Raw genomic sequence first — 57,671 nt, forward strand, 5'->3', positions numbered from 1 at the left:
ATGTTTCATATGATTGAAAACGATCACGTCGTTTTATGGGGTCGTTGCCTGAACCTTATCAGAGACAACGTACCAGAAACGACCTTTAAAACGTGGTTTGAGCCTATCGTACCGCTTAAATATGAGGACAAGGCACTGACAATTGGCGTCCCCAGCCCATTCTTCTATGAATTTCTAGAAGAAAAGTTTGTGGACTTGCTGCGCGCTGCCCTATATAAAGAAATTGGGGAAGGAACGCAGCTTATGTATTGTATCTTGACCGATAAGACCAACCATATAACTGTTAACATGGAGGGAAGCAAACGCTCTTCAGCACTACCCACACAAACAGTTATACGAGATGGTAACAAGGCACCTAATCCAATGCAGGCACCGGCTCCGCAGGATTTAGACCCACATTTGAATCCAAATTACAATTTTGAGAATTTCATAAAAGGAAATAGTAATGAGTTCTCACGTACAGTAGGAGAAACTGTAGCTAAAAATCCGGCAAAAACATTCAACCCTTTGTTTTTGTATGGACCATCCGGTGTGGGCAAAACTCACTTGACTAATGCTATTGGTACCCGCATCAAGGAATTATATCCTGAAAAAAGAGTATTGTACGTATCAGCACATCTGTTTCAGGTGCAATACACTGACTCTGTTCGTACCAATCATTTCAATGATTTCATTAGTTTTTATCAAACCATAGACGTTTTGATTATTGATGATATTCAAGAATTCGCCGGAGTAACCAAAACCCAGAACACATTCTTCCACATCTTTAACCATCTGCACCAGAACGGTAAGCAACTTATTCTGACTTCTGACCGTGCGCCGGTAATGCTACAAGGTATGGAAGAACGCCTTCTGACCCGCTTTAAATGGGGCTTAGTGGCCGAATTGGAAAAGCCGGACGTAGAATTGAGAAAGAATATCTTACGTAATAAAATACGTCGTGACGGTTTGAATATACCGGAAACAGTAATTAATTATATTGCTGAAAACGTAAATGAAAGTGTACGTGAATTAGAGGGCATCATTAATTCACTTTTGGCACAATCCATTATTTTCAAGCGTGATGTCGATTTGGATTTGGCTGAAAGAATTGTACGAAAAGCTGTACGCTGTTGCGAGAGCAAGCCTGTCACAGTAGAAGATATCATACAGAAAGTATGCAGCCATTACGAGATAGAAGAATCTGCCATCCATACTAAAACAAGAAAAAGAGAAGTGGTACAAGTACGTCAGGTAGCTATGTATCTGGCCAAAAAACATACAGACTCCTCTTCTTCCAAAATTGGTAAATTAATAGGTAATAAAGATCATGCAACCGTATTGCACGCTTGCAAAATAGTAAAAGACCAAGTAGAGGTTGACAAAGCATTTAAAGCGGATATTGAGGAAATTGAAGCTTCTCTCAAAAGGAAATAGAATAAAACCACAGAGGTGCGCAAAGGGCATTTTCTTTATTTCCCTCTGCGCACCTCTGTTTTAAGATTGATAGTTCCCGGCAATTCACTTCTCAAAACCCTGTTTCTTCAAGGTTTCTTTCAAAGTTACAGACATACATTCATTATCCGACTTCTTGTATCTGACCTCAGTAAATACCTGAGCCAGTGTTTCCTTATGATTTTCTTTAATAAACTGATGATTTTCCGGAAGTGACTCTTTATATCTATAAATACGATCAATATCCTCTTTGGTATAATCATGATACAATTCTTCATGCAAAATACCCTCTATAGGAAGACGATCGACTTGTGGAGGGCATTCATCCGGATATCCTACTGTAATAGTAGCCACCGGCATAACCAATTCCGGCAACTGAAGGATATCAATAATTTGATCAGGATTATAAATCGTTGTTCCCAAAAAACAAATACCTAATCCATTTTCCTCAGCCAATGTACAAAAGTTCTGAGCCACAAGCAATGCATCCGTAGCAGCATTCAAAAAAGAAATGGGATTGTCATAACCCGGTACCGCCTTACGCTCTCTGCACCATTTACTAAAACGGTTAAAATCCGCACAAAAAGTCAGTACAACCGGAGCACCTGTTACCATCGGTTGATTAAAATGGGCAGGTGCCAATCTCTCTTTCATCTGCTTGTCACGAGTCACAATCACACTATATAATTGCATATTACCCATTGTAGAAGCACGGAACGCCTTTTCAAGCAAATCATTTAACAAAGAAGCAGAAATATCTTCCTGCTTATATTTACGGATCGTCCGTCTATTATTTATCGATTCCATATATATTTTTCTTGCAAAGATAAAAAAAGAAAAGAGTAACAATGCATTTTTTGCAAAATATTATATGCTAAGAATCTGGCCTTTTCAACTAGTCAATCACTCATCCCCTCCATCAAAATTTTCAAAACAGAAAACTTCTACAAATAAGCAAGCATATATATCTTTTGATAATCAATAAATTAACAAATATTCTTGGATAACTTTCAATTTGTTGAAAACTTATCTGCTTTTTATTTTGTTAATTGAAAAAACATATATAGCTTTGCCGAAACTTTTATTATAATGAGTTGTAACTTCTACACTAAAACAACTTATTGATATTACAGTAAATCTAAAAATAAAAGTGGAAAGACAAACGTACACCTATGACGAAGCTTTTGAAGCATCTTTACAATACTTCAAAGGTGATGAACTTGCTGCAAGGGTTTGGGTAAACAAATATGCAGTAAAAGATTCTTTCGGGAACATTTTCGAAAAGTCTCCCGAAGATATGCATTGGCGCATTGCAAATGAAGTAGCCCGCATTGAAGCTAAATATAAGAACGGGTTAAACGCACAGCAGCTTTACGAATTATTGGATCACTTTAAATACATTGTTCCGCAAGGTAGCCCTATGACAGGTATCGGGAACGACTTTCAAGTGGCTTCCTTATCAAACTGCTTTGTCATTGGAATTGATGGAGCAGCCGACTCATACGGAGGTATAATCCGCATTGATGAAGAACAAGTACAATTAATGAAACGTCGTGGTGGCGTAGGACATGATTTATCTCATATACGACCAAAAGGTTCTCCGGTTAAAAATTCAGCACTGACTTCCACCGGACTGGTGCCCTTCATGGAACGTTATTCCAATTCAACACGTGAAGTAGCGCAAGACGGACGTCGTGGTGCTTTAATGTTAAGCGTATCCATCAAGCATCCAGATTCAGAAGCATTTATTGATGCCAAAATGACCGAAGGCAAAGTAACCGGTGCTAATGTATCCGTGAAACTAGATGATGCATTTATGCAGGCAGCTGTAAATGGCACTCCTTACAAACAACAATACCCGGTAGATTCCGATCAACCTGTTTTCACGAAAGACATTGATGCATCTGCGTTATGGAAAAAGATTGTCCATAACGCATGGAAGTCTGCTGAACCCGGTGTATTATTTTGGGACACCATCATCCGTGAATCCGTACCAGACTGTTATGCCGATTTAGGATATCGTACTGTTTCTACCAATCCTTGTGGTGAAATACCCCTGTGTCCCTACGATTCTTGTCGCTTATTAGCTATCAACTTATACTCATACGTAGTAAACCCTTATACAAAGGAGGCTTACTTTGATTTCGACTTATTCAAAAAGCATGTGGCATTGGCCCAGCGCATTATGGATGACATCATTGACTTGGAATTGGAAAAAATCGAGAAAATCATAGCTAAAATCGATTCCGATCCCGAAAGTGAGGAAGTAAAAGAAGCAGAGAAACATTTATGGGAAAAAATTTATAAAAAGAGCGGACAGGGAAGACGTACAGGCGTAGGTATCACAGCTGAAGGGGATATGCTTGCCGCTATGGGGTTACGCTACGGAACAGAAGAAGCAACAGAGTTTTCTGAACAAGTACATAAAACAATCGCTCTGGAAGCCTATCGTTCATCTGTTAACATGGCAAAAGAACGTGGAGCATTCGCTATCTATGACAGTGAACGAGAAAAAAACAATCCGTTCATCAACCGCTTAAAAGAAGCTGATCCAGAATTATATGAGGAGATGAAAAAATACGGACGACGTAATATCGCCTGCCTGACCATAGCTCCCACCGGAACTACCAGCCTAATGACCCAAACTACTTCCGGCATAGAGCCGGTGTTTATGCCGGTGTATAAACGTAGAAGAAAAGTCAATCCGAATGATCCTCAGACACACGTAGATTTTGTAGATGAAACAGGAGATGCATTTGAGGAATATATTGTATTCCACCATAAATTTGTGGAATGGATGACAGTAAACGGTTACGATCCCACCAAGCGTTATACACAAGAAGAAATTGACAAATTGGTAGAAAAGTCACCTTATTATAAAGCCACATCAAATGATGTAGACTGGCTGATGAAAGTAAAAATGCAAGGACGTATCCAAAAATGGGTTGACCATTCAATCAGCGTAACTATCAATTTGCCCAATGACGTAGATGAAGCATTGGTAAACCGCTTGTATGTAGAGGCATGGCGTTCAGGATGCAAAGGATGTACCGTTTATCGTGATGGCTCCCGCTCCGGAGTTTTACTTTCTACCCAAAAGGACAAGAAAGACAAAAAAGAAGAACTTCCCCCTTGCAAACCACCTACGGTAGTAGAAGTGCGCCCCAAAGTACTGGAAGCGGAAGTAGTACGTTTCCAAAACAACAAAGAAAAATGGGTTGCATTTGTAGGCTTGTTGGATGGACATCCATACGAAATCTTTACCGGTCTGCAAGATGATGAAGAAGGTATTTCATTGCCCAAATCGGTCACTACCGGACGCATCATCAAAAACATTGATGAAGAAGGCAACAAACGATATGATTTCCAGTTTGAAAACAAACGTGGATACAAAACAACCATTGAAGGTTTGTCTGAAAAGTTCAACAAAGAATATTGGAACTATGCTAAATTGATTTCGGGTGTACTTCGTTGGAGAATGCCTATTGATCGTGTTATCAAACTGGTAGATTCTCTGCAACTTGACAGTGAAAACATTAACACATGGAAAAATGGTGTAGAACGAGCACTGAAAAAATATGTAACAGATGGTACTAGTGCCGAAGGACAAAAATGTCCCAATTGCGGAAATGAAACTCTCGTATATCAAGAAGGATGCTTGATCTGCAAGACTTGTGGCACATCGAGATGTGGATAATGGTTTATTATATAATGTAACAACACAAAGGAAAAGCTCCTTCATGACTTTCGTGAAGGAGCTTTTTTATATAAACAAAATAAATCCCTTTTCTATCTTACCCCTACAATACGATGAAACCGTTCCACAATACGCCTTCCTAAATCCATACGCGTACTATCTACTTTATGAATGGCAGCAGGAGTCACATCATCTTTATATTTGGCTTTACCTACACGTATTTTCATCTTATCCAGATTACCGGAAATATTCACTCCAGCCTTAAAAGGCAAAGGCGATTTCAAAATGGATATATGATATTTAAAATTCATATCCAGTCCTTGCTCTCCCCCTATAGCAGCTTTATAACGATCTATAGACACTTGAAATGGATAAACAAGAACACTACCGTCATTAACAACTACATTAACCGAAATACTATCAAATACATTCTTCTTTTTATTTTTAAACATCAACATCTTTGAAATTTCGGCAAAGGTCTCACCATCCATCAACACCAAACTGTCCCCTTTTATATACATGGCCGAACGCAAAGTAGGTATACGAATATTCATATTTGAATCCAGACGTGCCTCTGCAGCCACATCAAACTGAACCCTTCCTTCAAAAGATCTCAACATAGGTACAATGGTATCCATTGAAGGTATAAAATCTACCAGCTTAGCTATATTTATATCCCTAATTTTAAAGTCAAAGCCTGTATATCCTCCTCTGACTGAATCCGCACGATATACCATAACCGCCTTCATATCAGCATCCAATGCACGCATTTCCAAATTTCTTAAATATAATGTACGATTTTTCAAATCTACCTTTCCACACACATCTTCAAATTCCACCTTTCCAAACACTACTTTTTTCAAATCTGTCTGTAATTCAAAATCCAAATTACCCGGTAACACAAACAACTTCATTTCTGTTGGAGACACTGTGTCTGTCACCGCCACAGATACTGAATCTTCAGATAAAGAGAATGAATTTATCAATTGATTACAATCAATCATCTCAGAAGAGATTGCTAAACGCGCTTTTAAAGTTTCATTTTTAGTCATCGCACGATATAATCCCATTACCTCACCGGTAGCAACCATATCTGAATGCCCTATTTTCAAAGAGGCATTTCTTAATGTTATTTTCGGACCATCTACTGTTACAGCTGTCTTACGTACTCGTAAAGGTAAACCAAATTCAGGAGTATGTACCAACAACCTATCAAAACCAACAATTCCCCGAGGTATCCATAACGAATCATTTTTCTTTTCCAATTTCGCCTTAATACCTGCCACGCCTAACGCCAACTTCGTTTCATTGGCATTAAAGAAAAGAGAATCCGTACGCATGGAAAAGCTAATCATCGGCATCGCCGAATTTTGTTCCTTCGGAGCAAGTTCGCCAGTTCCAGTAGTCTTGCCACTATATATTTTAAGCGAATCTCCTATATTCGCACGCAATTTATTCATTTCCAATTCACATTGCAAAGTGACAATCTTTGTGGTATCTTGAGGATTGGTTGAAACAACCTTCGCTTTCATCCGATCTATCTCTGAAACAAATTTCCTACTATTCAATATTATTTCTCTGATATCCAATTCGGCCTGCAAAGTTTCACTATCACTGAATTTTAAATCGGCATTACCTAAAAAATTAAAATCTTTAGCAGTGTCTTTTAACTCAAAATCCTTTAAAGCCAATCTTCCCCCTAACCTGATACGTCCAATATCCTGCTTTTTCAAAGAAGAAAGACGACATTTTAAATTTAAACCCGCATCTAATTTACCACGGATGGTTACATTTTCCTGCAAAGGGAAAGTTTTAGCTAAAGCATCCAAGTCAACTGTAGATTCAGTATGAAGCGTTATAAGTGGATCTACCAATAAATCCTCCACTTTGGCATCTGCTAGAATCTTGGTATGTGCTCCCTCAAAATGAAGAATTTTCAAGTTCAAAAATGAAGGATTGCGACGCATCAAATCAATATACGATTCAAAATCAGCCGTAAAATTATCAATACCATAAGGAAGTCCTTCATATCGGGCGGATGCATCATTAATCTTTATATTCAATGATACCGCCGGAAGCTGTTTGTTTCCATAATTACCTTCCAATGTTCCATCAACCTTAACCTCACCTTTTGCCGAAATTTGTCCACGTTTCACATAAGCCTCGGGAATCATATTCATGACTGTTTCCATGGAAGGTGCATGTAGTCCATATTTCAAGTTCACACCCACCATCTTGGTAACTGTATCACGTTTTAATTCACCGTTTACATCCAGCCGGATACCATTTATAGTCAATCCTGTATTTTTCAATGTCCACAATGCCGTAGACCTGTCTATCTCAATATCAGTCTGCAAGGAAGCCGCTACCTTATTAATCAATAATTCACCTTGCTGCCAAAAAAGAATATTTTTATTTTCAAATTCTACTCCCAATGAAGAAATTCCTTTTGTCAACGCCAGCTTTAGGCGCAAATCAACATCATCTATACGTGAATAAACCTCTGTATTACGATCATCAAAAATCAAATTGGCATGTTCTAACTCAACCTGACGGATATCTATCTCGCTATCAAATTTATTTTGTGAAATTGTATCTTTTTCCACAGCCAATGTATCCGAGGAAGTTTTCACTATCTCCCAATTCGCCTTACCTGTTTTATTTCGATAAGCATAAACAGCAACATTTTTCAAAGACAAATTATAGACACTGATCTTATTTTTCAAAAAATAATCCAAGGGATTCACTGTCAACACACATTCTTTAAACGCCAATAAAGAATCGGTCTTTTGTGGAAGACTATCATTCAATACTTTAGAAACCAAGAAACCTTCGTCAACTTTTAACCCAAATTGAGGAAAGGTAGAAAAGAAAGTCAATTCTACACTTTCTACCTTCAAATCAGCATCCAGTGAACGATTAGCAACATTCAACACTATCGGAGTTAATTTATCTGGTGTAAATACATAGTTAATCACAAAAGCCACTACCACAAACCCAGTAAGCAGCAAGGCTCCCACTGTAATGGCACTTACCCTTATTAATTTACGAATTCTTCTTTCCATATTATGCAAAATTAATGAAAACACCCATGCCATCAACTTTATTTCGTGTTAATACTATAAAATAGACCAATAAAACAGATAAAAAAGAAAACAAGAACAATGATTTTTAATTTTGAGATATGAAGCGAAAGTTCTACTTTTGTTTCTCAAACTGAAAAAATATGAAAGCAACATCTATGTATATTTATCTGGAAGGTGCCAGGTTTTTCGCTCACCACGGAGTCGATCCACAAGAAACAATAGTAGGAGCTAATTTTATAATTGATTTAAGACTAAGAACCGATTTCACCCATGCAGCACAAACTGACGAACTGAAAGGCACCGTAAGTTATGCTGATATATATGCAGTCGTCAAAAAAGAGATGAAAACTCCATCCAAACTTTTAGAGCATGTCTGTGAACGCATAGGGCAAAGACTGTTTAATGATTTTCCAACTATTCAGGAAATAATCATCCGGTTGTCAAAAGAAAATCCGCCTATGGGCAGTGATTGCAGAAATGTTGGAGTAGAAGTACATTATACACGATGAAAAAAATTATCTGACAAACATCCAGTCATTTAATTAAGTTCACCCTATTACATGCCCTCCTCTTAAAAACGTAAATATGCTATCGTGCAAATAACAACACAAACCAATAATAATGAATATACAGACCATGTTCATGACCCTACTTATTAAAATAAAGAAAGTTGTTTTCTTCCTTCAGAATGATAAAATTTCATGGTAGCACTGATTCCTAATGTTTCTATTCTGCGATAAAAAACCTCATTCAAATAGGGAGCATTAGGAGAAATGCATTCAGAACGGTCTTCAAAATAAGTTTGATATCGCTTGGCCATCTTTGGAAAAATCCGCTCTACCTTATCATAAAAATAATCACGGGAGCCCCGTCTTAAAGTTACCCCGAACAAAGGAAGCACATAGGACGCTCCTGCTTCGGCAGCCTTCTCTACTATTTCCTCAATATCTTCTATAGAATCGTTTATAAAAGGCAAAACAGGCATCAATGCCACTCCTGTATATATACCCCGATCGGACAATATCTTCATCGCCTTAAAACGCTCGGAAGATGCCGGTGCATTAGGCTCCAGTTTGCGCGCCATCTCGTCATCCGCTGTAGTGATAGTAAAACTAACGGCAGCATAAGTGCGCCCTATATCCTGCAATACATCGGCATCACGAGTCACAAGACTACTCTTTGTTATCACATGAACAGGAAAACGATGTTTGGCAATAATTTCCAACGCACCTCCAGTCAGCTTCATCTGTTTTTCCAACGGCATATAAGGATCATTCATTGAACCTGTGCCAATGGTTGCTTTTCCACGTTTCGTTCCCAGTTCATGATCCAGTAATTCCAAAGCATTCTTCTTTACAGAGATATGAGAAATATCACCAACACCATAGCAAGAACTACGTGTATCACAATAAATGCAACCATGTTGGCACCCTCTATACAAGTTCATGTTATAAGCAATTCCCCAATAATTATCTTTACTTTTCAAACGTGACAGAATAGACTTTGTTTCAATAGATTTTACCTCATGAACATTCATTTTACAGCTCCTTTTCTTTTTTGATCAAATTTCATCAAACAAAGATACAGGAATAATGCTATAAAAAGAAATATAAAGAGAAGCAATTTAAAAAAGTTTCAACTGGGAAAAATGTTTTTTGCCCAACAAATAATATTTCATAACAATGCTAAAATGAGTCCGTTCCGGAATTATCTCATCTGTAGACTTCATCATATTTTCTATACGAGAAGCGGCAAAAGAATATCTTATATCCTCAAATTCTCTCCGCGCCTGCATTACAGCACGCGCATTCGCTCTATCCTTTTTCAGATAAAAAACAAGGGCAGCCACTCTATCCAGTATACCACGTATAAAAAGTACATGTTCCAATTCCTTATCCGGCAAATTCTTATAAAGCATCAACAGATTATTTCTGAAATTCAAAAAAGTCTTTCTCGGATTCTCTTTTTTCAACGTAGCCCCTCCTACATGATATACCACACTTTGCGGAATACAGACAAGCTTTTTTCCCCTACTGCGCAAACGCCAGCACAGGTCAATTTCTTCCATGTGGGCAAAAAAATGACCATCCAAACCTCCAACTTCACGATAATCAGCCAACCGGATAAAAAGAGCAGCTCCTGTAACCCACATCACCTCCGTTATCGTATCATATTGTCCGCAATCCTTCTCAACAACATCAAAAATACGTCCTCTGCAAAAAGGATATCCATACCGGTCGATAAATCCCCCCGACGCTCCGGCATATTCAAAATATTCCTTATTATGCCAACTTAATAATTTAGGTTGGCAGGCAACTGTTCCGGAATGGGTGTCCATATAATCCAGCAAAGGTTCCAACCAATGCGGAGTAACCTCCACATCACTATTCAGTAAAACTACATATTCTGCATCAACTTGCTCCAAAGCCCGGTTATATCCTTCGGCAAAACCATAATTCTGATCCAGCTCAATCAAACGGACTACAGGAAATTCAGAACGAAGCATTTCAAGCGACCCATCAGAGGACGCATTATCAGCCACACATATTTCAATCCCCTCTCCTACTGAATTATCCATAACAGAAGGTATAAACTTACGGAGCATATCCACCCCATTCCAATTCAATATAACAACAGACACCCTTTTCATTTCTTTTCAGACTAATACCAAATGTATGGAATAATTCAGACTAAAACACCCTTCAACGCTGTACCCTCTTCATTAAAGCCTCCCATTCTTACACGAATCAACTGATTATCCAATTGATCATCGTGATCCATCTCCACCCGGATGTAATTATCAGTAAATCCATGCATAGGAGTTCCAGCCTTAGATTTTTCCATTAATACCCAAGCTTCCCTTCCTATATGAGAGGTATAGAACGCCTTTGTCTTCGCATCAGATAAAGCCAACAATCTCTGGCTACGGCGATGCTTCTCCTCAGGACTCACCACATACTCTATTTTCAAGGCCTGCGTACCGGGACGTTCCGAATAACTGAAAACATGTAACTGCGTCACATCAAGCCCTTCAATAAAACGATAAGCATCTTCAAAATATTCCTCTGTTTCACCACGTGTTCCCACAATTACATCCACGCCAATAAACGCATCCGGCATGATTTCCTTAATTTTGCGTATCTTGGAAGCAAACAATGCAGTATCATATCGACGTCTCATCAATTTCAACACATCATCGCTGCCCGACTGCAAAGGAATATGAAAATGCGGCATGAATGCACGTGAACGTGACACATATTCTATTATCTCATCCGTCAGCAAGTTGGGTTCAATAGACGAGATACGATAACGTTCAATCCCTGCCACCTGATCTAAAGCCTTTACCAGATCAAAGAAACTTTCACCGGTTGTCTTCCCGAAGTCTCCAATATTCACCCCGGTAATTACAATTTCCTTCCCTCCTTCAGCTGCAGCCTGCCGCGCCTGTTCCACAATCTCTTCAATACGTCCGTTCCGGCTACGCCCACGAGCAAACGGAATTGTACAATAAGAACAGAAATAATCGCAACCATCCTGCACTTTCAGAAAATAACGAGTGCGGTCACCCCTAGAACACGAAGGTGAAAAACTACGTATGTCTTTTGCAGCTGTCGTAATTGCCTCACCTTGAGGATGCTTTTCCAAATTTCCGAGATAATTCATCAACTCTCCCTTTTGTTCAGCTCCTAAAACAACATCCACCCCTTCTATATTAGCCACCTGGTCAGGTTTTAACTGGGCATAACATCCCGTCACTACTACATAGGCACCCGGATGCTGTTTAACCAAACGATGGATGGCCTGACGGCATTTCTTATCCGCAACCTCGGTTACAGAGCAAGTATTAATAACACAAATATCAGCTTTCTCACCCTTACGTGCTGTACGTATACCTGCTTCTTTCAGTGTTTTACCGATGGTTGAAGTTTCTGAAAAGTTTAATTTGCAGCCTAATGTATAATAAACAGCCGTTTTATCCTGGAAAATTGTCGTATCAATCATACCTTTTTATCTAATTAGCGAGCAAAGGTACATATTATTCTGCTTAAATTCTTTAGAATACCAATAATTATGCTTATTTTTGCACATTACATCAAAAATTGTGCAATGATAAAAGAAAACTTTATCAAGCTATATGAGAATAGCTTCAAAGAAAACTGGGATCTTCCCTGTTACACAGATTATGGTGAAGATACCACGTTTACATACGGACAAGTAGCGGAAGAAATAGCTAAGATACACTTGTTATTCCAATATTGCAGCCTGCGCCGTGGTGATAAAATATCTATTATAGGTAAGAATACTTCCCGTTGGTGTATCGCTTATTTGGCAACTGTTACATACGGAGCTATTGTAGTTCCTATTCTACAAGACTTCAAGCCGAATGATGTCCATCATATTGTAAATCATTCCGAATCCACATTCCTGTTTACCAGCGATAATATTTGGGAAAATTTGGAAGAAGAAGCATTAAGTGGATTACGCGCTGTATTTTCTCTAACAGATTTCAGATGCCTGCATCAACGTGACGGTGAAACTGTCCAAAAATTCATGAAAAATATGGATGCAGCAATGAAAAAGAATTTCCCCAAAGGCTTCTATAAGGAAAATATCAATTATACAGAACTCTCCAATGAGAAGGTCATGTTACTGAATTATACCTCAGGAACTACTGGATTCAGTAAGGGAGTAATGATTACGGGCAATAATCTGGCAGGAAACGTTACCTTCGGTATCCGTACAGAACTTTTAAAGAAAGGAGAAAAGGTACTTTCCTTCCTTCCCTTGGCCCATGCATACGGATGTGCTTTTGATTTTCTAACCGCTACGGCTGTCGGCACACATGTCACCTTATTAGGCAAGACACCTTCTCCCAAAATATTGATGAAAGCTTTTGAGGAAGTAAAACCCAACCTTATTATTACAGTACCATTAGTTATAGAAAAAATTTATAAGAATGTAATTCAGCCGCTCATCAACAAACGCAGCATGAAATGGGCGCTTAACATACCTTTACTAGACAACCAGATTTATGCACAGATTCGCAAAAAACTGATTGACGCATTAGGCGGACGTTTTAAAGAAGTCATTATCGGTGGAGCTGCCATGAATCCGGAAGTCACCGATTTTTTCCACAAAATAAAATTTCCGTTCACCATCGGTTACGGCATGACCGAATGCGCCCCACTGATCAGTTATGCTCCATGGAATGAATTTATACCTGGTTCTGCCGGAAAGATACTGGATATCATGAAAGTCCGTATCGACTCGGATGATCCTTATAACATAACCGGAGAAATACAGGTATGTGGTGAAAACGTAATGAAAGGTTATTATAAGAATGAAGAAGCTACCCGTGAGGTATTTACTGAAGATGGTTGGTTGAAAACAGGCGATTTAGGTACAATAGATGCTAACGGATTCATTTATATAAGAGGCCGTAGTAAAACCATGATCTTGAGTTCTAATGGACAGAATATTTTTCCTGAAGAGATAGAATCCAAGCTAAATAATATGCCATTCGTTCTAGAAAGTTTAATCATAGAGCGCAACAAGAAACTGGTAGCTTTAGTATATCCTGATTATGAAAGTCTGGACAGTCTGGGACTCAATACCCCCGAAAACCTAAAAACAGTAATGGATGAAAACTTGAAGAATCTGAATAAACTGGTAGGAAACTATGAACAAGTGAGTAAAATACAACTTTATCCCACAGAGTTCGAAAAAACTCCCAAAAAAAGCATCAAGCGATTCTTATATAACAGTATTACCGAAGAATAAATATGTTGTAAAACATGCTACTAATCAGCAAAATAGGTTGTATAACATAAAAAATTAGAAAAAAAGTTGTTCTTTTTGGTACAACGTATTAAAAAAGTGTATACCTTTGCATCGTTTTAAGAAAGCAACATTAGTATTACAGATTTAAAAAGCAAAGAAAATGAAAAAATTAGTATTTTTGTTCGTAGCCTTCGCAGCTGTTTCTTTCGCATCTTGCGGAAACAAAGCTGCTAACAACAACGCAGAAGCAACTGATTCAGTTGCAGTAGTAGAAGAAGCTGCTGTTGTAGAAGAAGTTGTAGCAGATTCAGCTGCTTGTGACTCTACAGCTGCTTGCTGTGACTCTACTAAGGCTGAATAATTCAGTACGAACTCTAGAGAGAATTGAAAGTCTGCCGTGCGAAAGCACAACAGACTTTTTTTATGTTTTTACCTCTCCCTTTCTGCCAGCATTCCATTGCTTTACAATACAAATTATCTACTTTTGTTTCTCGAACCACAAACAAAAGCAGGATATGAAAAAGACAAATCTAAAAGAGAAACTTCAAAACTGGAAGTTGGGAAATTATTTCCGCGAATTATCAATTGTCACTGCCGGAGTATTTATCACTCTTGCCGGAACTGATTTTATAAACAGTGCCTCACAAGAGAAGCAGATAAATAAAAGTATGCAAATGATAAAAATGGAATTAGAAGAGAATTTAAAAAGTATCAATCAGGCCGAAGCCGCATATTTAAATGAAATTAATTTCTTCCGATTGTTAATACAAAAACAGGATTCACTTCAAACCATTAAAGCTTCTATTTTAGAAAACAATGCCAATGCTCCTTTTGCGTATGAAAATTGTGAGTATTCGGAAGATGCGCTAGAAGTACTGAAAAGCTCAGCGCTGATGCAGCAGATACCTGACAAAGAGTTCATTTTAAAACTTTTACAAGCCTATAAAGGATGCAGAAAAATAAATGAAGACAACAAAGACTATTATAAATACAAACAGGACCATATAACTCGCTATTTATCTCACCAAACCAGCAATAATATTCATAAAAATTATAACAGTATTTATGAAGTATGGGCAGCCAGACTACAAGAATATGATATCAAACAACTGATCCTCACTATGCCAAATACTTTTAATGAAAATCCTTTTACCACTCCTCAAAAAGTTATAAAAGAAACGATTGAATTAATAAATCAAACATATTAAAAAGAAAAAGCCCGGCTCTCACGAACCGGGCTTTTTCAGCATCATTATACTTTAAAGTATTTACAGATTTTATTCAGCAACTACTTCGAACGGGATCTCTACAGAAACTTCCTTGTGAAGTTTAACGATAGCTTTGTAAGAACCAACTTCTTTCACTGCATCTTTCACAACGATAATCTTTCTGTCAACCTTGTGACCCAATTTTTCCAATTCCTCAGCAATTTGAATGTTGCTAACAGAACCGAAAATAGTACCTGTGGCACTCACTTTAGTAGCAATAGTCAAGGTTACATCCTTCAACTGTTCTGCCATAGCTTCAGCATCTTTCTTAATCTTTTCCAATTTGTGAGCGCGTTGTTTCAGCTCTTCTGCCAACATTTTCTTAGCTGAAGGTGAAGCAATCACTGCCTTACCAGTCGGAATAAGATAGTTACGACCGTAACCAGACTTCACAGTTACAATATCATTTTTGTAGCCTAAGTTCACTACGTCTTCTTTCAAAATTATTTCCATACTTATTCCTCCTTATTATTTCATCATGTCAGTTACAAATGGAAGTAACGCCAAGTGACGTGCTCTTTTAACAGCCTGCGCAATACGACGTTGGAACTTCAGAGAAGTACCTGTAATACGGCGAGGAAGGATTTTACCCTGTTCGTTCAAGAATTTCTTCAAGAATTCAGGATCTTTGTAATCAATGTACTTAATACCACTTTTTTTGAAACGGCAGTATTTTTTCTTCTTTACGTCTACTGAGGGCGGAGTTAAATATCTGATTTCTGATTGTTGCTGTGCCATGATTAATCCTCCTTTTTAGTTGATTTAACATTTCTTCTCTTAGCAGCATATTCAGCAGCGTATTTATCCATTTTAAAAGTCAAGAAACGGATAACACGTTCGTCACGACGGAAGTTAATTTCCAACTTTTCAATAACCTGCGGTTCTGCTTTGAACTCTATCAACTGATAGAAACCAGTTGATTTCTTTTGGATGGGGTAAGCCAGCTTTTTCAAGCCCCAGTTTTCCTCATTGATAATCTCTGCACCTTCTGCAGTCAGAATACCTTTGAATTTCTCTACCGCTTCCTTCATCTGAACATCAGATAAAACGGGAGTTAAAATGAAAACGGTTTCGTATTGATTCATACTACGTTTATTAAATTATTAAATTAAATTTCAAATGCGAGTGCAAAAGTAGATATTTTATCTTAATCTACAAAGAGTTATCGCAATTTTCTTCAAAAAATATAGTTTCATTTTACAATTAATCTTCCTTTTCATATTTTTTATCTGTGAAAAACAAGTTATATCCGCCAAGAATTGTATATTTGCAAAGTTGTTTAAACAATAATTCCATGATAGAACAATTTAGTTTTGATATCCAATTAATATTTGCCATATTAAATGGCAAAGTATCTGCCGCCATCAACCGGAAACTAAGCCGGAATTTTCGCCAGAATGGTGTAGAAATTACCCCCGAACAGTGGACAGTCCTTCTTTTTCTATGGGAAAAAGATGGTGTCACACAGCAAGAACTATGTAATGCCACTTTTAAAGACAAACCCAGCATGACCCGCTTGATAGACAATATGGAACGCCAGCATTTGGTGGTACGCATCGCCGACAAAAGAGATCGACGCACCAATTTAATTCATTTGACCAAAACCGGCAGAGAATTGGAAGGCAAAGCACGTTTCATCGCAAACAAGACATTGAAAGAAGCACTGCAAGGATTAACATTGGAAGAACTGAAAGTCAGCCAAGATGTATTAAGAAAGGTATTCACCAACATCAAAGACTAAAGTTTTTCAAGGTTTTCATCTTTTTTTCCTAAAATAATTTCCATGATAAGAGAATTATGCTTTAATTTGTACACAAGAATAAATATAATCTATTAATAAAATACACACATGAAAAGCTTACTTAAGAATTTAGGTCTGATACTGATGATCATCGGCGCCGCTATTTTAGTCGGTGTTTTCTTCACCGGAAGTGCAGCAATTAACGACAACGGTGTTTTAGGTGGAAGTGCCGCCCTTATCGTTATAGGTTTAATCGTTTATATTGTATTAAACAAACGCATTGTTGATTAAAGTATAAGAGAACAAAAATAAAAAAGTCCGAAACAAATGTTCCGGACTTTTTTATTTCATCTATTTCACTCAGCCTTATTCTACTTCAGGAGTAATCAGTTTATACCCCTTCCCGTGAATGTTGATAATCTCGATAGAATCATCTTCTTTCAAATGTTTACGCAACTTAGTGATATACACGTCCATGCTTCGTGCATTGAAATAATTATCATCAATCCAAATGGTTTTCAATGCGAAATCACGCTGCAGAATCTCATTAGCATGAGCACAAAGCAAGCCCAATAATTCGGATTCTTTCGTAGTCAGTTTAGTCTGTTTTCCATCGATAGCCAAAATTTGTTTCTGAGTATCGAAAGTAAAACGACCAATCTTGTAGATATTGCTTTCCTTGTTTCTCTTACCACGTACACGACGCAAAATAGCCTCGATACGGAAAGTCAACTCTTCCATACTGAACGGTTTAGTGATATAGTCATCCGCACCAATCTTGAAGCCTTCCAATATATCCTCTTTCAAAGTTTTAGCAGTCAGGAAGATAATAGGAATTTCAGCATTAGCCTGACGGATTTCCTGTGCTAAAGTAAAACCGTCTTTCTTCGGCATCATCACATCCAATACACATAAGTCGTATTTGTTCTTAAGGAAAGCCTTGTAGCCAGCCTCACCATCCGGGCAAAGTTCGGCCGAGTAGCCTTTTGCCTGCAAATATTCTCTCAATAGCATGCCAAGATTCTCATCATCTTCGCATAACAAGATACGCAATTTCTCGTCCATATTATTCATTTTTTAATAAAGGTAATACAATTATAAATTTAGTTCCTACATTCAATTCACTCTCGGCACGTATAGCCCCTTTGTGATCTTGAATTATTTTTTTCACATAAGCCAGTCCCAAACCAAAGCCTTTCACATCGTGTAGGTTACCGGTATGCACACGATAGAATTTATCGAATATCTTCTTCAGGTTTTCTTTCTTAATACCTATTCCATTGTCCTGGATAGAGATATAAAGCTTGCCCGATTCATTCCAAGTACGTACATTCAACAACAATTCGCCTTCCTGTTTTTTATATTTCACTGCATTGTCCAGCAAATTAAAAATAACATTTGTAAAATGCATCTCGTCTACAAATATATCCGGATTTACCGCATCCAGATTCGAAGTGATTTTACCATTGTATTTCTCTACCTTCAACGTGAAAGTATTGACAACACCGGCTATCAAATCATTTGCATTCACCTCTTTCATCTTCAGCGTCGCTTTTTGCTTTTCGAACATAGACATCTGCAACACCTTTTCCACTTGGAAACGCAAACGTTTGGTCTCATCATTTATCACTCCGGATATATGCTGGAACATAGCAGGAGATTTTCCCACTGCCGGATCTTTCAACATCTGGGCCGCCAACGATATGGTAGAGATAGGCGTCTTGAATTCATGTGTCATATTGTTTATGAAATCATTCTTTATCTCGGTCAACTTCTTCTGACGGAAGATGATATAGATAGTAAAGATGAACGTCACAAGCAATACGAATGTGAAGATCAGTGACGGGATCATAAATTTAACAGAACTGAATATGTAACTGTTCAATGTAGGGAAATGAATATTTACTGTCGCCATACGAGCCGGAGGATCATTTTTAAATAAAACCTGCGGATATGTATTCTCACTACCCTCTTTGGTATAATCAGGGCAATGGTAAACTTCCGTCCCGTCACGGTCTGTCACCGTAAAATGATAAGGAATGTCAATGCCATTATTCAGCAATTCCGTCTTTAAAAACAAGTCCAACTGTTTAAAGTTGATTCTTTTGTTCAAAGGTTTGTCACTAGCTGTATACAAAATGTTATAGACCACTTCGTCCAACAATGCACGTTGGTACACATATCTGTCTTTGATTATTTCCTGCAAGGCTCTTGAAGTCTGAGGAATGTTCTTACCAGTCGAAATAATTGCTTTAGGAATATTAGAAGGACGATTCGCACTGAACCTCATCTTCAATTCAAAAGTAGAGTAACCGTTCAATCCGTCGGAAGTAATGGAATACTCATGCGTATGCGCCACCACATCACCACTTCCTTCCCCCTTCTTCTCTTCGGACTGCTCCCTGGACAGCTGTGCTGCTTTTTCCGTAGCAATCGCATCATCCTCAAGATACTTTTTAGTTTCCACCAACTCAATATTCCGACACGCCTGGACCAAGCTGCGCTGAACAGACTCATCAAATTGCCCTTTGCGCATTTTCACCATTTCTTCAATATAGCTTACCTGCAAATACAACAAGCTAAGAAATGATAGCCCCATTACAATACCTAATACCCAAATAGTAGACTTTTTCATGCCAGCAAAATTAAAAGCGTTAAATCTCATCACACAATAGATTAACCAAATTTAAACGGCCATTCTCTATAATTAACCGAAAAAGTCATTTAAGCTAAGATTCTGACTATTATAACAAAATTTACGCCAATTGGTTTGCAAAAATAATAAAAAATTAAGTTCAAAGCCAAATAACAAACCTAAAAGTTTAAGTTACCTTAAATAAAAAGAGACGCATTTTTAACGAAATACGTCTCTTCTAAGTACGAAATTTTACACTTTATCAATCATCTTTATTCTCTTTAGCTTCAAATTCCTTCATCAATTTTTCTTGTACGTCTGTCGGAACCAATTCATAGCTGGCAAACTTCATAATAAATGAAGCGCGACCGCCTGTCAAAGAACTTAAAGAAGTGGAATAAGAAGACATTTCTTTCAGAGGTACTTTTGCAACCAGTTTTTCGTATCCACTTTCACTGCTCATCCCCATAATCATACCACGACGACCTTGCAAATCACTCATCACATCGCCCATTTTATCGCTGGGAACGAAAACCTCCACATCATAAATCGGCTCCAGAATCTTAGGTCCGGCATTCTTAAATGCCTCACTGAATGCATTACGTCCTGCAAGCATAAAAGAGATTTCATTTGAGTCTACCGGATGCATCTTACCATCATAAACAATCACTCGTACATCACGCGCATACGAACCTGTCAACGGACCCTGCTCCATCCGGCTCATAATCCCTTTCAAGATAGCAGGCATAAAACGGGCATCAATAGATCCTCCCACGATACTGTTAATAAAGACTAATTTACCACCCCATTCCAAAGGTATTTCCTCAGTCCCCTTCACATTTATCTTGAATTCCTGACCGTTAAACTTATACGTTTCGGGTACAGGCATTCCTTCATAATAAGGTTCAACAATGAGATGGACCTCACCAAATTGCCCAGCACCGCCTGATTGTTTCTTATGACGATAATCGGCACGGGCTGCTTTAGTGATTGTTTCACGATAAGGGATCTTAGGCTCCTCGAACTTAATCTGCAATTTTTCGTTATTTTCCAAACGCCACTTCAAGGTACGGAGATGAAACTCACCTTGTCCATGCACAATAGTCTGTTTCAATTCCTTAGATTGCTCCACTTCCCAAGTAGGATCTTCCTCACGCATACGGTTCAATATAACCATCATCTTCTCTACATCAGCCTCATTTACAGGCTTGATGGCACGCGAGTATTTAGCATTAGGATATTTAATGAAGTTAAACCGGTTTTCACAGTCTTTGCCGTTCAAGGTATTTCCAGTCTTTACATCTTTCAATTTCACAGTACAACCAATATCTCCGGCTACCAGTTCCTGCACCGGAATACGATTAGCTCCCGCACAAACAAAAAGCTGTGCCATACGCTCTTTAGAGCCACGATCAGCATTAGTCAAATCGTCACCTTCGTGTACTTTTCCGCTCATCACTTTAAAATACTGCACACCACCGATATGGGGTTCAACGGCAGTCTTGAAGAAATAAAGAGAAGTAGGGCCATTCGCATCGGGAGGCACAGGAACACCACGGGTATTATGAACCACAGGCATATCCGACACGAATGGAACAACATTACCTAAGAATTCCATCAGACGACGGACACCCATATCCTTACCTGCACATACACAGAAAACAGGGAACATACCACGTGCCGCCAATCCCTTACGGATACCTTCACGCATTTCATCTTCAGTCAATGATTCCGATTCAAAGAACTTTTCCATCAGTGTCTCATCATTTTCAGCAGCAGCCTCTACCAAAGCTTTATGCATCTCCAATGCCTTTTCTTTCTCAGAATCAGGAATCTCTTCAATTGTAGGAGCGCCCCCTTCAGGTCCCCATGAATATTTCTTCATCAACAGCACGTCAATGAGTTCATGAAAATTAGGTCCCGTTTCAAGAGGATACTGCACGGGAACTACCTTGGAGCCATAAATGCTACGCAACTGTTCGAGCACATTGTCATAGTCACATTTCTCATTATCAAGCTGATTGACCAAAAAGATAACCGGCTTGCCCAGCTTTTCAGTATAACGGAAGTGGTTCTGAGTACCTACTTCGGGACCGTATTGTCCATTCAGCAGCAAAATAGCAGTATCGGTTACATTTAGCGCGGTTATGGCAGCCCCTACGAAGTCATCACTACCCGGACAGTCAATTATATTTAGTTTTTTTCCATTCCATTCTACATGATAAACGGTAGAGAACACTGAATAACCATATTCTTGCTCTACCGGAAAATAATCACTAACCGTGTTTTTGGCAGTAATTCTGCCACGACGTTTTATAATACCACTCTCAAAGAGCAAAGACTCTGTGAGGGTGGTTTTACCTGAGCCATCATTGCCAAGAAGTGCAATGTTTTTAATTTCGTTAGTCTGATATACTTTCATGATATCTAAGGTTTAATTATTAACAAACGGATATGTGTTTCATATCTCCTAAAAATGTGGAGCGCAAATTAGAAAATAAAGAGAAAAAAAGCAACTCAAAGGATAGTGTTACTAAACTATGTTTTACGGCAGATATTCTATCTTATCACTATTTTTTTCGTAGCTTTGCTGAAAAATAAATGATCATGGCAGGTATTTATCTACATATCCCCTTTTGCAAAAAACGTTGTATTTACTGCGATTTTTTCTCCACCACCCGTAGCGAACAGAAAACAGCATACATCCGTGCCTTATGCCGCGAACTAACCGACCGGGAAGCCTATCTGGAAGGCGAGCATATAGAAACGATATATCTGGGCGGCGGCACTCCCTCGCAACTGGCAAAAGAAGATTTCGAAGCAATCTTCTCCCATATTTATAAGGTATACAAAGTAATCCCCGATGCTGAAATCACTTTGGAAGCTAATCCCGATGACTTAACGCCAGAATACATTTCCATGTTACGCACCTTTCCTTTTAACCGGATAAGTATGGGAATTCAAACTTTTCAAGACTCCACTTTAAAACTGCTTCAACGCCGCCACACAGCCGAACAAGCCATCCGTGCTTTCCAAAACTGTCGTACTGCCGGTTTCCGGAATATTAGTATTGACTTGATGTACGGACTACCCGGAGAAACACTTGCTTCGTGGAAAGAAGATTTAAAACAAGCCCTCGCTTTGCATCCGGAACATATTTCCGCTTATCACCTTATTTATGAAGAAGGAACCACTCTTTGGCAACTTCGTGAACAACATAAACTGGAAGAGGCCGATGAAGATCTGAGCGTTTCCTTATTCGGCACACTGATTGACAGCCTCACCGCTGCCGGATACGAACATTATGAAATATCCAATTTCTGCCTACCCGGTTTTCATTCCCGGCACAACTCCAGTTATTGGACTGAAAAGAAATATTTGGGCTGTGGTCCTTCCGCACATTCATACAATGGTACTTCACGCCAATGGAATGTAGCCTCACTAAACGAATATATAAGAGGTATTTCTAACGGAAATCCCACATTCGAAGTAGAAGAACTTGACTTATATACCCGTTACAATGATTTTGTCATTACCCACATACGTACACAATGGGGAATGCCACTGCCCAAACTCAGGAAACAATATGGAGAAGAACTGTACAAATACTGCCTACGTATGGCCACTCCACATTTACAACAAGGAACACTGGAAATAAAAAACGATACGCTAAAACTGACCCGTAAAGGCGTTTTTATATCAGACGGGATCATGAGCGACATGCTTTGGGTGGAGTAACTAATACTTCAGCGAATATTCACATATGCTATTTTAAAAGCATCCCCCAAAAATAAATGAATAATTTTATAAAATACGATAGGGAGATTTTCAAGTTTCCCTGTCTTTACTTATATAAACCAATAAACTAAAAAGATATGAAAACAAGTACGCGCATAGTTCTTCCATTCTTCCATGCATTAATGGAAGCTTATGCTTACAATAGCGAAAACGATTCTGAAGAACACAGGAAAACGGAACAAAAGAGTTCCGAATGCAACCATAACACAAATCAAATTTTGGAAACTCTTTCTCCGAATATTACAAGGAGGATAACAGACCCTGAATAAAGGCATATAAATTATTGAATAATAAAAGAAAACTAAAAACTAAATGATTTTTTCAACTTGCAATCAATACAGTATCAAGGGGATTTTCTTGATACTGTTACTAATGATTTCCACTACATTCATACAGGCTCAAAAAGCAGATCTTTCTTTCAGCATTCACTTAAAAAAAGCGAATCTGAAAGAATTCATATTTGAAATAGAAAAAGCCTCCGGCTACTCTTTTATTTATGGAGAGGAAATCATCTTTAAACATCCTATAACCCTCAGTCTAAGAAAAGCTCCATTAAGCCTGATTTTACAGAAAGCCTTTGCAGGACAGAATATCAGTTTCAAAATAAACAAAAATCACATTATATTAAAAAAATACGCTCTACAATCCAGCAAGAAGTCTTTTACCCTAAACGGGTATGTATTGGACAGTATATCGAAAGAAACATTGATAGGTGCCAATATTTATGATCAGAAAAACGGAGTGGGTACCACTACCAATCCTTTCGGATACTTTAGCATCACATTGCCTGAGGGGGGCACTAAACTAAACTTTTCATACATAGGCTATGCAGTAAAACAAGTGTCTTTGCACCTATGGAAAGATACTATGCTGACCATCCAACTCCACAATGACAACCAACTGAATGAGGTCATTATCTTGTCCGACAAACCCGAAACGGGTATTCAAAGCAGTCGTATGGGAGCAAGCAGTATTCCTATTCCCCACATAAAAAACACACCGGCATTGATGAGTGAGGCAGACGTACTAAAATCCATCCAACTACTGCCCGGTGTACAAAACGGAATGAACGGAACCAGTGGGTTATATGTACGCGGAGGAGGTCCGGACCAAAATCTTTATTTATTAGACGGTGTACCTTTATATAATGTAGATCATACACTGGGCCTGTTATCGGTCTTCACTCCGGAAGCCGTGAAAAAAGTCGATTTATACAAAAGTAGCTTTCCGGCACGATTCGGCGGACGTCTTTCATCTATTGTCGATGTCCGTACCAATGACGGAAACATGCAGCACTATCATGGAAGCTTGACTATCGGTCTTCTCACTTCACATCTGCAATTTGAAGGACCTATATGGAAAGATCATACTTCCTTCATTATCTCAGCACGACGCAGTTATATTGACTGTTTCCTCCCACTAGTTATGCCAAAGGACGAACGGGGCGGTTATAGTTTGTATGACATCAACGCCAAGCTAAATCATCGCTTTAGTGAACAAGATCGCCTTTTCATCTCTTTCTATAAAGGAAAAGACCACGTCTACTATAAATAACGTGAGTTCGAAATAAAATCAAAAAATAGCAAGTTGTCCGTCATTGACAAACTTTACGTCAATGGCGGGCTTCTTTTCAAAAAAGCAGTATGCCGCGATAGCCGACAAGGAGTTGGCTATAAAGTTACTGAATGAACGATGTCTTGAGTGTTCAATCTGTGCGATGTTCTTCAGTTCGTCATTGACCGTTTCAATCAAGGCTCTTTTTCTTAGCAAAATCTTGTCGGCAATACTCATCAGTGAGTTCCTCATATTATTTTTAACTTTAGTAACAAGTTGTATGCCATTAAGGAAAAGGTTTTCAAACAGAGCCTGACCTATATATCCCTTGTCTGCACATAGTTTTCCTTTGATGTTTTCCAGAAACCTACCCTGTTTCAACGGTTCCCGGTCATCCACGTTTCCAGGCGTGAACATGAAATTGAGGATTTCACCCTTGTCATTGATTATCAGATGCAGCTTGAATCCGAAGAACCATCCCATAGAACATCTTCCACGCTCGGCAAGCCCTTCAAATGTCTTATGAATCAAGATTCTTTGGTTACGACATACACATAAGGGAGTGGAATCAACGAAACTGATGCCGGTACAAGTTCCCAGCAGTACTCTTTTGATGAATATGGTCATGGGAAGCAATACTTCCTTCTCCAGTTCCACAAAACGGTTATAAGAAACCTGACGAGGAAAAAGGTGTTTCAGATGTTTACAGACATACTCCTTGTAGTAATGCTTGAAACAACGGAAACCACCGGAGTGAAACAGGATTAGAATAACCATAATCTCTGCATCACTCATACGGTTGGGTTTGTTACGATGCATGGTCTTCATATCCTTAATCATATATTTTTCCTGTTGCAATGTAAATTCCTTGCAAAAATCATCGGCCATACAATAAATCTCTGTAACTTTAGACTCTGGAAACATAGTGGTAATCGTTTAAATGTTATAATTCAGCACTATAAATTTAATACTTTTATCGCTATGTTTCTAATTATAAGTGAAATATATTTATTCTTATTTCGAACTCACGTTAAATACAAAGATGAAGATAAGTTCAAGCAAACTCACAATTGGGGAAACATATTACTGAACACACGCTGGAATCATGTTTTCACCCCCCAACTATTCAGTAATACTACGCTGGCATACAATCGTTATGTTTTTGATATCAGACAAGAGGAAACTTCCAGCATACAACAACCTGATGGTTCCACAATCATCAATGGTTCCAACAATCTGTTTCACTCCGGCATCAGTGATCTTAGCATTAGTACGGATTTTGATTATCATCCGTTACCGGCACACAACATCAAATTTGGAGCGAAATACATATATCATCAGTTCGCTCCGGAAGTGCAGACCGTAAATCAACACAATTCCGACAATGGATATCCACAAACTAACGACAATTATAGTTTGAACAATTCTCATATCCATGCTCATGACTTTTCCTTGTATGCCGAAGATGATCTTATTCTGAACGAACATTGGAAAATAAATGCCGGATTGCACTTTTCATTTTTTAATGTACAAAAACAGACTTATCTTTCTTTGCAATCCCGTCTTTCCATAAGTTTCCAAGCGACCTCAAATATCATCTTAAAAAGTTCTTTTTCACAGATGAGCCAGTGTACCCAATTATTATCTACTGCATCACTGGCCATGCCTTCCGACCTTTGGGTGCCCGTCACACGCCACATCCGCCCCATGAAATCTTTTCAATATGCTGTAGGAGTATACTATACCGGTATCAAGAATTGGGAATTTTCCATAGAAGGATACTATAAAGATATGTATAATGTATTAGAATATAAAGACGGAGAAAGTTTTCTAGGTTCTTCCCATAACTGGGAAGACAAAGTAGAAATGGGCAAAGGACGTTCATTCGGAGTGGAGTTTATGGCACAAAAAACTGCAGGGCTCCTTACTGGATGGATTAATTACACCCTATCCAAATCCGACCGGCAATTCAGTACGGACGGGATCAATAATGGTAAACATTTCCCTTACCAATATGACCGCCGACATACCTTGAATCTCACTCTAAATTATCAATTGACACGACGGATCGACTTCAATATGTCATGGACTTATGCATCAGGTTGCATGGCAACACTTCCTACAGAGAAGACACATACAGAACTACCACCTACCAATGTACCACCTTCCTGGATTATGGATAATTTGAACAAAGGAGATATGGATCATTATAGTTCACGAAATAACTACAGATTGCCTGCAAGCCACCAATTGAATATAGGATTCAACTTCCATAAACAGACCCGGCACGGAGAACGGATATGGAATATCAGTATCCTAAATGCCTACAATGCCATGAACCCCAACTTTGTCTATATCAGCAGGGAAGCACAAACAGGAAAGCCTATATTGAAAAAAATGACAATCTTGCCATGTATCCCTTCATTTTCATACACTTATAAATTTTAAAATCCAATGAAAAAATACCTTTTATTTCTTTGTGTATTTGTTATTTTAGGCGCATGTACCAATACCATTGGCTATTTACCCGATGATGAACCTAAAAAACTGATCGTAAATGCCATGATGCAAACTGAAAATAACGATAACCGGATTTATCTGCATTACACAGGATGGACAGCTACCACTCCTGTCACCGATGGTATCATACACCTGTATATCAATGGAAAACTGTCAGAAACAATCACTGCGGAAGATGATTACTACCCAGTAAAAAGCATATTCCGAACAGGAGATAAAGTGAAAATAGAGGCTTCTTCAGAAAATGGTAAATATAAAGCAAAAGCGGAAACACGCATCAGTGCACCCTTACAGATTATAAATGTAGATACAACCTATATAAGTTTAAGAGATTATAACAGCTGGGTAGGAGGCAAGCCTGTATATGACAATTATCTTCGGCTTAACATTCAATTAAAACAACCCGATATAGAGGCAGAGAATACATACTATCGTCTTGAAATAAAACAGATTTTTTATTCTCATAAATGGCATGACGGCAGGGACACTCTCAGTATTGACACGACTTATAACTATAATTATATTTATGACACCGCCTTGACAGACGGCAAACCCGGACATGCTATAGATGAAGGATTCGAGCTTATTCAGAAATGGAACAATTATTTTGGCCTTTTTAAAAGCTGTTATTTTAAAAACAGGGAATATAACATGACGATAGATTTAAAAGAAGACATCAACTATATACATATAGATTCTCAGAAAGCAGAGCGATATATCAGTATCCGGTTTTACAGTATTTCAGAAAGCGAACATAGATATTTGTATGCCATGTCCTCTGCATTAGATTTTGATGCCGAAAATTTTATTTATGCAGTTCCCCTTATTCCCAATAATATAAAAGGAGGAATAGGTATATTCAGTATTGCCAACCAAGTAAAATACAAATTGAAAGAAGAAAATTGCCAAGACAGATACTAAGAAGAAGGCTTCAGTTCCTCTCATACAATAAATCAAAACTAAAAGTTCTAAAATGAATAGCACATCTATTTACATTTTAGTAGCTTTGCATCCGATTATAACATTAACAAACATGCCCAACACGGCAATGGAGGCAACTGAACTACTCAAAGAAATACAGAAGCATGATTCCCAACAGGCTTTCCGGTCTTTATACGATATGTATTATGACCGTTTCTTTCGTATCGCCTTTTATTACCTTCAACGGGATGAATGGGCTCAAGAAGTAATTTTAGATGTTTTTACCACGCTTTGGAATCATCGAAAAAGTCAGCTTATTCCCGATGATTTTAATAAGTACAGCTATATATTAATAAGAAATGCCGCTCTGAACTATTTGGAAAAAGAACAAAGGAGGGAAGCCTCGCCTCTGGAAAATATGCCGGAAATATCTTCTTCCAACCTTTCTCCTGAAGAACAAATGATGAATGAAGAGTTATTTAACATTTATGAGAACTCACTGAATGAATTACCTGAACGTTGCCGAACAATCTTTATTAAAGTCCGCGAAGAAAAACAAAGTTATGCTTCCGTTGCCGAAGAACTTAATATAAGCCCTAAAACAGTAGATGCCCAGTTACAAAAAGCTGTAACCCGACTCAAAGAAAAAATTAACAATTATTTTAGAAATAGACGATAGGGAGTTTTCCAGATTCTCCTGTCTTTATCAATAGAAACTAATAAACTAAAAAGACATGAGAACAAATACACGTTTAGTATTACCATTTTTTTATGCCCTGCTTATAAGTGCATGTAGTAACAACGACAACTATCCCAAAGAGTATATAGGCTTTGAAAAACAATTCATATCACACACCTATGATACAAAGAACGAGGAAGAAACCCTTACTTTAAAAATAATAGCTGCCGAAAAACAAGACACAGACCGTAAACTGACCATTAGCAGTTCTACAAGTAACAATAGCTTCCACATTCAAAATGCCCATCCGGTCATCTTGAAAGGAAAGAAATCAGTAAAAATAGATATCATTCTTTATCCTAAACAAATAAAAAGCGTACAACGTATCATACGGTTGATCTGTACTCCTGACGGAAAAGACGCAAAAATTTCTGAAATTTCTATCCGTCTGCAAAAGAAGTAGTATCTTTGTCCTGCAAATAAAATAACATGAATTCACCGAAATCAGACAAAGAACTGGACGAATGGTTGGAATTATTATCTTCTTCCACTCATTCACCGCAGGGAAAATTCTCGGCGGAGAAAAGTTATAATATATTGCAACAACGTCTTCAACCGGCATACCGCAAGCACAAAATACTTTCCATTCGGTATACAGTTGCTGTGGCTGCCGGTTTCGTCCTGCTTATAGGTTTCGGTTGGATGTTTTATTTTTACCAACGTCCGGTACGTACACTGATTGTTTCCACCAATATACAAACTCAATGCATCCAATTACCGGATGGCTCTAAAGTAACCCTAAACCGACATTCCCAATTGAGCTATCCGGAAACTTTCAACAAGGAACGAATCGTAAAGCTGAATGGAGAAGCTTATTTTGAAGTCAGTAAAAATCCTAAAAAACCATTTCGTGTCAAAGCAAATGGAGTTACCATCAGGGTATTAGGCACGCATTTTAATGTCAATGCCTATGCCGCCGATTCTTTAGTAGAAACAACCCTGCTGGAAGGTAGTGTATCCGTCAGTAACAATGCCAACGGTAAACAAATGATATTAAAGCCCAATGAAACAGCCATTTATCGTAAATCGACTGGAATATTGTCTATGCACATTAATGCAAATGCACAGAACGAAATAAGTTGGCGTGAAGGTGTTCTTTCTTTTAATGACATATCTATGGGAGAAATCGCTCGTCAACTATCCCATCATTTTAATGTCACCATACAGATAAAAAGCGAACAGTTACGTAATTATAAATTAAATGCACGTTTCAAGCAAAACGAAACGTTGGAAGAAATTCTAGAAATGTTGGCTCCCATCGTAGGTTTTACTTATCACATGCCCCAATCCAATCTTATTGAACTAAAGCAAGAAAACTAAAAAACAAATGATTTCTTCACTTTATAAGAAACACAGTATCACTTTTTTTTACTTAATGCTGTTACTAGTCTTTTCCCATTCATTCATATCAGCACAAACTCCGGATATGCCTTTTAATATTTATCTGAAACAGGCTAGTTTAAAGGAGTTTACAGCTAAAATAGAACAACTGTCAGAGTATTCTTTTATTTATGGCGAAGAAGTTGTACTCAAACATCCCATAACTCTCGATCTGAAAGAAACCCCATTAACAACTATTCTACAAACAGCTTTCATTAAACAAGACATCAGTTTCGAGATTACCAAACACCATATCATATTGAAAAAAACAACGTCACTTCCTATAAAACAACATTTTACACTAAACGGTTATGTATTGGACGAAATATCGAAAGAAACACTGATAGGTGCCAATATCTATGACCAGCAAAATAAACAAGGAACAATCACAAATCCATTCGGATTCTTCAGTATCACACTGCCCGAAGGAAACACTGAACTGAATTTTTCCTATATAGGTTACGGTTCAAAACAAATAGCATTGTATTTATGTAAAGATACGCTGCTGACTGTCCAACTTAAAAACGATAATACATTGGAAGAAATCGTTGTCCTTTCTGATAAAATGGAAACAGGCTTTCAAAGTAGCCGTATGGGAGCAAACAATATACCTTTGACACATATTAAAAATACCCCTGCTTTACTGAGTGAGGCAGATGTATTAAAATCAATCCAGCTTCTGCCCGGTATACAAGGAGGTATAACCGGTACCAGTGGCCTGTATGTACGTGGAGGAAGTCCCGATCAGAATCTTTATCTGCTAGACGGTGTACCCTTATATAATGTGGACCATACACTAGGTATTCTCTCCATCTTTACCCCAGAATCGGTCAAGAAAGTCGATTTGTATAAAAGCAGTTTTCCTGCCCGTTACGGAGGAAGACTGTCCTCCGTCATTGATGTACGCACTAACGATGGAGATATGAGGAATTATCACGGCAGTCTGACCATCGGGCTGCTGACTTCTCGAATGCACTTTGAGGGTCCTCTATGGAAAGACCGGACATCATTTATTATTTCTGCCAGACGCAGTTATGCCGATTTAATTATCAAGCCTTTCATGGATAAAGATACGAAAGGAGGTTACTACTTATATGATATCAACACAAAACTAAATCATCGATTCAGTGACCGTGACCGCCTGTTTTTCTCCTTTTATCATGGCAAAGATCATGCCAGTTTTACAAATACTTCTTCTTATTACTTTGAAGAAGAAAAGGAGACAGACACAAGAGAGAGACAAGTCATGGCTTGGGGAAGTACATTAGGGGCATTACGTTGGAACCACATAGTCAGTAATCGTCTGTTCCATAACATCACCCTATCCTATAACCGTTTCCGATTCAATATAAAAAACAATTTCACGTCCGCCAACAAACACCTTGACAGCCAATATTATTCCGGTATAGAAGATTGGGGATTAACATCTGACTTCGACTTTCATCCATCCCCCTCCCATTTCATCAAATTCGGAGGAAACTATCTCTACCATACGTTCCGCCCCGAAACCCAACATACATTTGTGCACTCTCCGAATGAACAAGAACAACCTGATAAAACATACACCATCGGAGGAAATGAAGCGACACACTCACACGAAATTTCCCTTTATGTAGAAGATGATTTCAAATGGAACGAACAATGGAAAACAAATATAGGCGCACATTTCTCACTCTTCCAAGTACAAAAGCACACTTATGCCTCCTTGGAACCTCGCATTACCGTTAGTTTCAAAACCAGTCCCAACCTTACTTTCAAGGCGGCCTATACCCACATGACACAATATGTACATTTACTTTCTTCATCCAATCTCTCTCTCCCCACTGATCTATGGGTACCGGTCACACAGAAGATCCTCCCGATGCAAGCATGCCAATTTTCTATCGGGGGTTACTATACAGGTATTCAAGGATGGGAGTTTTCTGTAGAAGGCTATAGCAAAATGACGAAAAACGTACTGGAATACAAAGATGGTAATACTCTAGTCGGTAATTCCATTCATTGGGAAGAGAAAGTAGAAATGGGCAAAGGACGCAATTTCGGCATAGAATTCATGCTGGAAAAGAAAACCGGACGTACTACCGGATGGATAAATTATACTTTGGCTAAAGCCGACCGTATATTCAGTAAAGGAAATGTAAATGGAGGGAAACGTTTTCCCTATAAATACGACAGACGCCACTCCGTGAACATCACGATAAACAGGCGCCTCAACAAAAAAGTATACATGAGCGCTTCTTGGATTTACGCTTCAGGAAATACTGCCACCCTGCCCAAAGAGAAAGCAACCATCATTCTCCCCGAAGGAAGCTATGGATGGGGACATATGGGAAATACAGGCAACGGGGTTGTTTTTCCCTTTGAATATAGCTCTTCTCGAAATAACTACCGTCTGCCCGCCAGTCATCAGTTGAATCTAGGATTCAACTTTCACAAAAAGACAAAACATGGAGAACGGATTTGGAACGTCAGTATTATGAATGCCTATAACTCTTTGAATCCCAATCATGTATTTATAGATTATTACACGGATGAGCAATCGGAAGGAAAAAAGATTCCTGTGATACAAAAAGTCACTCTCCTTCCCTTCTTACCTTCATTCTCATATACTTATAAATTTTAAGCAATAATGAAAAAAGCACTTTTACTCCTTTCATTTGTTCATTTATTGGCCGCCTGTACCAATGATATAGAAATATTGCCTAATGATGAATCTCAAAAGCTCATCGTCAACGCTCTGATAAACGCAAACAAAACGAACAATGCTATCTTTTTAGCTTTATCCGGCTATCACGAACCCCAAGTAGTAAAAAATGGAATTATTCACCTTTATATTAATAATGTATTATCGGAAACAATTTCGGAATGTACCTATCGTCCTAACAATGATTCACCGTTAGACTATCAAAATTATTTTTACCAGATAAGCAGCCGTTTTAAAACCGGTGATCAAGTACGTATCGAAGTAGAAACCAAAGACGGAAAATATAAAGCGAATGCAGAAGCAACAGTATATGAGCCCATTGAAATTATCAAAGCGGACACCATTGAATCTAATCATTCTCTATCAGAGACTTCGGAAAGCCTTTGGATATATCAAGCAACAAAGTGGAAAATAAAATTACAAACTCCCACCACAAACCATTCCCAATATTACCGGGTCAACATAAAACAAACATATACTTACCGCCTTACTAACCGCAAAACTTTACAAGACTCCACTGCTATCTCCACCCAATGGGAATGTAGCGGATATTATGACACTGCATTAATGGACGGAAAACCTGGCACTCCCAACAACTCTGATCCTATCATTAATTTCATCCCCACTATAAACAACTATTATAATGTATTCAATGATGCTTACTTTACCAACAACCAATATACCATGACTTTAGACAGTTGGTATAGTTTCCTATTAGACAATAAACTATATAAAATTAAAAAGATAACAGGAAAAGCTATCATACAATATTATGCCATATCCCCGGCTGAATATCAATATTTACGAGCCGCCAATGCATATGCCGACCATGACAGTAGCAACCTGTTGGAAACACCTGTCATCTTTCCCAATAACATCAAAGGAGGAATAGGTATTTTTGCCATAGAAAATCCGACAGAAACAAGCATTCCTTTAAAATCCATCGAAGATTATTAGAAAGCTTTGCCACTTTCGGATCTCTGTTAAATTATTTATCTTCCAATGAAATCTGAAAAGGAGAAGCCGGTAGTCCGGTTCTATTTTTCAAATTCGCATGAACCGGATTATCATCCCAACCATAACGTACCGTTACAGGATGAGGGATATCTTTATGCCATACCGCCACCTGATTCCCATTAACAACAACTGCTTCCGCCCACTGAAAATGCCCATCGGCACCGGCTATCGCAAATCCCTTCAATTCATCTACCGCCCATAATTTATCAGTCCCGGCTTCGAAAGAAAGAACAGCCTTTCCTTCATGATTGACAGTCATACCCGTACACATAGGCCCACTGTGCACACTCTTTTTATCACCATACACCCTTCTTTTCACCAACAGGGAGATACGTCTTGCCAGTTCTTTTTTATTCAATGGATGAATATCGTTCCACTCGCCTAAATCAATCGCTACCGCCAAAGCTGCATTCGGGACTTTCAACGCTACTTGCCGTTGCGCTTCACGCAAAGCCGCCCAATTACTTTCTACCGGCTCCGAATGTGTCTTCATGAAATTGGCCAGCTGTACAATAAAGAAAGGCAATTCTTTATCAGCCAGTTTCTCACGCCAGTCAATAATCATGGCAGCCAGCAATTCCTCATATTCATTAGGACGGCCCGTATTCGTTTCTCCCTGATACCACAACGCACCGGTAAAGGCCAGATTACGCAGAGGAGAAATCATGGAATTATACATGCCGGTAGGAACATTCTGAAAAGAGACACTGTTGGTGCGTGCAGGCATCTCACAGCCTAATTGATATTTCCAGCGGCTGGACAAACGGACTGTATCTGTCCCCCATGCTAGACAATAAGGTTTATCGGGCACAAAACTGGCGGCCCCTCCGTAATTAATCAGCCGGACAGTCACCAGATTCTCACCGGGTTTCAATATAGAAGCCGGCACCCGATAAATACGCGGCGGATACTGATAGAAAGTGTTACCTACAGAAATCCCGTTCACAAACACCGAATCGGCATCCACCATGCACCCCAAACGAAGAACAGCCTCTTTTCCGGCTTGTTCCGCTGATACATTCACTTTCTGACGGAACCAATGAGAGCCACTCACCGGATATCCATTCTTTCTTCCCCATTCCTTGGAAAACATATCTACTGTCTGCCAGTCCGTATCATCCAGTTCCGGACGATTCCAGCATATCCCGTCATGAAGTCCCCGGTCTCCTTTGTACAAAGCGGTATCCCAAAAACGGTTCATCATCTGTCCCGAACGGTTGCACAACTCACGATACTCATCCGAATTAAACAAATCACGCTCGTGCAACTGACGCGGAAACTTCTGCAAGGCCTCCTCACTCATCCAAGCCTCGACGGAACTTCCCCCCCAACTGGAGTTAACAATGCCCACAGGTACTTGCGTCTCCCTATACATCTCCTTGGCAAAGAAATAAGCCAAAGCAGAGAAGGAAGGAGCAGTTTCTTTAGTCAGCGACATCCAGTCTGCCCCCGGCAGATCGTCTTTAGGTCCATGCAAATCATTGCCTAAAGGAATCTTCACATACCGTATCATCGGATTCTCATCCCTTGCTATTTCCTCGGCAAATTTATCAGTCACCCGTCCGGCGGTCAATTCCATGTTGGACTGTCCGGAGCAAAGCCAGACATCACCCACTAGAATATCTTTCAACCGGATATCATTCACGGTCATTTCAAAAGGGCCGCCTGCCTTCATGGGAGGCAGCTCCACCAGCCACTTACCATCTTCCCCGGCTACCGTACTGAATTTCTTCTTTTTAAAAACAACGGTCACATTCTCTCCTTTATCGGCATTTCCCCATATTTTAACGGGCCGCTCACGTTGCAATACCATACCGTCCGATAGGATGGCAGGCAATTTCACCTTTGCTTCGGTCCATGCGGAAAATGCACAAAGAACCGACATTACTAAAGCCAACTTATATTTCATTTTTCTTATAAAGTTAAAAACCGTAATTTATTTATTGAACCCACTCTCAGGACATTCATAGTTCGAGATTTCCAACCGGAAGCGTTTCATATCCTCCAACTCGTGTACCGGACGTTCTATGCCGGCCGGAACAGGCATCCCTGAGAAAGTCTGGAAATAAAGCAGACAAGCATCTTTCCACCACACGGCGTCACGCATCTGGATTTTCAATTTCGACTGCACTTCCCCGAACCGGCGTGCATCTACAAAAGGTTCCACACTGTCCCATACTTCCTGAAAACCACGTACCTGCCGCACACCTCTATCGTATGCATGGCACAACTCCCCCCAAAGCGTACGTCCGCTTTTCATCTGATGATGCCAAGGCACATGATGGAACCAAAGCAAATAAATCTCGGGACAAGTTGCCTTGTCATTGTAAATCTGACGAAGTGAATCGGGATACTGAGAAACGGCATCACTCCCTTTGCTGCTACGGTCGAAACCGATTCCCTCCTTATCTGCCTTATGATAATAAGAAGGTAACCAGTCCGGACGAGCACCGGGCACACTACACCACGGTTCAGGCCCATAATGGTGCCCCCATGCAAACTGATGATGCAGCCCCAACGGCATCATATAATTCACCACCGCCTCCCGGCTCTGCAACATCATCTCTTTGACCGGACGGACAAATGCCGGCTGGGAAGTAAACGTCTGCCGCAACCACTCATCCGCAATCCGGTCTGAAGTCAGCGACGGATTCCATGCCAACCGCCCGAAAGCATACCAGTTGGCCTGCGCAAAATGGTGTCCGCACCAATTCACATCCGTACCGATGTTTGCCACACCCGCAGCAGCTTTTAACCTATCCGGACGCACCTCGCCAAAAAACTCCTCCCATAAAGGAGCCAAATAAGCCAGATGATTGGAAAAGCCTAAATACTCCTGAGTAATTTGAAACTCCACCATCATGGGAGTCCGCTTCATGGCTGTGAACAAAGGGCTGTAAGGTTCGCGAGGCTGGAAATCTATCGGTCCGTTCTTTATCTGTACTATTACATTGTCATGAAACTGCCCGTCCAAAGGCATAAACTCCAAATAGGCCTGCTTGGCACGGTCACTGTCGGTAGGACTATAGACAAACGCCCTCCACATCACGATTCCTCCGTAGGGTTTCAACGCATCCGCCAGCATATTCGCTCCCTCGGCATGAGTACGCCCGAAATCACATGGTCCCGGCTGCCCCTCCGAATTGGCCTTTACCAAAAAGCCGCCAAAATCAGGTATCAACGTATAAATTTCTTTCACTTTCCGCCTCCACCACCGGATGACCTCCTTGTCCAACGGATCTGCCGTATCCAACTTGCCCAACTGGATAGGAGATGCAAAATTAACCGATAAATAGACCTTTATACCATAAGGCCGGAAGACATCAGCCAATGCCTTGACTTTCTCCAGACTGGAGGTTGCCAGCACTTGGGGCGAGGCATTGACATTATTCAGCACCGTTCCATTAATACCCACAGAAGCATTGGCACGGGCGTATGCCTCGTAACGTGGTGACAAAGTTCCGGGAAGTTCTTCCCAATTCCACAAAGAACGACCGGCATAACCACGCTCCACCGTACCATCCGGATTATCCCAATGGTTCAAGATGCGAAGATCATACACAGGTTGTTCAGTAACCGACAGAGGTACTGTGACCTGCCCCGCCGCCTGCATACGCAACAGACAATAAACACCATAAAGTAATCCTGCCTCGGTGGATGAAAGAATACGGACCTGATGTTCCGAAGAAGTGATGGCAAACCCATCCCCCTGCCCTGTCCTCTTTTTCTCCAAAAGTACAGGCTCTCCCTTCCAGGCGTTTTTCAACTCAGCAATGGCAATGGCTATGGTGGGTGACACTTTTCCTTTATATATAACTTCCACTTCCGCACCTTCCGCCGGGCGCATCACCGGCAACCACAAGCGGCTGCCGTCTTCTTCTGCCGGACAGGCATTGTCCGGTCGTGTACCGGCTTGCAACATTCCTGCCGCCAAGCACCCGCACATCATTCCTATCCAAACTGTCAATCTGATGTTTTTCATTGTCCATTCAGTTTATTTCTCCGGCAAGGAGATTCGTCCATAAACAAATAACTATCCTCATAACCGCCATAATCCACCACAATCTTTTCAAATACGATGGCAGGCTCCACCGGTTTCAGAACCAATGTATAGGTTCCGTCCGCACGGTCGGGCAGGCTCAACTTCACCCGGGTCTTCACCACCCGACGGGCCACTGTGGGATACAGTACGCGATATACATTATCCGGATGCTCGTTCAACTCCGCATTGAAACAGACAGTCTGCTCCTCCCCTCCTTCAAAACCTACTGTGTAGCGATGACCTTCCCGTCTGAGGAAGGGCAGGGTGGATTTCACAATGACATACACATTTACCGTATCTACTTTTTGCGGTATTTTCATTTTATAAGAGAGCGAAGCTCCCTCAGCAGACTGTGTATAAGGCATCAAAGCCACTCCGCTCAGCGTACGTCCCATGTGCGGTATGACTGTCCAGGCAGTTTCCGGTGCCGCGGATGATGCAAAATAATGCTCCGCCTCCATGGAAACCACCCCTTTGTCACCGGCAAACAAATACCCTCCTACAGCCTGTTCCGGTTGCTCTATCCGGTAAACTTCCGGCAAACGGTCGGCAGGGAAATCATCGTTCCACGAAGTATAGCCTATATGTTTCTGCGTCATCATTCCGTTCCACTTGCCTCCCGACATTTCTTCGTTGTATTCCCTGCACAATTCCGCATCGCGCCTAAACGCCTTCTCCACCTTGTCGGCCCACTCATTCGCCTGCGGATTGTTCTCCTGGTACAATTTGTGATTCATGGCTTGTGCATAGTACATTTCATACAGATTGGCCATCGCCTGCACAGGAAAAAGAATCAGTTGGCGATAAGCATCCCTGTAAGCGGCCTCCAGTTTCAAATACTGCCGCAAGGCTTCCGCCTCCAGCTTCACATATTCATCGGCCACCTGCCTCCATTCCCCCGAAGCCAAGTGATAAGTATCCTTATCCAGCATCTCGGGAGTCACGCGTCCATTGTACTTGCAATACAGGTTCAGGATACGCATGGCCTCATCCGCCTGTTCCTCACCGAACTGCTGCGCACAGAACGCTCGTGTATGCTCCAACAGATTCCCTGCCGCATAGCGTTCCGGATTCCAAGCCATATTCATAAAAAGAGTGATAGGATACTCCATCGGCTTCAAATCACCCACATTCAATATCCAAAGCTTATCCACCCCATAGCTGTAAGTCAACTGAAGCTGTTCCCACATATTTTGTATAGGAGTTACATTCAACCATTTGGAATTACGGGGAGCCCCCACATAATCTACATGATAATACATCCCCCATCCGCCGGAATGCTTCCGCTCCTTTGCATCCGGCAACCGGCGCACATCCCCCCAGTTGTCATCACTCAGCAACATAATCACATCATCGGGCACACGGAGTCCCATGTCATAATAGCGTTGCACTTCTTTATAAATAGCCCATACCTGCGGACGTTTCTCCGGCGCTTTTCCCGTCACTTCCTTGATAATGCGACGCTGATTCCGGAATATCTTCTCCATCAGGCGCATGTTTTCCTCATCACGCGGCACATATTTGTCATCTTCTCCTTCCTTTCCACCCATCGGAGTATCACCGTCACCTCTCATACCAATGGTAATCAAATCTTCCGTATCGGCCGCACGCTCCATACCTTCACGGAAAAAACGGTCAATCACTTGCTGGTTGGAAGCATAGTCCCATGCCCCATATTCGCTGCGCTTCCTCACCCATTCCTGATGATTGCGTGCCATAGGCTCATGGTGTGAGGTTCCCATTATAATCCCCATCTCATGGGCGGTCTTGCTGTTCTCCGGATCATCCGCATAAAAACTCCAACCCCACATGGCAGGCCACATAAAGTTACCGCGCAGACGCAAAATCAGTTCGAACACACGGGCATAAAAACGATGATCACCATAATTCGTGCCATAAGTGTGTTTCACCCACCCGGTCAGGCAAGGAGCCTCGTCATTCAAAAAGATACCCCGATACTTTACCGCCGGTTCTCCCGCCGTATAACTTCCACGCATCATCGAAAGATTCTGCCGGGGCATCACCGGCACATCCACCCAGTCGTACCACGGCGAAACACCAATCTGTTCCGAAAGCTCATAAATCCCATAAATCGTTCCGCGTTTGTCACTTCCCGCAATGACAAGCGCCTCATTCACTCCGTTCAAGGGAGCAGACACCACAGTCATCAGGTATTTCTCATTCTTGCCCTCCAGCAATGAAGCATCTATCTTTTTCGCCTTTACCAATTCCCGGATATAACGGCTTTTCAACGTACCTACCATAATCATGCGCTTTACACCGGGAGTATAGCATAACCCGGCAGTCCGGCCACTCACCCGTTTAAAGTCATTCTGAAGATTCCTTACCGCTATCATCACACCGGCATCCTCCTGCTCGTCCACCAATATTTCATTGGCCACTCCGTTTTCCATCAGAGTGAAACGGTCGGGAGCCAGCCGGTCAAAAGTAATCCCTTTATGATCTATAGCTCCTACATTCAGGCACAAGGTGGAGAACAAGAATATCCCCACGCATTTTTTTAGTTTCATTCTATTCACTTTTTAGTTACCGTATTCAAAATAATCTATATCCACATATCCTCCCAAATCTTTAGTAGCATAATTAAAAATAGCAAACTTGCTTCCCATAAAGAATTTGGTATAATCAAAAACCATTTTACAAGGCTCCCCTATTCGTTTCCACGTTTTCTTGTCATAACTGTAGTAAAAAGTGGCTTCATCTTTTTTATCGGCAAAGTCGCCCTCCATACGAAGATAGACCACCTCTTTTTCACAATCTATGCGTTCCTTCTCCAGTACTTCCACAGCAGTCACCCTTTTTTCCCGGTCCGAAAGACTGACAGACTGATGTGACATCACCCACTGCTTTTTCCCGTTCTCCATGACCACAGCCAGCACTCCGGACAACCCATTAAAAGCACTGAAGCCCGCAACATCCCCTTCTTTCATCTTCGAGACATCCATAGCTACCACACCGCTGCATTTCGGCCCGCTCATACGCTGGGTCAAGGTATTGGGAGCCAGAAACAGATTATCCACCACCCTTCCGGTCCTCAACCGCAGGAAACCCGGACGCTCTGTCAGCGACCAGCAATCGTCCAACGGATTATGGTTCCACTGCCAGTTCAAGCTCAACCGGCCGGTGTCGAAATCATCACTTCCCATGATACTTCCTTTACACTCCTCTCCGGAAGCAGGCATCTCCATACACTCGGGCACACGTCCGTCCGCATCACCCAGTATCGGCCAACCGTCTTCCCAGCGGCAGGGCATCAATGTGGGCACACGCCCTATGCCGCCCCTATCCTGAAAAATAAAGCCATACCAGTTTCCGTCAGGAGTATCGACTATACAGCCTTGTCCCACGCCACCATATCCTTGAAATTCGGTTTCTAAAATCACCTTTTTCTCATACGGACCGGTTATCTGGTCAGCACGATAGCACACCTCACGACGCAACCGTCCGGGAATGCTCCAGTCCATGGAAATCATCATCACGTAATATCTGCCGTTATGCTTGAATGCCTGACTTCCTTCCAGAAGTCCCTGCTCGTCGGCATCCCGCTCGAATATCTTTTGGTCTATACCTCCCGGCTCCACATCGCTCAGGTCGCTCTTGAGCTGACGAAGTTGTCCGGTGCCATAAAACAGATAGACTTTGCCGTCATCATCAAAAAACAAAGAAGCATCATGATGATGAGGCGGACGGGAGACTAATGTCCATTCGCCCGCCGGATCTTCGGCGGTATAGATATAACCACGATGAGGTTCATCATTGGGTGAGAACCATACATAGAACCGTCCGTCATGATAGCGGATGCTGGAGGCCCATTGTCCGCGACCATATACCGTGCCTTCCTTCAAATCATAACGGGGCAAGTCAGTAAGCCGTTGAAACACATAACTGATCGTTTCCCAATGCACCAAGTCCTTTGAACGCATCACCGGACAACCCGGCATCAGGTGCATGGTGGTGCTTACCAGATAGTAATAGTTTCCCACCCTTATCATGGAAGGGTCAGGTACATCCGCCTCAATCACCGGATTATGGAAGATTTCCCGTTGTTGTGCAAACGCCCCCGACAAACCAATGAAGCAGGTAATAATAATAATGATCTTCTTCATTTCTTTTTCTACTTTCTATTTTTGAACAAATGAGGCACGAACCGGTACAAGCAACGACGCCATGTCAACCACTCGTGTGCCGTGCCCTGCGATTCGTAATAGTCCACATGAATACCTATTTTGCGCAAAGACTCTGCCAGTTTTCGGGTACCGAACCGTTCTTCCGTTCCGCATCCCAAAAACAAGTAATGTACCTGCTTGTTAAACTTGCCGGCATCAGCAAACACACCGTCAAAGCAAGTCTTCACATCCAGTCCGAAGATAGCACCGCTGAATGCGCCAATATACGAAAACTTGTCCAGATGAGGCAATGTGGTAGTGAAAGTCTGATGACCACCCCATGACAATCCTGCCATTGCACGATGTTCACGATCAGTATAAGTCCGGAACGTCCTGTCAATCATCGGTATCAAGTCCTCCAGCATCACCCTGTAAAAAGAGGCACCATACAAAGCTCTCTCCTCATTCACATCCTTCCCTTTGCGAGGAATGAAAGGAGCTTCCACATCCCCACTGTCCATCACAACAAGCATCGGCACACATTGCCCGGAGGCTATCAGGTTATCCATAATATGTTGCATACATCCCTGTGCCGACCAGCCCGTCTCATCCTCGCCCATGCCATGTTGCAGGTAAAGTACCGGATAACGTTTTTTCACCTTGGTTTCGTATTCAGCCGGAGTATAGACCATGCAACGGCGGAATTCCTTTTTGGCTTCCGAATAATAAGTACACGAGCGCACCTGCCCATGAGGTACTCCCTGCTGAGGACGATAGTAATCACCTTCCACTCCCTCGGGAACCTCTATCCCACTCGCCATACGGCAACAACCAAAGAAAGTGTAACTGGACGGATCGGCCACCTGCACCCCGTCCGCTATCAAAAAATAATAATGGAATCCTACGACCAACGGATCGGTCTTTACTGTCCAAAAGCCATCCGCGTCCTTCTGCATGTCATACTTCTTACCGCAACAGTCTACCTGAAGCCTTCCGGCTTGCGGAGCATAGAAACGGAAGTGGGCGCAATGCTCCTCGTCCAGCCGCGGATACTCGTAACCCGGAATATTGGTAGATGCGGCCTGCGTCCTGTCTTTCACCTCTTGCTCTGTCATTTCCTGCCGGCTGAATTTCCACCAGTCAAAATGAAACAGTTCACATCCTTTCCTGCCTTTGAACACAAAATAGACATCATGCACACCCGTCACAGGAACCGTCACATCCGCCTCTATACTTGTCCAACATTCCCATCCTCCGGTATGAGGAACCCTCATTTCAGCTATCAGCGTTCCGCCGATGCTGTCGGTCCTGATTTCTATCCACCCGCCGCGAAGGGCACTGGCAACAGACACACAAAGACACTTGGGCAACAAATCTTCAAAATCCACCTCGCGTACCTTTATATAATCCCCGTCATGAATTCCGGATACATACACCCCCGTCTTTGCATTCCATTCCGACTTTACTCCTTCGGAGAAAGCTATCGTTTCCGCCTCCACACGTTGATAAGGAGTCAGTGTGCCTACCGGCGACACCCCTTCTGTCGTCGCATTAATTATCGGGAAAGTACCATCGGGGTTGTAACTGAACTGCTCCACTGCCACGCTACGTCCGAAACCACCCCCACCGGGTAATTTCCCGGTGTGATAAAAGAAATAAGAATTACCTTTATAATCCGTCACTCCACAGTGATTGGTAAACGAACCGGTATCTTGCAACGGCATAATTTCTCCCATATACTTCCAAGGTCCTGTCGGAGTGTCACTCATCGAGTAAGCGATGTGTTCGGGTACTCCGCCGGCTGCATACGACAGATAATATGTACCGCCACGCTTGTGCAACCACGGACCTTCCGTATAGATGTCCTTGTATTTCTTTCCTTTCTCCCGTTTGTCCGGCCCCGGAGAACCAAAACTCTCTATAGTCTGCTCCACCTTGGACACCTCACCATCCAGCGAAACCATATCGGCATTCAGCTTGGCATAGTAAACATTCGGATTTCCCCAATATAAATAAGCCTGCCCGTCATCGTCCACAAAAACCGTGGGATCAATAAAATCCCAGCTACCTTCGTAAAGCGGTCTGCCGATAGCATCCTTAAAAGGGCCGGTAGGCGAATCACCCACCGCCACACCGATAGCCATCGTGTTTGTCAACTTGGAATGCAGACACACATACCAATAGAATTTCCCGTTGCGTTCGATACATTGCGATGCCCAGGCACGATCGTCCGCCCAGTCGAAAGACTCGATGGCAAGCGGAGAACCGTGATCGGTCCAGTTCACCATATCTTTAGTAGAATAGACGCGCCACTCTTGCATCCAGAAAAAATCGGCATGGTCCTCATCGTGTCCCGTGTAAACATACAAGGTGCCATCGTGCACCATAGGTGCCGGATCAGAAGTATAGCAAGTCTGCACAATCGGATTCTGCGCCTGCAACACTCCGGCAAGCAACAGGGACAAGCCACTCATCATACATTTCCGGATACCGGATAAATCACATTCAAGTTTCATATTCATGGTATTAAATTCACAAGGCTGTTTTTACGTTCCGTTCTTCACTGCTCAACAAGAGCAAAGGTAAGGACATTCGCCTTATATCGGAGTGTAACCATGTTACATAGTCCTTTTTCCATGTTACAAACCTGCCCGATATGGCACAAAGTACCGAAATTACTCCTTATTTATTAGGCTATATATTCTTTTTTGAATTATTTTTGTGCACCTGAATTTACTGGGATATTTATATTATGATGAAACATACGATTCTTATACTATTTCTTTTTCTGTCTTTGTTGTGCCACGGACAATCGTACAAATTCTTCACAACAGACAGGGAACTTTCCAGCAGTCTGATCAACAAAATATATCAGGACCGGAACGGCATGATATGGATTGCCACCGAAGACGGACTGAACCGCTATGACGGAGCCAAGTTCATCACCTACAAGCATGACCCGGAAAACGAGTACTCCCTCTGCCATAACTACGTACGAGTGCTGTACGAGGACAGCAAAGGACGGTTGTTCGTAGGAACCTATAACGGTATACAGCTATACGATCCGGAAACCGACAGCTTCAGCGCGCGAGCGCAATGGGAAGACGGAAAGACTTTTGACAGCAATATCATGTCCATTCTGGAACGTAGGAACGGAGAAATATGGGTATCGGGAAACAACTTGTGTACCATAACCATCACACAGGGGAAACTGACTGCACACAAACTGGACTTACCTATCCCCACCCAAATGACAGACTACATGATAGAGGACAGACAACACAATCTTTGGGTAACACAGGGTGAGAATGGTATCTACCGCCTCTCTGTGGACAATAAAAGCAAGCACTTTCTGAAACAAGAGAAGGGAATGACCATTGTGGACCTCTATGAAGACAACTACGGAGACATCTACCTGGCAACCATAGGCAAAGGATTGCTGAAATATAACCAACCAGCAGAAGAGTTCATTCCTATCCTTTATAAAGGAAAACAAAACCTGCCTATCAAATCCATCTGCCAGATAAGCCAAAACGAGCTTTGCCTGGGCACGGACGGGAAAGGCACCAAGATTTTCAACATCCCCAAACAGCTCATCACGGATTACCCTTTTGATAATAATTACCTCGACTCCGGTACCTCCAAAGTACACTCCGTCCTGAAAGACAATGCAGGAAACCTATGGATAGCCATTTACCAGAAAGGGGTTATGATGATTCCCGCACAGCCCAACAGTTTCAAGTACATAGGCTACAAATCAATAAACAAGAATATCATCGGCTCCAACTGTATCACCTCACTCTGCCGCGACCACAAAGGCATATTATGGATAGGTACTGACAACGACGGCATATACGGCATCACCACAGAACTGAAGCAAAAAGTCCATTATGCCCCACATGACAGCCCCTCTTCGGTTCCTTCCACCGTTTTCGGCCTGTATGAAGACTCTGAACATAATCTGTGGTTCGGATCCTATACCAACGGACTAGGCAGACTGGATAAGAAAACAGGACAGTGCAGCTATCTGCAGAATCTGACAGACAAGAATGGAAACCGTATCCAACGCGTGTATGATCTGGTTGAAGACCAGGACAAACGACTCTGGATAGCCACCATGGGAGCCGGACTTTTCTATTATGACTTGAAGACAGGACAGTCTGTATATGACCCTAAATTCAATGCTGCCACCAAAAAATATAAATGGATAAGCTGTCTTTTGTACGCCGGTGACAACCACCTTTATGTAGGAACGTATGACGGAATAAGATGTATAGACCTGAGCACCGACGACTTCAAGACTGAAGAAATCCTATCCAGACACATCATCCACTCCCTTTATGAAGACCCCCAAGGCAACATCTGGATAGGCAATTCCGAAGGACTGGCAGAATGGAATCCCCAAACCCAGCAACTAAAGACCTACACCACCGCCCACGGACTATCCAGTAACGCCGTATATGCTATCAAAGGAGACGGGCAGGACAACTTATGGATAAGCACCAATGCCGGAATGTCACGTTTTAATCTGAATACCCACACGTTCAGCAATTTCTATGCAGACGACGGTCTGCAAGGAAATGAATTCAGCAAAAACGCCTCTTTTGCCGACCACAACGGCATACTCTGGTTTGGAGGTACAAACGGAATTACCTATTTCAATCCTCAAGAGATTACGAATCCCGCAAAAAAATGGAACGTACGCATCATCGACTTCTATTTGCACGACCAACCCATAAGGAAAGGAATGTTGTCGGGCGGAAAAGAAATCATAAACACCTCCGTCTTTGAGGCCCGGGATTTCCACTTGTCACATAACGACAACGCTTTCAGCATCGAGTTCTCTACCCGCGAACTAAATAATTCCGAACGTATCACGTATCTATATACCATAAACAACACCCCCTGGGTCAAACTTCCCAAAGGAGTCAACCGAGTGTCATTCAGCGACCTTCCCCCCGGCGATTATCATTTCCGGATCAAAGCCGAAGATTATCTGCTGGAATCCGACACCGATGAAATCACCATTCACATCGCACCGGCATGGTGGGCATCGGGCTGGGCCATGCTGATCTATGCCTTATTGGCAGTAGCAGCCGTCTATGGCATCATCCTGCAAATGAGACACCGTTACCGCATAAGACAGGAAATGATGCAACATATCCATGCCGAACAGATAAACGAAGCCAAGCTACAGTTTTTCATCAACATCTCCCACGAAATACGTACTCCGATGTCACTCATCATCAGTCCTTTGCAAAAACTGATGACAAACGATACAGACCACGAACGGCAAAAGAACTACCGCATCATCTGGCGCAATTCCGAAAGAATCCTGCGGCTGGTAAACCAATTGATGGATATACGCAAGATAGACAAAGGACAGATGTCACTCGTTTTCCGTGAAACCGAAATGACCGGATTCATTAATGATTTGTGTGAAACCTTTACAGAACAAGCGAACAAAAAACAAATTACTTTGCAGTTCCACCACGAGGGCGCCGACCACTTAAAATTGTGGGTGGACCCGGTGAACTTCGACAAAATTATCCTGAACATCCTGTCCAATGCCTTCAAATTCACCCCCGAAGGAGGCAGTGTGGACATACGGCTACGCACCGGTAAGGACTCCACCCTGCCGAAACCATTGCAACAGTATGCCGAAATCACCGTGACCGACAGCGGAATAGGAATCGCCCCCAAAGAAACAGAACACATATTCGAACGCTTTTACCAGATACGGAATAGCCAAAACAACTCAAACATAGGCACCGGTATCGGGCTGCACCTCACCCGCTCACTGGTGGAACTTCATCATGGAGACATCCGTGTAGAAAATAATCCGGACGGACAACCGGGATGCAGCTTTATCATCCGTATGCCTCTGGGATGCGCCCATCTGCGCAAAGAAGAAATGGAAGCCGACAAAGCTCCTCTCTTCCACACTCCGGCTCCGGTCCTCCCTGTTCCTTATGAAACCGAGGAAGAAGAAAACGGAAAAACACGAACCAAAACGAAATACAAAGTACTGGTGGTAGAAGACGATGAAGATATACGCCGCTATATCTGCCGTGAACTGGCAAGCGATTACCATACCCTGGAAAGCTGCAACGGCAAGGAGGCACTGGAAAGCATCTTCAATAAAACCCCGGACTTGGTAATAAGTGATGTCATGATGCCCGAAATGGACGGACTTACCTTATGCCGCAAAATAAAGCAAAATGTGAACCTGAACCACATCCCGGTAATACTGCTCACTGCCAAGACACGGGAGGAAGACAATCTGGAAGGTCTGGAAACAGGAGCCGACGCCTACATGACCAAACCTTTCCATATAGAGATATTGAGGAAAACGACCGCCAACCTGATCCGCAGTCGTGAACGGCTACGCAATACCTATACCGGACAACAGACCCAAGGGGATAAGGTACAACCAATAGAAGTACAGTCCCCCGATGACAAACTGATGGAACGAATCATGCGGGTCATCAACGAAAACCTGAGCAACCCGAACCTCACCGTGGAGATGATTACCACCGAGGTAGGCATTAGCCGCGTGCACTTGCACCGTAAACTGAAAGAACTGACCAACCAGACCACACGGGATTTTATCCGGAACATCCGACTGAAACAAGCGGCAGAACTGTTGTCGAAGAAACGGTACACCATAGCCGAAGTGGCGGACTTGACCGGATTCACCAATCCCAACAATTTCTCGACCGCTTTCAAGGATCTGTACGGAATGCCTCCCAGCATGTACATGGAACAGCATTTGAAACAGGATAAGAATAAGGAAGAGAACTGAAAATAATTTCCGGTTCTCTTTTCCACCAAGTACAGACCCAGTTTCCGCCGAATGCAAACTTTGCGGATACAATGGTATGAACAAATACACTTTTCCTACAAAACACTCTTACATATACCTATTTCACGAACCTTTCTTCAGTCCATTCAGTCGGCATAACTCACTATTACACAATGCATAAGGCTGACAGTAGTCCTTTCAGTCTGCTATCAGTCCTTTCAGCCGATGGAAAAATATTTCCCAAGCTCTTTCCTTACTTCAAAACATATCCGACAGGAACAGACAGACCCCATATCCACCAATCGCAAACTACAAGCAGCAACAAGCTGTACAAGTATCCTTTACCAGCCTGATGAATACCCTAATTCCTCTGTAAGCATTCGGCCTCGTGCGTGTTTCTCTCCAAGTTATAATAAAGTCAAAAGCCAGACGAAGCATGTCTGGCTTTTGACTTTATTATAGCTTTCCTGTTTATCCTTTCCAATTAAATGGCAGTAAATCGGTGTAATCGTTTTTCTCTTCTCTTTCTTTCTCCTGTACCCTAATCAGCACGTCCTGCATCCATAGTTTTGGGTTCACCTTATTTTCCCTACAGCATCCCATCAGTGAAAAGAAAATTGCCGCTGCATGTGCTGCCTCATGTGATCCGGAGAAGAGCGTATTTTTTCTGTTTAAAGTCAACGGCCTTATAGAACGCTCCACCGGATTATTGTCAATGCAGAACTGTGCGTCATTGACATATCCGGACAGTTGTTCAAAGCGTGTGTACATATAGAACATGGCCTTGGCAATAGGCGATTTATCGACCGTATGTCCATATTCCTCCTTGCACCATTTTTCCAGTTCTTTGATAATAGGGTACGATTTTTCCCGGCGAAGCTTTACCACCGCCTCCCCTTCCAGATGTTCCATTCTGATTTTCTCCTCCACGGCATACAGTCCGCCTATTTGTCCAAGTGCATGCCTTGCTCTGGGAGGGTCATTTCCTTCCGCTTCCACAAAGTTGCGCCTGACGTGCGCCCAGCAGCACAGATGCAACTTTCCGGGTAGCGTGTCGAACTTGTCATATACTGCAAAGCCGTCACTCTGTACCACCCGGACCTGTCCTGCCAGCAGTGTGTCTATTCCGCTGCTGCCACGGCCCTTGTGATATTCAAAGAAGGGGGTATGGAACCGGGGCAGATAGAAGTTCCACATATACCCGCGGTGAAGAGCACCGGGCCGGTCGCTTTCAAGTACGGGATGGGGTGTCTCATCGGCCATGACGTAATAGCTGTCCTTGACCAGTTCACGAAGTTCATTATAGATTGGTTCCAGACGCTGTGCGGCAGCCATCATCCAGTTACTTACGGTGGAAGGACTCAGATGGATTCCTTCACGCTCAAAGATATCCAGCTGTCTGTGCAGAGGCAGGTGGTCGTAATATTTGGCGGTAGCAATGTGGGCCAGTACACTTTCCGAGGCATTGCTGTGGGGATGTGCCATTACGGGCATGGGAGCGGTTATGATACGACCGTCGGCGAGCCGGTATTTAGGACGGATGATGCGTTTCACATAGAATCGGGCGGGGCTGACAGCATACTGTTCGCTCACTTCCTCTCCCAGCTTCGTCGCTCCCTCCAACGAAAGGCCTTCCGGCATGGGAATGATAATCTCCTCACGGGGAAGGGACGGGTCGATGGGCTTACGGGCGTGGGGAGTGATCTTTTTCGTGAAGCTTTTACGGAAACGATTGTAGCCATTCTCCGATGTGACGGATTTCCCAGCGGTTTTCTGTTCTTCCGCTACCGGGTCATTGACATCGGACGGAGACTCGAAACAGATGCTCAGCTGGCCGGCATCTTCGGGAAGATGACGTTTTTCACTGGATTTACCCCATAAACGGCGTGTCAAGTCAGCCAATTTCCATCTCAGATCGGCAATGACGGCTGTACAGGCCGAGATTTCTTCGACCTGGCGGGAATACTCCTGCAAAGAGGCTTCGTATTTTCTCTGAAGTTCCGCATGCTCCTTTTCAAGGCATTCATGTTCCTTGCGCAACTCTTCGTACTCTTCCAAAGTAAGGGTAATAACCGGTTCTTTCACTGTACATCCACTTTTTATTATGTGGCAAAGTTATCAAAATAAAACTGCACGGCTTATAGAATGGGGAATTACTTTTCAACTGTTTTCCGATACTTTTTAACAGTAAGCAGCTCATTCAGGCGATTCCAGGAAATTTGAAGAAAATCCTTCTTCCGTTCCTCCTTTTTCAAGAGGAAAGAACCGCGATTCAGACGACGGCATTCCAGACGGTATTCGTCGTCGCACCGATAAAGGATATGCAACCTGCTACGGGAGCGGTCGGGAAAAATATGACAGCTCTGCTCTGACACGCAGGAACCTGTGTGTCGGATGACCTCGCCACAAAGACCGTCAATACCTTTATGGAAATTACAACCTTGGGGATAAAGGTAATAAGACCAAAAAGGACTGCTGCGGAAAAGGCCAAGACCTAAAGGGAGAAGTAGGTCCTGAGGGGAATGGATACCAAGGCTGGAAGACGAAACTTTATAACGACGGCCGCCATCAAATATGAAAAGAACAGAATCAAAATGGTTAGACTCGGAAAAGAGAGTACGTAGTTTATCACTTTCGCTAGAAAATTCTAATACTGAACACATAATGGATTAAGATTATAATGAAGCCACAAAGGTAGGAAGGAAAAGAGGGGAAAAAAACACGCACGAGGCCGAATGCTTACAGTGATAAAACTTACCCACCTAAGTGAAACAGTAAATTTATCAGAAGGAAGCCACATACTCATCAAACTGAAAACATATATTCTATGGGAAGATGATAACCTACCCAGCAGTCCATACCATAAAAAGACCGCCGCTTCTTCCATCAGAAACAGAAAGAAACGGCGGGTACTCTTAAAAAACAAAAAATCAATCTCTGTATCCCGGATTCTGATAAGCGTCTTTTTCCTCCTCTGTCATTTCCATGCCATCCAACTGTCCTTGTGGGATAGGACGGAGATAATGGAACGCTTCGATGGTACGGCTGTAAGTCTGCGGATTGTGATCACCCTTGCCTCCACAAATCACGTAACTGTCAGCATATTCGTTCCATTTCTGAGTACGAACCAAGTCGAACCAACGATAACCTTCGCCATAAAACTCGCGGCTGCGTTCATCCAGAATATAGTTGATGTCAATGGTTGCCGGAGTGGCGGCTGTCATTTCAGCACTGAAATCACGATCCACTTCCTTGTACTCGGCATTGCTGTAAGTCCAGCGACCGGCACGGGCACGAAGCACGTTCACCAGGTCACGGACAGACTTGCCGGCTTGTGTGGCAGCTCCTTCTACGGCAGCTTCGGCAGCAACCAGATAAAGTTCGGAGAATTTGGCGATGTTATACGGACGGGTACTTCCCGCATTGGGCTGTCCTGCTCCGGAGCCGTTGTCTGTACGATACGGGCCGAGTTTCCAAAGACCGGGATATACATAACGGCCTACCGCATCCAGTCCCAATACCCAGTCGGGACGACCGGGCAACGTACCTGCTCCCAGATTGCTTTTAGAACCTTCTCCTGCATAGTCTATCTTATCCATATCCTGGAATACGAAAGAGAATATAGGTTCACGTTCTTTCACTTTCATTCCGTTGGCATTGGTCACCGATTCCCAGTTCTGTCCGGCTGTAGACCAGTTGCCGCGATAAACAGTAGTAAAAGTACCGTCGTAACGGGAGTCGTTCACCTTGTCGGCAAACGTCTTGGTAAACACACCCAACGGAGGAGCCATACGGGTCCAAGGGCGGCCATAACACTGCTCGGCAATACGGTTGATGACAGCCTGATTATCAGCCGAACGCGCGTCGGTATAGTTCCAGTTCATCATCCATCCGGCAAAGTTATCGGGAGCACCACCGCCACCGTAGCTCAGGCTGCCACCATTATAATACTCGTCTTCCTGCGTATGGTCTGCATAGAGCAGGATTTCCATGTTACGGTCATTGGGTCCGGCATTCACCATCCAGAAGCTTTCCTGCAAGCCGAAAGGACCGGGGTTCTCGATAGCAGTAACCGCCACATCGTATGCCTGCTGGAAGTACCATGCCGCATCGTGTCCGTCGGGGTCCGTACGCTGGCACTCGGGATAAGTAGGAATGTTATTCGGATTCTTCAGCCACCAGGCATAAGTCAGATAAGCCTTTGCCAAGTACAGGCGGGCAACGGTCTTGGTCACTCCACCCGTCACACGAGGATTAGCGGGCAAGTTCTCGATAGCGGTCAGCAAGTCGGGGAAGATGGCCTTGGTGTACACTTCGGGCACGGTATTGCGCACGGAGGTACGTGAAGGAGTGATATTGAACTTCAGTTCGCCGGAACCTAGGTCCAGAGGCACTCCGCCGAAGGTCTGCACCAACAGGAAATAATCGAACGCACGGAAGAAGCGGGCTTCGGAAACCAATGATTCATTGACTCCTACTTCGGCACCGTTCTCTATCACTCCGTTAGCGGTGTTGATGTTCGAGAAAGCGGTTCCCCACAAGGCGTCGGAACGGCAAGTCGTGGCAGTCAGGTTGCCTACTCCGGACAGGTCGGCATCCTTGAAGTTACCATCGGCACTCCATCCCCAGGTTGCCTCGTCGGTTCCCGTCAGACAGGAATTATAATAATAAGCTTGTCCGTAAATATAGCGCAAGTGTGCATACATAGAGGTCACACCGCCTTCCACTCCCTTTTCTGTCTTAAAGAAAGTAGGATCATAACTGCTGCGCGGCTGCTCGTCCAGAATGTCTGAACAGGATGCTGTCAGGAACAAAGCCAGTGCGGCTGTTCCCAAAACTCTTATTTTTGAAAATATAGGTTTCATAGTCATGCTTTCATTTAGAATGTTAAGTTAATACCGAATAAATAGTTACGGGTGGACGGTGAGTTAGTACCTACTGTCAGGAATCGTTTCTGAATACCTTCTGTCACAGCTACATTCTCGTTACCGTAAGAGTTGGTTTCGGGATCCAGTCCGGTTTCTTTATGGAAAGGAGAACAGATAATGAACGGATTCTGCACGGACAGGTAAGCACGCAGGCTCTGTATGCCCATGCGGGTCAGCCAAGCCTGCTTCTCGAAGTTGTAGCCCAGCGTAATGTTGCGTACTTTCCAGTAAGAAGAGTCAAAATAGCCCAATGTGCTTCCGTATTTCGGATTGTCACCACTCTGGATACCACCCGGTTTCGGGTACTTGGCCCCCTTGTTCTCCGGTGTCCAGTAGTCTACATCCACTTGTCCGCGACGACCGGTCAGCATATTCAGGTAACCGTTGCTGTGGTGCAGTGTACTGATCAGCTTGCCTCCGCAACGGAAGGCGGTGATAACGTTCAAGTCAAAGCCTTTATAGGCCACGCGAGTGCTGAAACCTCCTTGGAATTTAGGTTCCAAGCTGATAATCTGACGGTCTTCGGGACCAATGGCGCGGGTCGGCTTGCCGCTGGCATCACGATCACCGGTATATTTCACTTTGATCATACCTTCATTGCCACCCGGCTCCAGAATGTCCAAGTATTGGAAATCGGGATCATCACTGTTCCATAAGCCTACTTTTTCATAGTCGTAGATACAGTCGATGGGATGTCCTACAAACCAGTTGTTCGCTTTATCATCTTTGGAACCCGAAGCCAGTTCGGTAAGTTTGTTACGGTTGGCAGACAGGTTGAGGCTTGCCTCCCATGTCCATCCGTTATGGTTGTCCAGAATCGTTCCGTTCAAGGTAAATTCAAAACCTTTATTTTCCGTCTTTCCCACATTAGCCATATAGCTGCTTACTCCCGAAGTGGAAGGAAGGCTTACGCTTTGCAGCAAGTCGGTGGTTTTCTGAATGTAATACTCAAATGTACCGGACAGGCGTCCTCTTAGCAAGGTGAAGTCCAGACCGAAGTTCCATGTAGAAGAGTATTCCCAACCCAATTCGGCATTAGGCAGTTCGGATACATAGTAACCGGTGACATAGCCAGTAGGACCGAAGTTATAAGGACGGGTTGCCAAGCGTCCCCAGGTCTTATAAGGATCAACAGCCTGGTTGGAGGTCTGTCCGTAACCTACACGCAGTTTCAGGATATCTATCCAGTCCACCTCGTCCATAAACTCTTCCTGACGAATGTTCCATCCTGCCGATACGGCGGGATAAGTGTGCCATTGGTGTCCCTTTGCCAAACGTGAAGAAGCGTCGGCACGTACAGTCGCCATCAACATATAGCGATTGTCGTAAGTGTACATCACACGACCCATCCAAGACATCAGACCGCTCTTCTGATAGTTCCAGTTGTCGGGGTTCACCGTAATGGTGCCTTCCGCACGCCCGATGTTATAGAACTGGAAATATTCGGCAGGAATATCCCGTCCGGCAACGTCCGAACGTGTATAGACAGTCTGTTCGGCAGAGTACATACCGACAACATTCAGCTGGTGCTTTCCAAAAGTACGGTCGTAAGTCAGCAGGTTCTCCACAGTCCAATTAGTCGTTTCCGAGTGGTTCAGCGAAGCGGTGGACGGAGTGTCTGCCGTAGTGCTGTTGATGCCTTCGCCAGTGAACGATCCACCTTTAGTAGAACGATAGTTCAAACCCAGGTTGACACGGTATTTCAAACCTTCCATCCACGGGCATTTCACTTCGGCAAACAGGTTATTGTACGTACCGAAGCCTTCGGTCTTGCTCAGCCAACTGTCTTCCAATTCTTCCACAACGCCTCTGGTCAGTACAAATGACTCATCCTGACTGTTGTATTTCACGGTACGTTTCAATGTGCCGTCCGCATTATAGGGGTCGGCGATAGGAGACATGGAAAGTACACCATACAGTCCGATATTGGAACCTTTGGTGACGTTATAGTTGGTATTGTTCACCAGTCCGAAGCGGAAATATTTTCCCACACCCTGATCGAAAGAACCACGCAGAGAGTAACGGGTATAGTTCTGAGTAGGAATGACACCTTGATCCTTATAGTAAGCCGCGCCAAAGCTATAGCCTCCACCGTTGGTACCACCGGACACGCTGACATCGTGGCTGTTTACATAACCGTCTCGTAACATCAAGTCCTGCCAGTCAGTATCCACATCGTCCGACTCGTCCACCGAATTCTCGAACTTGCCTGCTAGTTTACGCATTTCGGCAAACTTGCTACCGTTCATCATGGGATATTTGGAAAATACCTTCTTCATACCTGCATACCCATTGTAAGTAAACCGGGCGGGACTACCCTGTGCCCCTTTGTGTGTAGTGATCAGGATAACACCATTGGCACCACGCGAACCGTAGATAGCAGTAGAGGATGCATCCTTCAAAATATCCATGCTCTTGATGTCACCGGGGTTGATATCGGACAAATTACCCATAAAGGGGATTCCGTCCAATACCACCAACGGGTCGTTACTGGCGTTCAACGAACGGGTACCACGGATACGGATCTGCATGGAAGCACCCGGTGCGGAAGAAGTCTGCGACATATCCACACCTGCCACGCGGTTCTGCAAAGCGTATGTAATATTGGTGGCAGGCATCTCACGCAGCTTCTCTCCGCCTACCGATGCAATAGATCCGGTCACATCACTCTTGCGGGCGCTACCGTAACCAATCACCACCACTTCTTCCAAAGCTTTGGAATCTTCCTTCAATGTAATCTTTAAAGAACTTTTTCCCGCTACCGAGATTTCCTCGTTCTTGTAACCGACAAAACTCACCACCAACACGGCGTTTTTCGATACATTCAATGCAAAGTTACCATCAAAATCGGTAATCGTACCGTTGGTAGTGCCTTTTTCCAAGACACTGGCTCCGATGATGGCTTCACCACTTGTGTCCTTTACTACACCTTTTACCATCACGCTCTGTGCAAATGCCCACAAAGGAATGAGACAGAATAGAAGCATCAGCCCCACCGGCCTAAAATTCATAGCATTTTTCATTAATACATTAATTTAAGTTATACAAAAAATCAAACAGTCATTTATTTTAAGGTAGCATACATGCCTATCGTTGTTCCAGTAAAGCCTCCGGCAGTGGCCGTTGACAGATACCCAGCGTCCACATTCCTGCACAACACGTACCACACACCTTCCTGGCGAGCATAGTAGAAATCATAATGTGTTCCGCGCGAAACCACCTTCAGGTCGGTAAGCACTCCTCCGTCGTCCAAGCGAACGGAAGCCAGCACCTTACTTTCCCCATCGCCTATCTGCCTGAGGGAAATACATTCACCTTGATCATCCCTGCCTACAGCTAGGAAATATTGATGCTTTTCGTCCTTGAACAACAATATGCCCGCTTGCTCCGCCTTGCTCTGCGGACAGAACAACATACGTGTGCTGCATTCGAACTTATGATGCTGCAACCGGCGGCATATAAAAGCCGGCACCTTCTTTTCGGAAGCACTGACT

General features: G+C 42.4%; 39 protein-coding genes and 2 pseudogenes (1 of these 41 running past the window's edge). 19 read left to right on the forward strand and 22 right to left on the reverse strand.

The genetic code is table 11. The features are described from left to right. Positions 1–9 precede the first annotated feature (9 nt). Positions 10–1,416 (forward strand): chromosomal replication initiator protein DnaA, encoded by a 1,407-nt coding sequence (gene dnaA / locus BVU_RS00005; protein WP_005839492.1) that lies wholly within the window; start codon positions 10–12, stop codon positions 1,414–1,416. An 84-nt stretch (positions 1,417–1,500) separates the two neighbouring features. Here dnaA and BVU_RS00010 read toward each other — a convergent pair whose 3' ends face one another. Further along, positions 1,501–2,241, reverse strand: coding sequence for an NADPH-dependent oxidoreductase (locus tag BVU_RS00010; protein WP_011964587.1), 741 nt, complete (start codon positions 2,239–2,241; stop codon positions 1,501–1,503). A 343-nt stretch (positions 2,242–2,584) separates the two neighbouring features. On the opposite strand from BVU_RS00010, the gene BVU_RS00015 reads away from it, so the two are divergent. Next, positions 2,585–5,131 (forward strand): adenosylcobalamin-dependent ribonucleoside-diphosphate reductase, encoded by a 2,547-nt coding sequence (locus BVU_RS00015; RefSeq protein ID WP_011964588.1) that lies wholly within the window; start codon positions 2,585–2,587, stop codon positions 5,129–5,131. Between the two features lie 92 nt (positions 5,132–5,223). Here BVU_RS00015 and BVU_RS00020 read toward each other — a convergent pair whose 3' ends face one another. Further along, positions 5,224–8,196, reverse strand: a complete 2,973-nt coding sequence (locus tag BVU_RS00020; RefSeq protein WP_011964589.1) for an AsmA-like C-terminal region-containing protein — start codon at positions 8,194–8,196, stop codon at positions 5,224–5,226. Positions 8,197–8,357: 161 nt separating this feature from the next. Between BVU_RS00020 and folB the strand changes: the two genes are divergently transcribed. After that, on the forward strand, positions 8,358–8,726 hold the full coding sequence (gene folB / locus BVU_RS00025) for a dihydroneopterin aldolase (RefSeq protein WP_005851200.1): 369 nt from the start codon (positions 8,358–8,360) through the stop codon (positions 8,724–8,726). A 146-nt stretch (positions 8,727–8,872) separates the two neighbouring features. Here folB and BVU_RS00030 read toward each other — a convergent pair whose 3' ends face one another. The 3 genes from BVU_RS00030 to mtaB all read right to left on the reverse strand — a co-directional run bounded on the left by BVU_RS00030 (position 8,873) and on the right by mtaB (position 12,219). Continuing rightward, positions 8,873–9,754 carry an SPL family radical SAM protein gene (locus tag BVU_RS00030; protein WP_005851198.1) on the reverse strand — a complete coding sequence of 294 codons (882 nt, stop codon included), beginning with the start codon at positions 9,752–9,754 and terminating at the stop codon, positions 8,873–8,875. A gap of 87 nt (positions 9,755–9,841) precedes the next feature. Continuing rightward, the gene (locus BVU_RS00035; RefSeq protein ID WP_005851196.1) at positions 9,842–10,867 is read right to left on the reverse strand and encodes a glycosyltransferase family 2 protein; all 1,026 of its coding nucleotides are present in this window, start codon (positions 10,865–10,867) and stop codon (positions 9,842–9,844) included. Between the two features lie 35 nt (positions 10,868–10,902). After that, on the reverse strand, positions 10,903–12,219 hold the full coding sequence (gene mtaB / locus BVU_RS00040; protein WP_005845018.1) for a tRNA (N(6)-L-threonylcarbamoyladenosine(37)-C(2))-methylthiotransferase MtaB: 1,317 nt from the start codon (positions 12,217–12,219) through the stop codon (positions 10,903–10,905). A gap of 105 nt (positions 12,220–12,324) precedes the next feature. Here mtaB and BVU_RS00045 point away from each other — a divergent pair, with 105 nt between their 5' ends. From BVU_RS00045 to BVU_RS00055, 3 genes are all read left to right on the forward strand, one after another. Beyond that, positions 12,325–13,998 (forward strand): long-chain fatty acid--CoA ligase, encoded by a 1,674-nt coding sequence (locus BVU_RS00045; protein ID WP_005851194.1) that lies wholly within the window; start codon positions 12,325–12,327, stop codon positions 13,996–13,998. Between the two features lie 160 nt (positions 13,999–14,158). Further along, a complete protein-coding gene (locus tag BVU_RS00050; RefSeq protein WP_005841181.1) occupies positions 14,159–14,359 on the forward strand; it encodes a PG1828 family lipoprotein in 201 nt (66 codons plus the stop codon). A gap of 154 nt (positions 14,360–14,513) precedes the next feature. Further along, complete coding sequence (locus BVU_RS00055) at positions 14,514–15,206, forward strand: hypothetical protein (RefSeq protein ID WP_005841180.1); 693 nt, start codon at positions 14,514–14,516, stop codon at positions 15,204–15,206. Positions 15,207–15,275: 69 nt separating this feature from the next. Here BVU_RS00055 and rplI read toward each other — a convergent pair whose 3' ends face one another. The 3 genes from rplI to rpsF are packed head-to-tail and all read right to left on the reverse strand — an operon-like array spanning position 15,276 to position 16,351. Next, a complete protein-coding gene (gene rplI, locus BVU_RS00060) occupies positions 15,276–15,719 on the reverse strand; it encodes a 50S ribosomal protein L9 (protein ID WP_005841179.1) in 444 nt (147 codons plus the stop codon). Between the two features lie 15 nt (positions 15,720–15,734). Further along, complete coding sequence (gene rpsR, locus BVU_RS00065) at positions 15,735–16,004, reverse strand: 30S ribosomal protein S18 (protein WP_005841178.1); 270 nt, start codon at positions 16,002–16,004, stop codon at positions 15,735–15,737. A 2-nt stretch (positions 16,005–16,006) separates the two neighbouring features. Continuing rightward, on the reverse strand, positions 16,007–16,351 hold the full coding sequence (gene rpsF, locus BVU_RS00070; protein ID WP_005841177.1) for a 30S ribosomal protein S6: 345 nt from the start codon (positions 16,349–16,351) through the stop codon (positions 16,007–16,009). A 209-nt stretch (positions 16,352–16,560) separates the two neighbouring features. On the opposite strand from rpsF, the gene BVU_RS00075 reads away from it, so the two are divergent. Then, on the forward strand, positions 16,561–17,007 hold the full coding sequence (locus BVU_RS00075; RefSeq protein ID WP_005841174.1) for a MarR family winged helix-turn-helix transcriptional regulator: 447 nt from the start codon (positions 16,561–16,563) through the stop codon (positions 17,005–17,007). Between the two features lie 108 nt (positions 17,008–17,115). Then, positions 17,116–17,298: a hypothetical protein gene (locus BVU_RS00080; protein WP_005851190.1), complete on the forward strand. Its 183-nt coding sequence runs from the start codon at positions 17,116–17,118 to the stop codon at positions 17,296–17,298. Between the two features lie 75 nt (positions 17,299–17,373). On the opposite strand, the gene BVU_RS00085 is transcribed toward BVU_RS00080, so the two are convergent. From BVU_RS00085 to BVU_RS00095, 3 genes are all read right to left on the reverse strand, one after another. Then, entirely contained in the window at positions 17,374–18,072 is a 699-nt protein-coding gene (locus BVU_RS00085; RefSeq protein WP_005841169.1) for a response regulator transcription factor, read from the reverse strand. A 1-nt stretch (position 18,073) separates the two neighbouring features. After that, positions 18,074–19,642, reverse strand: a complete 1,569-nt coding sequence (locus BVU_RS00090) for a sensor histidine kinase (RefSeq protein WP_005841165.1) — start codon at positions 19,640–19,642, stop codon at positions 18,074–18,076. 262 nt (positions 19,643–19,904) lie between these two features. After that, on the reverse strand, positions 19,905–22,064 hold the full coding sequence (locus BVU_RS00095) for an elongation factor G (protein WP_005841163.1): 2,160 nt from the start codon (positions 22,062–22,064) through the stop codon (positions 19,905–19,907). A 185-nt stretch (positions 22,065–22,249) separates the two neighbouring features. Between BVU_RS00095 and hemW the strand changes: the two genes are divergently transcribed. From hemW to BVU_RS00110, 3 genes and pseudogenes are all read left to right on the forward strand, one after another. Further along, positions 22,250–23,380, forward strand: a complete 1,131-nt coding sequence (gene hemW, locus BVU_RS00100; RefSeq protein WP_005841160.1) for a radical SAM family heme chaperone HemW — start codon at positions 22,250–22,252, stop codon at positions 23,378–23,380. A gap of 137 nt (positions 23,381–23,517) precedes the next feature. Next, complete coding sequence (locus BVU_RS00105; protein WP_032938224.1) at positions 23,518–23,709, forward strand: hypothetical protein; 192 nt, start codon at positions 23,518–23,520, stop codon at positions 23,707–23,709. A 43-nt stretch (positions 23,710–23,752) separates the two neighbouring features. Then, positions 23,753–24,991 (forward strand): annotated as a pseudogene (locus tag BVU_RS00110) (carboxypeptidase-like regulatory domain-containing protein); the annotation flags it as partial. Positions 24,992–25,012: 21 nt separating this feature from the next. On the opposite strand, the gene BVU_RS00115 reads toward BVU_RS00110, so the two are convergent. Beyond that, positions 25,013–25,918, reverse strand: a complete 906-nt coding sequence (locus BVU_RS00115) for an IS982 family transposase (RefSeq protein WP_016270147.1) — start codon at positions 25,916–25,918, stop codon at positions 25,013–25,015. Positions 25,919–26,020: 102 nt separating this feature from the next. Here BVU_RS00115 and BVU_RS00120 point away from each other — a divergent pair. From BVU_RS00120 to BVU_RS00150, 7 genes and pseudogenes are all read left to right on the forward strand, one after another. Beyond that, a pseudogene (locus BVU_RS00120) lies at positions 26,021–27,442 on the forward strand (TonB-dependent receptor plug domain-containing protein); the annotation flags it as partial. Positions 27,443–27,448: 6 nt separating this feature from the next. Further along, positions 27,449–28,435: a DUF4249 domain-containing protein gene (locus BVU_RS00125; protein ID WP_005844658.1), complete on the forward strand. Its 987-nt coding sequence runs from the start codon at positions 27,449–27,451 to the stop codon at positions 28,433–28,435. Between the two features lie 112 nt (positions 28,436–28,547). After that, complete coding sequence (locus BVU_RS00130) at positions 28,548–29,114, forward strand: RNA polymerase sigma-70 factor (RefSeq protein ID WP_005844655.1); 567 nt, start codon at positions 28,548–28,550, stop codon at positions 29,112–29,114. A 55-nt stretch (positions 29,115–29,169) separates the two neighbouring features. Beyond that, positions 29,170–29,577: a hypothetical protein gene (locus BVU_RS00135; protein ID WP_005844653.1), complete on the forward strand. Its 408-nt coding sequence runs from the start codon at positions 29,170–29,172 to the stop codon at positions 29,575–29,577. A gap of 26 nt (positions 29,578–29,603) precedes the next feature. Next, complete coding sequence (locus BVU_RS00140) at positions 29,604–30,494, forward strand: FecR family protein (RefSeq protein WP_005844651.1); 891 nt, start codon at positions 29,604–29,606, stop codon at positions 30,492–30,494. Between the two features lie 7 nt (positions 30,495–30,501). Continuing rightward, a complete protein-coding gene (locus BVU_RS00145; protein WP_005844649.1) occupies positions 30,502–33,177 on the forward strand; it encodes a TonB-dependent receptor in 2,676 nt (891 codons plus the stop codon). 6 nt (positions 33,178–33,183) lie between these two features. After that, complete coding sequence (locus tag BVU_RS00150) at positions 33,184–34,215, forward strand: DUF4249 domain-containing protein (protein ID WP_005844647.1); 1,032 nt, start codon at positions 33,184–33,186, stop codon at positions 34,213–34,215. A gap of 31 nt (positions 34,216–34,246) precedes the next feature. On the opposite strand, the gene BVU_RS00155 is transcribed toward BVU_RS00150, so the two are convergent. From BVU_RS00155 to BVU_RS00175, 5 genes are read right to left on the reverse strand one after another with little or no spacing between them, the layout of a single operon-like run. Further along, positions 34,247–36,184, reverse strand: coding sequence for a sialate O-acetylesterase (locus BVU_RS00155; RefSeq protein WP_011964592.1), 1,938 nt, complete (start codon positions 36,182–36,184; stop codon positions 34,247–34,249). Between the two features lie 27 nt (positions 36,185–36,211). Beyond that, positions 36,212–38,257, reverse strand: a complete 2,046-nt coding sequence (locus BVU_RS00160) for an alpha-glucuronidase (RefSeq protein WP_011964593.1) — start codon at positions 38,255–38,257, stop codon at positions 36,212–36,214. Further along, the gene (locus BVU_RS00165) at positions 38,254–40,848 is read right to left on the reverse strand and encodes a glycosyl hydrolase 115 family protein (protein ID WP_011964594.1); all 2,595 of its coding nucleotides are present in this window, start codon (positions 40,846–40,848) and stop codon (positions 38,254–38,256) included. Before BVU_RS00165 ends, BVU_RS00160 begins: the two co-directional genes overlap by 4 nt. Positions 40,849–40,860: 12 nt before the next feature. Next, positions 40,861–42,444 (reverse strand): glycoside hydrolase family 43 protein, encoded by a 1,584-nt coding sequence (locus BVU_RS00170; RefSeq protein ID WP_011964595.1) that lies wholly within the window; start codon positions 42,442–42,444, stop codon positions 40,861–40,863. A gap of 8 nt (positions 42,445–42,452) precedes the next feature. After that, complete coding sequence (locus BVU_RS00175) at positions 42,453–44,960, reverse strand: family 43 glycosylhydrolase (RefSeq protein ID WP_032945992.1); 2,508 nt, start codon at positions 44,958–44,960, stop codon at positions 42,453–42,455. Between the two features lie 236 nt (positions 44,961–45,196). On the opposite strand from BVU_RS00175, the gene BVU_RS00180 reads away from it, so the two are divergent. Next, positions 45,197–49,249, forward strand: a complete 4,053-nt coding sequence (locus BVU_RS00180) for a hybrid sensor histidine kinase/response regulator transcription factor (RefSeq protein WP_032945988.1) — start codon at positions 45,197–45,199, stop codon at positions 49,247–49,249. A 471-nt stretch (positions 49,250–49,720) separates the two neighbouring features. Here BVU_RS00180 and BVU_RS00185 read toward each other — a convergent pair whose 3' ends face one another. The 5 genes from BVU_RS00185 to BVU_RS00205 all read right to left on the reverse strand — a co-directional run. Beyond that, positions 49,721–51,334 carry an IS66-like element ISBvu4 family transposase gene (locus BVU_RS00185; protein WP_005839678.1) on the reverse strand — a complete coding sequence of 538 codons (1,614 nt, stop codon included), beginning with the start codon at positions 51,332–51,334 and terminating at the stop codon, positions 49,721–49,723. A 68-nt stretch (positions 51,335–51,402) separates the two neighbouring features. Next, on the reverse strand, positions 51,403–51,912 hold the full coding sequence (gene tnpB, locus BVU_RS00190; RefSeq protein ID WP_008671451.1) for an IS66 family insertion sequence element accessory protein TnpB: 510 nt from the start codon (positions 51,910–51,912) through the stop codon (positions 51,403–51,405). 267 nt (positions 51,913–52,179) lie between these two features. Next, complete coding sequence (locus BVU_RS00195) at positions 52,180–54,114, reverse strand: RagB/SusD family nutrient uptake outer membrane protein (protein ID WP_011964599.1); 1,935 nt, start codon at positions 54,112–54,114, stop codon at positions 52,180–52,182. 14 nt (positions 54,115–54,128) lie between these two features. After that, on the reverse strand, positions 54,129–57,200 hold the full coding sequence (locus BVU_RS00200) for a SusC/RagA family TonB-linked outer membrane protein (RefSeq protein ID WP_011964600.1): 3,072 nt from the start codon (positions 57,198–57,200) through the stop codon (positions 54,129–54,131). Between the two features lie 41 nt (positions 57,201–57,241). Further along, a protein-coding gene (locus BVU_RS00205) for a glycoside hydrolase family 43 protein (protein ID WP_008782291.1) crosses the window boundary here: on the reverse strand, positions 57,242–57,671 show its 3' end. 1,307 nt of this gene lie beyond the right edge of the window; the window shows 430 of its 1,737 coding nt (coding positions 1,308–1,737); its start codon lies beyond the right edge, outside the window; it ends in the stop codon at positions 57,242–57,244.

The organism is Phocaeicola vulgatus ATCC 8482 (assembly GCF_000012825.1).
Lineage (GTDB): Bacteria > Bacteroidota > Bacteroidia > Bacteroidales > Bacteroidaceae > Phocaeicola > Phocaeicola vulgatus.

What these genes read in the sequence shown, in the direction of transcription:
- dnaA (WP_005839492.1), top strand. Translation starts at nt 10, where the DNA reads ATGATTGAAAACGATCACGTCGTTTTATGGGGTCGTTGCCTGAACCTT.
- BVU_RS00010 (WP_011964587.1), bottom strand. Translation starts at nt 2,241, where the DNA reads ATGGAATCGATAAATAATAGACGGACGATCCGTAAATATAAGCAGGAA.
- BVU_RS00020 (WP_011964589.1), bottom strand. Translation starts at nt 8,196, where the DNA reads ATGGAAAGAAGAATTCGTAAATTAATAAGGGTAAGTGCCATTACAGTG.
- folB (WP_005851200.1), top strand. Translation starts at nt 8,358, where the DNA reads ATGAAAGCAACATCTATGTATATTTATCTGGAAGGTGCCAGGTTTTTC.
- BVU_RS00030 (WP_005851198.1), bottom strand. Translation starts at nt 9,754, where the DNA reads ATGAATGTTCATGAGGTAAAATCTATTGAAACAAAGTCTATTCTGTCA.
- BVU_RS00035 (WP_005851196.1), bottom strand. Translation starts at nt 10,867, where the DNA reads ATGAAAAGGGTGTCTGTTGTTATATTGAATTGGAATGGGGTGGATATG.
- mtaB (WP_005845018.1), bottom strand. Translation starts at nt 12,219, where the DNA reads ATGATTGATACGACAATTTTCCAGGATAAAACGGCTGTTTATTATACA.
- BVU_RS00045 (WP_005851194.1), top strand. Translation starts at nt 12,325, where the DNA reads ATGATAAAAGAAAACTTTATCAAGCTATATGAGAATAGCTTCAAAGAA.
- BVU_RS00050 (WP_005841181.1), top strand. Translation starts at nt 14,159, where the DNA reads ATGAAAAAATTAGTATTTTTGTTCGTAGCCTTCGCAGCTGTTTCTTTC.
- BVU_RS00055 (WP_005841180.1), top strand. Translation starts at nt 14,514, where the DNA reads ATGAAAAAGACAAATCTAAAAGAGAAACTTCAAAACTGGAAGTTGGGA.
- rplI (WP_005841179.1), bottom strand. Translation starts at nt 15,719, where the DNA reads ATGGAAATAATTTTGAAAGAAGACGTAGTGAACTTAGGCTACAAAAAT.
- rpsR (WP_005841178.1), bottom strand. Translation starts at nt 16,004, where the DNA reads ATGGCACAGCAACAATCAGAAATCAGATATTTAACTCCGCCCTCAGTA.
- rpsF (WP_005841177.1), bottom strand. Translation starts at nt 16,351, where the DNA reads ATGAATCAATACGAAACCGTTTTCATTTTAACTCCCGTTTTATCTGAT.
- BVU_RS00075 (WP_005841174.1), top strand. Translation starts at nt 16,561, where the DNA reads ATGATAGAACAATTTAGTTTTGATATCCAATTAATATTTGCCATATTA.
- BVU_RS00080 (WP_005851190.1), top strand. Translation starts at nt 17,116, where the DNA reads ATGAAAAGCTTACTTAAGAATTTAGGTCTGATACTGATGATCATCGGC.
- BVU_RS00085 (WP_005841169.1), bottom strand. Translation starts at nt 18,072, where the DNA reads ATGGACGAGAAATTGCGTATCTTGTTATGCGAAGATGATGAGAATCTT.
- BVU_RS00090 (WP_005841165.1), bottom strand. Translation starts at nt 19,642, where the DNA reads ATGAAAAAGTCTACTATTTGGGTATTAGGTATTGTAATGGGGCTATCA.
- BVU_RS00095 (WP_005841163.1), bottom strand. Translation starts at nt 22,064, where the DNA reads ATGAAAGTATATCAGACTAACGAAATTAAAAACATTGCACTTCTTGGC.
- hemW (WP_005841160.1), top strand. Translation starts at nt 22,250, where the DNA reads ATGGCAGGTATTTATCTACATATCCCCTTTTGCAAAAAACGTTGTATT.
- BVU_RS00105 (WP_032938224.1), top strand. Translation starts at nt 23,518, where the DNA reads ATGAAAACAAGTACGCGCATAGTTCTTCCATTCTTCCATGCATTAATG.
- BVU_RS00115 (WP_016270147.1), bottom strand. Translation starts at nt 25,918, where the DNA reads ATGTTTCCAGAGTCTAAAGTTACAGAGATTTATTGTATGGCCGATGAT.
- BVU_RS00125 (WP_005844658.1), top strand. Translation starts at nt 27,449, where the DNA reads ATGAAAAAATACCTTTTATTTCTTTGTGTATTTGTTATTTTAGGCGCA.
- BVU_RS00130 (WP_005844655.1), top strand. Translation starts at nt 28,548, where the DNA reads ATGCCCAACACGGCAATGGAGGCAACTGAACTACTCAAAGAAATACAG.
- BVU_RS00135 (WP_005844653.1), top strand. Translation starts at nt 29,170, where the DNA reads ATGAGAACAAATACACGTTTAGTATTACCATTTTTTTATGCCCTGCTT.
- BVU_RS00140 (WP_005844651.1), top strand. Translation starts at nt 29,604, where the DNA reads ATGAATTCACCGAAATCAGACAAAGAACTGGACGAATGGTTGGAATTA.
- BVU_RS00145 (WP_005844649.1), top strand. Translation starts at nt 30,502, where the DNA reads ATGATTTCTTCACTTTATAAGAAACACAGTATCACTTTTTTTTACTTA.
- BVU_RS00150 (WP_005844647.1), top strand. Translation starts at nt 33,184, where the DNA reads ATGAAAAAAGCACTTTTACTCCTTTCATTTGTTCATTTATTGGCCGCC.
- BVU_RS00155 (WP_011964592.1), bottom strand. Translation starts at nt 36,184, where the DNA reads ATGAAATATAAGTTGGCTTTAGTAATGTCGGTTCTTTGTGCATTTTCC.
- BVU_RS00160 (WP_011964593.1), bottom strand. Translation starts at nt 38,257, where the DNA reads ATGAAAAACATCAGATTGACAGTTTGGATAGGAATGATGTGCGGGTGC.
- BVU_RS00165 (WP_011964594.1), bottom strand. Translation starts at nt 40,848, where the DNA reads ATGAAACTAAAAAAATGCGTGGGGATATTCTTGTTCTCCACCTTGTGC.
- BVU_RS00170 (WP_011964595.1), bottom strand. Translation starts at nt 42,444, where the DNA reads ATGAAGAAGATCATTATTATTATTACCTGCTTCATTGGTTTGTCGGGG.
- BVU_RS00175 (WP_032945992.1), bottom strand. Translation starts at nt 44,960, where the DNA reads ATGAAACTTGAATGTGATTTATCCGGTATCCGGAAATGTATGATGAGT.
- BVU_RS00180 (WP_032945988.1), top strand. Translation starts at nt 45,197, where the DNA reads ATGATGAAACATACGATTCTTATACTATTTCTTTTTCTGTCTTTGTTG.
- tnpB (WP_008671451.1), bottom strand. Translation starts at nt 51,912, where the DNA reads ATGTGTTCAGTATTAGAATTTTCTAGCGAAAGTGATAAACTACGTACT.
- BVU_RS00195 (WP_011964599.1), bottom strand. Translation starts at nt 54,114, where the DNA reads ATGAAACCTATATTTTCAAAAATAAGAGTTTTGGGAACAGCCGCACTG.
- BVU_RS00200 (WP_011964600.1), bottom strand. Translation starts at nt 57,200, where the DNA reads ATGAAAAATGCTATGAATTTTAGGCCGGTGGGGCTGATGCTTCTATTC.